The sequence below is a fragment of the Polaromonas sp. YR568 genome, assembly GCF_900116715.1.
Taxonomy (GTDB): domain Bacteria; phylum Pseudomonadota; class Gammaproteobacteria; order Burkholderiales; family Burkholderiaceae_C; genus Polaromonas.
In genome coordinates this window covers 56,287-111,771 of record NZ_FPBM01000012.1, presented here as the reverse complement: position 1 = coordinate 111,771, position 55,485 = coordinate 56,287, and the positions used below count along the sequence as shown (strand labels likewise).

Annotated in this window: 52 protein-coding genes (2 of these 52 cut by a window edge); 24 read left to right on the top strand and 28 right to left on the bottom strand. The window is 63.9% G+C overall.

The genetic code is table 11. The features are described from left to right. From mnmA to BM408_RS20575, 4 genes are all read right to left on the bottom strand, one after another. Positions 1-1,052 carry the 5' portion of a tRNA 2-thiouridine(34) synthase MnmA gene (mnmA, locus tag BM408_RS20590; protein ID WP_092132358.1) on the bottom strand. The gene continues 142 nt to the left of window position 1, outside the view, so only the first 1,052 of its 1,194 coding nucleotides appear in the window; it begins with the start codon at positions 1,050-1,052; the stop codon falls past the left edge of the window. A 109-nt stretch (positions 1,053-1,161) separates the two neighbouring features. Beyond that, a complete protein-coding gene (locus tag BM408_RS20585; RefSeq protein WP_092132356.1) occupies positions 1,162-2,238 on the bottom strand; it encodes a porin in 1,077 nt (358 codons plus the stop codon). Between the two features lie 167 nt (positions 2,239-2,405). After that, complete coding sequence (locus tag BM408_RS20580) at positions 2,406-2,912, bottom strand: NUDIX hydrolase (RefSeq protein WP_092132355.1); 507 nt, start codon at positions 2,910-2,912, stop codon at positions 2,406-2,408. Positions 2,913-2,986: 74 nt separating this feature from the next. Then, a complete protein-coding gene (locus tag BM408_RS20575) occupies positions 2,987-3,943 on the bottom strand; it encodes a LysR family transcriptional regulator (RefSeq protein WP_092132353.1) in 957 nt (318 codons plus the stop codon). Between the two features lie 169 nt (positions 3,944-4,112). Between BM408_RS20575 and BM408_RS20570 the strand changes: the two genes are divergently transcribed. The 6 genes from BM408_RS20570 to BM408_RS20545 all read left to right on the top strand — a co-directional run bounded on the left by BM408_RS20570 (position 4,113) and on the right by BM408_RS20545 (position 11,673). After that, positions 4,113-5,645, top strand: coding sequence for a CoA-acylating methylmalonate-semialdehyde dehydrogenase (locus BM408_RS20570; RefSeq protein ID WP_092132352.1), 1,533 nt, complete (start codon positions 4,113-4,115; stop codon positions 5,643-5,645). A gap of 248 nt (positions 5,646-5,893) precedes the next feature. Then, positions 5,894-7,009: a Re/Si-specific NAD(P)(+) transhydrogenase subunit alpha gene (locus tag BM408_RS20565; protein WP_092132350.1), complete on the top strand. Its 1,116-nt coding sequence runs from the start codon at positions 5,894-5,896 to the stop codon at positions 7,007-7,009. An 80-nt stretch (positions 7,010-7,089) separates the two neighbouring features. After that, on the top strand, positions 7,090-7,416 hold the full coding sequence (locus tag BM408_RS20560) for an NAD(P) transhydrogenase subunit alpha part 2 (protein ID WP_092132381.1): 327 nt from the start codon (positions 7,090-7,092) through the stop codon (positions 7,414-7,416). After that, positions 7,413-8,837, top strand: coding sequence for an NAD(P)(+) transhydrogenase (Re/Si-specific) subunit beta (locus tag BM408_RS20555; protein ID WP_092132348.1), 1,425 nt, complete (start codon positions 7,413-7,415; stop codon positions 8,835-8,837). The genes BM408_RS20560 and BM408_RS20555 overlap by 4 nt, the downstream gene beginning before the upstream one ends. A gap of 189 nt (positions 8,838-9,026) precedes the next feature. Beyond that, on the top strand, positions 9,027-10,715 hold the full coding sequence (locus tag BM408_RS20550; protein ID WP_092132380.1) for a long-chain-fatty-acid--CoA ligase: 1,689 nt from the start codon (positions 9,027-9,029) through the stop codon (positions 10,713-10,715). A gap of 196 nt (positions 10,716-10,911) precedes the next feature. Further along, positions 10,912-11,673 carry a 5'-methylthioadenosine/adenosylhomocysteine nucleosidase gene (locus tag BM408_RS20545; RefSeq protein WP_092132347.1) on the top strand — a complete coding sequence of 254 codons (762 nt, stop codon included), beginning with the start codon at positions 10,912-10,914 and terminating at the stop codon, positions 11,671-11,673. A gap of 5 nt (positions 11,674-11,678) precedes the next feature. Here BM408_RS20545 and corA read toward each other — a convergent pair whose 3' ends face one another. Together corA and BM408_RS20535 are read right to left on the bottom strand one after the other, a co-directional pair. Beyond that, positions 11,679-12,668, bottom strand: a complete 990-nt coding sequence (corA, locus tag BM408_RS20540; protein WP_092132345.1) for a magnesium/cobalt transporter CorA — start codon at positions 12,666-12,668, stop codon at positions 11,679-11,681. Between the two features lie 257 nt (positions 12,669-12,925). After that, positions 12,926-14,140, bottom strand: coding sequence for a patatin-like phospholipase family protein (locus BM408_RS20535; protein WP_092132344.1), 1,215 nt, complete (start codon positions 14,138-14,140; stop codon positions 12,926-12,928). Positions 14,141-14,562: 422 nt separating this feature from the next. On the opposite strand from BM408_RS20535, the gene hpf reads away from it, so the two are divergent. The 3 genes from hpf (at position 14,563) to hprK (ending at position 16,554) form a co-directional block, all read left to right on the top strand. After that, positions 14,563-14,892: a ribosome hibernation-promoting factor, HPF/YfiA family gene (gene hpf, locus BM408_RS20530; RefSeq protein WP_092132342.1), complete on the top strand. Its 330-nt coding sequence runs from the start codon at positions 14,563-14,565 to the stop codon at positions 14,890-14,892. A 204-nt stretch (positions 14,893-15,096) separates the two neighbouring features. Then, a complete protein-coding gene (gene ptsN / locus BM408_RS20525; RefSeq protein WP_092132340.1) occupies positions 15,097-15,570 on the top strand; it encodes a PTS IIA-like nitrogen regulatory protein PtsN in 474 nt (157 codons plus the stop codon). Between the two features lie 33 nt (positions 15,571-15,603). After that, the gene (gene hprK / locus BM408_RS20520; RefSeq protein WP_092132339.1) at positions 15,604-16,554 is read left to right on the top strand and encodes an HPr(Ser) kinase/phosphatase; all 951 of its coding nucleotides are present in this window, start codon (positions 15,604-15,606) and stop codon (positions 16,552-16,554) included. A 101-nt stretch (positions 16,555-16,655) separates the two neighbouring features. Here the strand turns inward: hprK and fur are convergent, their stop codons facing one another. After that, the gene (gene fur / locus BM408_RS20515; protein WP_092132337.1) at positions 16,656-17,108 is read right to left on the bottom strand and encodes a ferric iron uptake transcriptional regulator; all 453 of its coding nucleotides are present in this window, start codon (positions 17,106-17,108) and stop codon (positions 16,656-16,658) included. 125 nt (positions 17,109-17,233) lie between these two features. On the opposite strand from fur, the gene BM408_RS20510 reads away from it, so the two are divergent. The 6 genes from BM408_RS20510 (at position 17,234) to lptE (ending at position 23,062) form a co-directional block, all read left to right on the top strand. After that, a complete protein-coding gene (locus BM408_RS20510) occupies positions 17,234-17,806 on the top strand; it encodes an outer membrane protein assembly factor BamE (protein ID WP_092132378.1) in 573 nt (190 codons plus the stop codon). A 41-nt stretch (positions 17,807-17,847) separates the two neighbouring features. Continuing rightward, positions 17,848-18,636: a 4-hydroxy-tetrahydrodipicolinate reductase gene (gene dapB, locus BM408_RS20505; RefSeq protein WP_256375266.1), complete on the top strand. Its 789-nt coding sequence runs from the start codon at positions 17,848-17,850 to the stop codon at positions 18,634-18,636. Positions 18,637-18,670: 34 nt separating this feature from the next. Continuing rightward, on the top strand, positions 18,671-19,312 hold the full coding sequence (locus BM408_RS20500; RefSeq protein WP_092132334.1) for a MotA/TolQ/ExbB proton channel family protein: 642 nt from the start codon (positions 18,671-18,673) through the stop codon (positions 19,310-19,312). A 4-nt stretch (positions 19,313-19,316) separates the two neighbouring features. Further along, positions 19,317-19,754, top strand: coding sequence for an ExbD/TolR family protein (locus BM408_RS20495; RefSeq protein ID WP_092132333.1), 438 nt, complete (start codon positions 19,317-19,319; stop codon positions 19,752-19,754). Between the two features lie 117 nt (positions 19,755-19,871). Then, positions 19,872-22,514 carry a leucine--tRNA ligase gene (leuS, locus tag BM408_RS20490; protein ID WP_092132331.1) on the top strand — a complete coding sequence of 881 codons (2,643 nt, stop codon included), beginning with the start codon at positions 19,872-19,874 and terminating at the stop codon, positions 22,512-22,514. 41 nt (positions 22,515-22,555) lie between these two features. After that, positions 22,556-23,062 (top strand): LPS-assembly lipoprotein LptE, encoded by a 507-nt coding sequence (gene lptE / locus BM408_RS20485; protein ID WP_092132330.1) that lies wholly within the window; start codon positions 22,556-22,558, stop codon positions 23,060-23,062. 36 nt (positions 23,063-23,098) lie between these two features. Here lptE and rocF read toward each other — a convergent pair whose 3' ends face one another. Then, the gene (gene rocF / locus BM408_RS20480; protein WP_092132328.1) at positions 23,099-24,013 is read right to left on the bottom strand and encodes an arginase; all 915 of its coding nucleotides are present in this window, start codon (positions 24,011-24,013) and stop codon (positions 23,099-23,101) included. Next, positions 24,013-25,101, bottom strand: a complete 1,089-nt coding sequence (locus tag BM408_RS20475) for an ornithine cyclodeaminase (protein WP_092132376.1) — start codon at positions 25,099-25,101, stop codon at positions 24,013-24,015. Before BM408_RS20475 ends, rocF begins: the two co-directional genes overlap by 1 nt. A 139-nt stretch (positions 25,102-25,240) precedes the next feature. Between BM408_RS20475 and BM408_RS20470 the strand changes: the two genes are divergently transcribed. The 4 genes from BM408_RS20470 to gshA all read left to right on the top strand — a co-directional run bounded on the left by BM408_RS20470 (position 25,241) and on the right by gshA (position 29,583). Further along, a complete protein-coding gene (locus BM408_RS20470) occupies positions 25,241-25,663 on the top strand; it encodes an Lrp/AsnC family transcriptional regulator (RefSeq protein ID WP_092132327.1) in 423 nt (140 codons plus the stop codon). A gap of 17 nt (positions 25,664-25,680) precedes the next feature. Then, on the top strand, positions 25,681-26,769 hold the full coding sequence (gene holA / locus BM408_RS20465) for a DNA polymerase III subunit delta (protein WP_092132325.1): 1,089 nt from the start codon (positions 25,681-25,683) through the stop codon (positions 26,767-26,769). A gap of 112 nt (positions 26,770-26,881) precedes the next feature. Beyond that, positions 26,882-28,135, top strand: coding sequence for a glutamate-5-semialdehyde dehydrogenase (locus BM408_RS20460; protein WP_305790684.1), 1,254 nt, complete (start codon positions 26,882-26,884; stop codon positions 28,133-28,135). Positions 28,136-28,287: 152 nt separating this feature from the next. Beyond that, positions 28,288-29,583 carry a glutamate--cysteine ligase gene (gene gshA / locus BM408_RS20455; protein WP_092132322.1) on the top strand — a complete coding sequence of 432 codons (1,296 nt, stop codon included), beginning with the start codon at positions 28,288-28,290 and terminating at the stop codon, positions 29,581-29,583. Positions 29,584-29,701: 118 nt separating this feature from the next. Here gshA and BM408_RS20450 read toward each other — a convergent pair whose 3' ends face one another. The 5 genes from BM408_RS20450 to BM408_RS20430 all read right to left on the bottom strand — a co-directional run bounded on the left by BM408_RS20450 (position 29,702) and on the right by BM408_RS20430 (position 35,492). Beyond that, entirely contained in the window at positions 29,702-29,989 is a 288-nt protein-coding gene (locus BM408_RS20450; protein WP_092132321.1) for a transcriptional repressor, read from the bottom strand. Continuing rightward, on the bottom strand, positions 29,986-31,332 hold the full coding sequence (locus BM408_RS20445; protein ID WP_092132319.1) for a PepSY-associated TM helix domain-containing protein: 1,347 nt from the start codon (positions 31,330-31,332) through the stop codon (positions 29,986-29,988). Before BM408_RS20445 ends, BM408_RS20450 begins: the two co-directional genes overlap by 4 nt. A 1-nt stretch (position 31,333) precedes the next feature. After that, on the bottom strand, positions 31,334-33,763 hold the full coding sequence (locus tag BM408_RS20440) for a TonB-dependent siderophore receptor (protein ID WP_175541861.1): 2,430 nt from the start codon (positions 33,761-33,763) through the stop codon (positions 31,334-31,336). A 171-nt stretch (positions 33,764-33,934) separates the two neighbouring features. After that, positions 33,935-34,915 carry a FecR family protein gene (locus BM408_RS20435; protein ID WP_175541860.1) on the bottom strand — a complete coding sequence of 327 codons (981 nt, stop codon included), beginning with the start codon at positions 34,913-34,915 and terminating at the stop codon, positions 33,935-33,937. Beyond that, positions 34,905-35,492, bottom strand: coding sequence for an RNA polymerase sigma factor (locus tag BM408_RS20430; protein ID WP_092132315.1), 588 nt, complete (start codon positions 35,490-35,492; stop codon positions 34,905-34,907). Before BM408_RS20430 ends, BM408_RS20435 begins: the two co-directional genes overlap by 11 nt. Before the next feature lie 378 nt (positions 35,493-35,870). On the opposite strand from BM408_RS20430, the gene BM408_RS20425 reads away from it, so the two are divergent. Further along, the gene (locus BM408_RS20425) at positions 35,871-37,739 is read left to right on the top strand and encodes a potassium transporter Kup (RefSeq protein ID WP_092132313.1); all 1,869 of its coding nucleotides are present in this window, start codon (positions 35,871-35,873) and stop codon (positions 37,737-37,739) included. 19 nt (positions 37,740-37,758) lie between these two features. Here BM408_RS20425 and BM408_RS20420 read toward each other — a convergent pair whose 3' ends face one another. After that, entirely contained in the window at positions 37,759-38,589 is an 831-nt protein-coding gene (locus BM408_RS20420; protein ID WP_092132374.1) for a UPF0149 family protein, read from the bottom strand. Positions 38,590-38,709: 120 nt separating this feature from the next. Between BM408_RS20420 and BM408_RS20415 the strand changes: the two genes are divergently transcribed. Then, entirely contained in the window at positions 38,710-40,515 is a 1,806-nt protein-coding gene (locus BM408_RS20415; protein WP_092132311.1) for an FMN-binding glutamate synthase family protein, read from the top strand. 43 nt (positions 40,516-40,558) lie between these two features. Here BM408_RS20415 and BM408_RS20410 read toward each other — a convergent pair whose 3' ends face one another. From BM408_RS20410 to argS, 8 genes are all read right to left on the bottom strand, one after another. After that, positions 40,559-40,978 carry a putative toxin-antitoxin system toxin component, PIN family gene (locus BM408_RS20410; protein WP_092132310.1) on the bottom strand — a complete coding sequence of 140 codons (420 nt, stop codon included), beginning with the start codon at positions 40,976-40,978 and terminating at the stop codon, positions 40,559-40,561. Then, positions 40,975-42,399 carry a THUMP domain-containing class I SAM-dependent RNA methyltransferase gene (locus BM408_RS20405; protein ID WP_092132308.1) on the bottom strand — a complete coding sequence of 475 codons (1,425 nt, stop codon included), beginning with the start codon at positions 42,397-42,399 and terminating at the stop codon, positions 40,975-40,977. Before BM408_RS20405 ends, BM408_RS20410 begins: the two co-directional genes overlap by 4 nt. Before the next feature lie 42 nt (positions 42,400-42,441). Further along, positions 42,442-43,977: an RNA polymerase factor sigma-54 gene (locus BM408_RS20400; protein ID WP_092132307.1), complete on the bottom strand. Its 1,536-nt coding sequence runs from the start codon at positions 43,975-43,977 to the stop codon at positions 42,442-42,444. 135 nt (positions 43,978-44,112) lie between these two features. After that, positions 44,113-44,913: an LPS export ABC transporter ATP-binding protein gene (lptB, locus tag BM408_RS20395; RefSeq protein WP_092132305.1), complete on the bottom strand. Its 801-nt coding sequence runs from the start codon at positions 44,911-44,913 to the stop codon at positions 44,113-44,115. Positions 44,914-44,928: 15 nt separating this feature from the next. After that, positions 44,929-45,555, bottom strand: coding sequence for a lipopolysaccharide transport periplasmic protein LptA (gene lptA, locus BM408_RS20390; RefSeq protein WP_092132304.1), 627 nt, complete (start codon positions 45,553-45,555; stop codon positions 44,929-44,931). A 193-nt stretch (positions 45,556-45,748) separates the two neighbouring features. Continuing rightward, positions 45,749-46,405, bottom strand: coding sequence for a thiol:disulfide interchange protein DsbA/DsbL (locus BM408_RS20385; RefSeq protein ID WP_092132302.1), 657 nt, complete (start codon positions 46,403-46,405; stop codon positions 45,749-45,751). 110 nt (positions 46,406-46,515) lie between these two features. Beyond that, positions 46,516-47,157 (bottom strand): SPOR domain-containing protein, encoded by a 642-nt coding sequence (locus tag BM408_RS20380; RefSeq protein WP_092132301.1) that lies wholly within the window; start codon positions 47,155-47,157, stop codon positions 46,516-46,518. 63 nt (positions 47,158-47,220) lie between these two features. Next, positions 47,221-48,897 carry an arginine--tRNA ligase gene (gene argS, locus BM408_RS20375; RefSeq protein ID WP_092132299.1) on the bottom strand — a complete coding sequence of 559 codons (1,677 nt, stop codon included), beginning with the start codon at positions 48,895-48,897 and terminating at the stop codon, positions 47,221-47,223. Between the two features lie 138 nt (positions 48,898-49,035). Here argS and BM408_RS20370 point away from each other — a divergent pair, with 138 nt between their 5' ends. Beyond that, on the top strand, positions 49,036-49,374 hold the full coding sequence (locus tag BM408_RS20370) for a hypothetical protein (RefSeq protein ID WP_092132298.1): 339 nt from the start codon (positions 49,036-49,038) through the stop codon (positions 49,372-49,374). Between the two features lie 196 nt (positions 49,375-49,570). Here BM408_RS20370 and BM408_RS20365 read toward each other — a convergent pair whose 3' ends face one another. Further along, positions 49,571-50,494, bottom strand: coding sequence for an HTH-type transcriptional regulator ArgP (locus BM408_RS20365; RefSeq protein ID WP_092132296.1), 924 nt, complete (start codon positions 50,492-50,494; stop codon positions 49,571-49,573). 97 nt (positions 50,495-50,591) lie between these two features. Here BM408_RS20365 and BM408_RS20360 point away from each other — a divergent pair, with 97 nt between their 5' ends. Then, positions 50,592-51,227 carry a LysE/ArgO family amino acid transporter gene (locus BM408_RS20360; RefSeq protein ID WP_092132295.1) on the top strand — a complete coding sequence of 212 codons (636 nt, stop codon included), beginning with the start codon at positions 50,592-50,594 and terminating at the stop codon, positions 51,225-51,227. A gap of 3 nt (positions 51,228-51,230) precedes the next feature. On the opposite strand, the gene BM408_RS20355 is transcribed toward BM408_RS20360, so the two are convergent. From BM408_RS20355 to BM408_RS20340, 4 genes are all read right to left on the bottom strand, one after another. Next, positions 51,231-51,680 carry a DUF2214 family protein gene (locus BM408_RS20355; protein WP_092132293.1) on the bottom strand — a complete coding sequence of 150 codons (450 nt, stop codon included), beginning with the start codon at positions 51,678-51,680 and terminating at the stop codon, positions 51,231-51,233. 37 nt (positions 51,681-51,717) lie between these two features. Then, positions 51,718-52,641: a LysR family transcriptional regulator gene (locus BM408_RS20350; RefSeq protein ID WP_092132292.1), complete on the bottom strand. Its 924-nt coding sequence runs from the start codon at positions 52,639-52,641 to the stop codon at positions 51,718-51,720. A gap of 111 nt (positions 52,642-52,752) precedes the next feature. Next, positions 52,753-53,964 carry a CaiB/BaiF CoA transferase family protein gene (locus tag BM408_RS20345; RefSeq protein ID WP_092132290.1) on the bottom strand — a complete coding sequence of 404 codons (1,212 nt, stop codon included), beginning with the start codon at positions 53,962-53,964 and terminating at the stop codon, positions 52,753-52,755. Beyond that, the gene (locus tag BM408_RS20340) at positions 53,957-54,928 is read right to left on the bottom strand and encodes a hydroxymethylglutaryl-CoA lyase (protein ID WP_092132289.1); all 972 of its coding nucleotides are present in this window, start codon (positions 54,926-54,928) and stop codon (positions 53,957-53,959) included. Before BM408_RS20340 ends, BM408_RS20345 begins: the two co-directional genes overlap by 8 nt. A 112-nt stretch (positions 54,929-55,040) precedes the next feature. Between BM408_RS20340 and BM408_RS20335 the strand changes: the two genes are divergently transcribed. Further along, positions 55,041-55,485, top strand: the 5' portion of a protein-coding gene (locus BM408_RS20335) for an IclR family transcriptional regulator (protein WP_092132287.1). It continues 293 nt past the right edge of the window; 445 of the gene's 738 nt are visible here — the first part of the coding sequence; its start codon is at positions 55,041-55,043; its stop codon lies beyond the right edge, outside the window.

Below are 55,485 nucleotides of genomic sequence, written 5' to 3'. Positions count from 1 at the left end.
ACCAGCTCGCAATTCGCTCCGGCGCCGCCGCGCAGTTCGCACGCCGCGTCGGCTTGGCGGTAACGCGTCTTGGCTGCCATGGCGCCGGCCGCAGGTGCGCTGCCGGCCACCCAGCTGCAATCCTGCGCCTGTAGCACGGTCGATTGCAGCCATGGATGGTCATGGCCCTGCACCACCCACAATGTGTTGGTCTCCAGGTCTTTGCGCGCCACAAACCAGGGCTCGTGTTCGCCTACACCGCGCAGGCCGCGCGCCTGCGCCGCCTTGAGTTCGGCGCCCTTGGCTTTGACGCCGCCTATACCCAGGCCCTGGCGCTGGCCCAGCGTGTAGAAGGACAAACCCACATGCTCGCCCAGCACGCGGCCCTTGTCGTTTTTGATGGGGCCGGGCTCTTTGGCGATGTAGCGGTTCAAAAACTCGCGGAAAGGCCGTTCGCCGATAAAGCAGATGCCGGTGGAGTCCTTCTTCTTCGCATTCGGCAGGCCGATCTCGTCGGCAATGCGGCGCACTTCGGTCTTGTGCAGCTCGCCCACCGGAAACAGCGTCTTGGCCAGCTGCGCCTGGTTCAGGCGGTGCAAAAAGTAGCTCTGGTCTTTGGCCGGATCCAGGCCCTTGAGCAGCTCATGCAGGCCGGTGGCCTGGTTCTGGCGCACCCGGGCATAGTGACCCGTCGCGATTTTCTCGGCGCCCAGGCGCATGGCATGGTCTAAAAACGCCTTGAACTTGATCTCGGCGTTGCAAAGAATGTCAGGGTTGGGCGTGCGGCCGGCCTGGTATTCGCGCAGGAACTCGGCAAAGACGCGGTCTTTGTAGTCAGCGGCGAAATTGACGTGCTCGATCTCGATGCCGATCACGTCGGCCACGGCGGCAGCGTCGACAAAATCAATGTTGGACGAGCAGAACTCGCTGTCGTCGTCATCTTCCCAGTTTTTCATGAAGATGCCGATGACCTCGTGGCCCTGCTGTTTAAGCAGGTGCGCCGTCACCGCGGAGTCCACGCCTCCGCTCAAACCCACAACGATCCGCTGCGCGGATTGGCTTTTTTGACCCATGGACGTAATTATCCCCGCAGCCCCAAATACCGGGGAACTGCGGGGATGATGGTGCAAAGGCCCTTTATTGGGCCCTTACGGACCTTTTCAGGTCTTTACCGGGCCCGGATCAGAACGTGTGCAGGAGGCCGAAGGACAGGCCGGTGGCGGTGTCTTTTAAGCCCGCGCCCTGATAGGCGTTCTTCCACTTGGTGTAGTCCAGCTCTGCGTACAGCTTGCTGCGCTTGGAGAGTTTGTACTCCAGGAAGGAAATCACGCGGTTGAAGCCGTCGTCCACAGCCGCGGTGCGGGTGCGCTTGACGTTGTAGGCGGTCAGGACCAGGTCGATGTCGCCGGTCAGGGGAAGCGTGCCGCCCACGCCGAAGGTGCGGTTGCGGGTCTTGGCCGTGAGGGTGGTTTCTGCTTCGTGGCTGCCGTAGCTCAGGTTGAGCTTGGCGGTGCCCACTGTGGCGTTCACGCCGCCCAGGTAGCCCTTGAGCGTGAGGCCGGCGGCATTCTTGAACTGCGCGTAGGCCAGTGCGGCGCCCCATTCGTTGGTCTGGTAGGCCCCACTCACACCGGTAGACGACAGCGCTGAGGAGTTGCCCGCCTGTTCGCCGAAGGCGTGCATGGCGCGCGCGGTGAAATCACCGAAGCGGCCTGCGTACTTGACGGAGTTGTCCAGGCGGTAGGCGCCGGTGGTGGCGCCGGCCGGGCCGTATTCAATGCCCAGGCGGTGGGCGTTCAGCGCGGCGATGGCGACGTTGGGGTTGAAGCTGGGGAAGCGCACGGCCAGCGGATCCACGGTGGCGAGGGCGTCGGCCAGCACGGTGGTCTGGCGGCCCAGGGTGACGGTTCCCCAGTCGCCCTGCAGGCCGACGGTGGCGGCGCGGTCAAACAACTTCGTGGCGTTGGCTTGTGCGCCGGTGTCCAGGTTGATGCCGGATTCGAGCGTGAAGACGGCCTTGAGGCCACCGCCCAGGTCTTCCGTGCCACGCAGGCCGAAGCGGCTGGTGTTGTTGATACCGCTGTTGACGGCGAAGTCGGATGTGTTGGTGCCGTTGTAGGCGGCGTCCAGGCCGCTGCTGTAACGCACGGCGGCATCGAGGATGCCGTACACGGTGACGCTGCTTTGCGCCTGGGCGGTGCCGGCGGCCAGCAGGGACAGCGCCAGAAGCGCCAGGGGCCGTTTAGTTCTTTTTGTCATGACAGGTGTCTCCACTCCTTGGGTTTAAGAAGCCCAGGCCGTGGCGGCCACGGCCCGGGGCTGTCGGCGACTATAGAAGTGGGGACTCGCGCCGCCTATTGTGGCTACCCACAATGGGGGTTCCCACAATGCGGCGCTGTGTGATTTGCGCGGCGGCCGGGTCCGCCTCAGCCGTGGGCGTACACGCTGGGGTCGGTGGTCACCAGCGCGGCGGGGTAACGCTTGCCCGCCAGGTAATCCTCCATGCAGGTCAGCAGCAAGGGGCTGCGGTGCATGGGCACGCAGGCCCTGATCTCGTCGGCCGTCAGCCAGACGGTGCGCACAATGCCTTCGTCCAGCGCCTGCCCGGCCACGTGTTCGCCCAGCTCACCGCAAAAGGCAAAGCGTAGGTAGGTGATGTCCATGGGCTCGTCTTGCCCGGGCACGGCGCGCTCGAAGCGCGAGAGGTAGACCCCCACAATGTCCGTCGGCTTGAAGTGAAAAGCGGTTTCTTCCAGCGTCTCGCGGGCGCAGGCCTGAATCGGGCTTTCGCCCGGATCCAGGTGGCCGGCGGGGTTGTTGAGTTTGAGGCCGTCCCGGGTTTCTTCCTCGACCAGCAGGAATTTAGAGACGCCGTCTATCGTTTTTTCTATGACCGCAGCGACCGTGACGCTGGGTTTCCATCGTGTATTCATGGGTGGGGATTATCGGTGGCGTGCATGACAAGTCTGCTGGGTATTTTTGCCACGATGGTTTGATGGGCTGGCCGTCAGCCCGCAGGCTTTTGTGCCGCCGCGCCAAAGCCGCCGGCAAAACTTTCCCGTAAATGCTCGACAAGGCATTGCACGGCCTTGGGCACTTGCGGCGACCAGGGCCTCAGGGCGTAGATGCGCTCACCGAAGAAGCCTTGCACCTGCCAGTCGGGCAGCACCTGCACGAGCGGCGGGCCGCCGGCCGTGCCGGCGCTGAAGTCCGGCAACAAGCCGATGCCCAGGCCGGCGACCAGCGCCTCGCGCAGCACCTCGCTGTTGTTGGCCTTGAGCGTGCCGGTGATCGTCACGCCCACCTGTTCGCGCGACTTGCGTTTGCCGGTGCGCACAAAGGTCCAGGTGGCGGCGTTGTGGTTGCCCAGGTAGAGCAGGCAGTCGTGGCCGGCCAGCTCGGCGGGCTGCGAGGGCATGCCGCGCCGCGCGAGATAGTCGGGGCTTGCCAGCAGGATGGAGCGTGATTCACACAGCACCCAGGCGACATGGGTTTCAGGCGGGGCGTTGGTGTGGCGTATCGCCAGGTCAAAACCCTCATTGGCCAGGTTGACGAAGCGGTCGGTCAGCTCGAGTTCGATGTGGATGTCCGGGTAACGCTTGAGAAAGGCCGCCACAAAGGGCGCCAGGTGCTGGCGCCCCAGCGCCACCGGCGCCGTCACGCGGACCAGCCCGCGCGGCGTGCCCACCAGGTCTTTGACGGCGGTGAAGCTTTCGCTGATGCGGTTGAAGGCCGGCTGCATGCCGTTGACGAGTTGCTGGCCGGCTTCGGTGAGGCCCACCGAGCGCGTGGTGCGCCGCACCAGCATCACGCCTGCTGCCCGCTCCAGTTCGCTGATGCGCATGCTGACCGAGGCTTTGGAGGCGCCCAGGCGGCGCGCTGTCTCGGTGAAGCTGCGGGTGTCGGCCAGAACCGTCAGCAGATGAAGGTCGGCCACAAGGGGCGAAAGCTGGTCGGAAGACATGGATATAAGCGAATAAGCCGCTTGGCCGGCTGATTGTTCAGGGATATGAACAATGTAATCACAAAACAGGGCATTATCAATTGGGCCTTGCGCGCCTAGACTGCCATCAAGCCGCCCCTTTCGGGGCTCCCCACCCGCCAGCCGCCAGGCCACCTTCAGAGGATTCCCCATGTCTTTGTCTCCCGCCACCGCTTCACAAGCCACCATCGGCCACTACCTGAACGGCCGCGTCGCCGCGCCTTCATCCGGCCGCAGCCAGGAAGTCTTCAACCCCGCCACCGGTGCGGTGTCCGGCCATGTGGCGCTGGCCAGCACGGCGGAGGTCGATGCCGCGGTGGCCTCCGCGCAGGCGGCCTTTCCCGCCTGGGCAGACCTCCCGCCGCTGCGCCGCGCGCGCGTGCTGTTCAAGTTCCTGGAGCTGCTCAACCAGAACAAGGACAAACTGGCCCACATGATCACCGCCGAACACGGCAAGGTCTTCACTGATGCGCAGGGCGAGGTCTCGCGCGGCATCGACATCGTGGAATTCGCCTGCGGCATTCCGCAACTGCTCAAGGGCGACTTCACCGACCAGGTCTCCACCGGCATCGACAACTGGACGCTGCGCCAGCCGCTGGGCGTGGTGGCAGGCATCACGCCCTTCAACTTTCCGGTCATGGTGCCGATGTGGATGTTCCCGGTGGCGATAGCGGCCGGCAATTGTTTTGTTTTGAAGCCCAGCCCCATCGACCCCAGCCCCAGCCTCTTCATGGCCGAGCTGCTCAAGCAGGCCGGCCTGCCCGACGGCGTCTTCAACGTGGTGCAGGGCGACAAGGAGGCGGTCGATGCGCTGCTGGTGCACCCCGATGTGAAAGCCGTGTCCTTTGTCGGCTCCACGCCGATTGCCAACTACATCTATGAAACCGGCGCACGCCACGGCAAGCGCGTGCAGGCCCTGGGCGGCGCGAAGAACCACATGGTGGTGATGCCCGATGCCGACCTGGAGCAGGCGGTGGACGCCCTGATAGGCGCGGGCTACGGCTCAGCCGGCGAGCGCTGCATGGCGATTTCGGTGGCTGTGCTGGTTGGCAATGTGGCCGACAAGTTGATTCCCATGCTGGAGGCGCGCGCGAAAACGCTGGTCATCAAGAACGGCGTGGAGCTTGATGCCGAGATGGGGCCCATCGTTACCTCAGCAGCACACCAGCGCATCACGGGCTATATCGACACCGGCGTGAAAGAAGGCGCCAAGCTGCTGGTTGACGGCCGCACCTTCACCGGCACCAAGGCCGGCCCGGGCTGCGACAAGGGCTTCTGGATGGGCGGCACGCTGTTCGACCACGTGACCCCCGACATGCGCATCTATAAAGAAGAAATCTTCGGCCCGGTGCTGGGCTGCGTGCGCGTGAAGGACTTTGCCGAAGCGGTGAACCTCATCAACGCCCACGAGTTCGGCAACGGCGTGAGCTGCTTTACCCGTGACGGCCATGTGGCGCGCGAGTTCAGCCGCCGCATCCAGGTCGGCATGGTCGGCATCAACGTGCCGATTCCGGTGCCCATGGCCTGGCACGGCTTTGGCGGCTGGAAGAAAAGCCTCTTCGGCGACATGCACGCGTATGGCGAAGAGGGCGTGCGCTTTTATACAAAGCAAAAGTCCATCATGCAGCGCTGGCCTGAGAGCATCGGCAAGGGCGCCGAGTTTGTGATGCCTACTGCCAAGTAACACAGCGGTTACCAAAATCAAGGCAGCCCCACCCGCCGCACCAGGGCCGGTGGGGCTATTTTTATGGACCTCTTGATGTGGGTCAAAAACTATAGACTGCGCTGACAAAAATTTGTAAAAATCTCATGTAAGCTTCATGACAGGTACAAAAACGGATACGCAGACTACAGACACCGAGACAGATCGTGCGCAAGCCCGCCCTGGGCTGACGTCAATCACACCAACACCAACGTACTGAGGAGAGACCCATGCTCATTGGGGTACCCGCCGAAATCACGGCCGGAGAAACACGCGTCGCCATCACGCCCGAAACGGCCAAAAAACTCAAGGCGCAGGGGCATACCGTCCGTGTGCAGTCCGGCGCAGGCGTTGCCGCCAGCGTTCCTGATGAGGCCTACACGGCCGTCGGCGCGGAGATCACCGATGCAGCGGGCGCTTATGGCGCCGACATCGTGCTCAAGGTGCGTTGCCCGCTCGATAGCGAAATGGGCCTGGCCAAAGCCGGCGGTGTGCTGGTCGGCATGCTCAATCCCTTTGATGCCGCGGGCCTGCAACGCCTGGCCGCAGCCAAGCTGACTTCCTTCGCCCTTGAAGCCGCGCCGCGCACCAGCCGCGCGCAAAGCATGGACGTGCTCTCATCGCAAGCCAATATCGCCGGCTACAAGGCCGTGATGATGGCCGCTGCTGAATACCAGCGCTTCTTCCCCATGCTGATGACGGCGGCCGGTACTGTCAAGGCCGCCCGCGTCGTGATCCTCGGCGTCGGTGTGGCCGGCCTGCAGGCGATTGCCACCGCCAAGCGCCTGGGCGCCGTGATTGAAGCCAGCGATGTACGCCCCAGCGTGAAAGAGCAGGTCGAATCCCTGGGCGGCAAGTTCATCGATGTGCCGTATGAGACCGACGAAGAGCGCGAAGCCGCCGTCGGTGTGGGCGGTTATGCCAAACCCATGCCGGCCAGCTGGCTCGATCGGCAAAAGGCTGAAGTCGCCAAGCGCGTCGCGCAAGCCGACGTGGTCATCACCACCGCGCTGATCCCGGGCCGCCCGGCGCCGGTGCTGGTCACCGAAGACATGGTCAAGGCCATGAAGCCCGGCAGCGTGATCGTCGATCTGGCCGCACCGCAAGGCGGCAACTGCCCGCTGACCGAACCCGGCAAGACGGTCGTCAAACATGGTGTGACGCTGATCGGCCAGACGAATGTGCCGGCCCTCGTCGCGGCGGACGCCAGTGCGCTCTACGCACGCAACCTGCTCGACTTCCTCAAGCTCATCATCACCAAGGAAGGCACGCTCAATGTCGACCTGGAAGATGACATCGTCGCGGCCTGCCTGATGACGCAGGGCGGTGAGATCAAGAAGAAGTAACCCCTTCGGAACAATCGGCTCAACTGGATTTAATCGGACAGGCCGGGTTCATGCCCGCGCAGTCCCTCACGGAGAAGACCATGGATGCAGTGTCACCCACCCTCATCAACCTGATTATTTTTGTACTGGCCATTTACGTGGGTTACCACGTGGTGTGGACCGTCACGCCGGCCCTGCACACACCGCTGATGGCGGTGACCAACGCGATTTCGGCCATCGTGATCGTGGGCGCCATGCTCGCGGCCGCACTGACCGAAACGCCGCTGGGCAAAACCATGGGCGTGCTGGCCGTGGCGCTGGCGGCCGTCAATATCTTCGGCGGCTTTCTGGTGACGCGCCGGATGCTGGAGATGTTCCGCAAGAAAGACAAAAAAGCTGCAGCGCCCGCTGAAGGAGCCGCCAAATGAGCATGAACCTCGTCACGCTGCTGTACCTGGTGGCTTCCGTTTGCTTCATTCAGGCGCTCAAGGGCCTGTCACACCCCACCAGCTCGATACGCGGCAACCTGTTCGGCATGGTCGGCATGGCCATTGCCGCGCTGACCACAGCAGCGCTCATCGTTGAAATCTCAGGGGGCAAAGCCCTGGGCATGGGTTATGTGTTGCTGGGTCTGGTGGTCGGTGGGGGCTACGGCGCCTGGCGCGCCAAGACGGTCGAGATGACCAAGATGCCCGAGCTGGTGGCCTTCTTCCACAGCATGATTGGTTTGGCCGCGGTCTTTATCGCCGTGGCCGCTGTTGCTGAGCCCTATGCTTTTGGCATTGCGGCCAAGGGCAACCCTATCCCTACCGGCAACCGGCTTGAGCTGTTCCTCGGCGCGGCCATCGGCGCCATCACCTTCAGCGGCTCGGTGATCGCTTTCGGCAAGTTGTCTGGCACTTACAAGTTCCGCCTGTTCCAGGGCGCACCGGTGCAGTTTGCCGGCCAGCACAAGCTGAACCTGGTTCTGGGCCTGCTGACCATCGGCCTGGGGCTGGTGTTCATGTTCACCGGCAACTGGACCGCTTTCTTTGCCATGCTGGCGCTGTCCTTCGTCATGGGCGTGCTGATCATCATCCCGATCGGCGGCGCCGACATGCCGGTGGTGGTGTCCATGCTCAACAGCTACTCGGGCTGGGCTGCGGCCGGTATTGGTTTTTCGCTCAACAACTCCATGCTGATCATTGCCGGTTCCCTGGTCGGCTCGTCGGGCGCCATCCTCTCGTACATCATGTGCAAGGCGATGAACCGCTCCTTCTTCAACGTGATTCTGGGCGGCTTCGGCGGTGAAGCCGGCGCGGCCGCCGGCGGCGCCAAAGAGCAGCGCCCCGTCAAGTCGGGCTCTGCCGACGATGCGGCCTTCATCCTGGGCAATGCCGAAACCGTGATCATCGTGCCGGGCTACGGCCTGGCGGTGGCGCGTGCGCAGCACTCGGTCAAAGAGCTGGCGCAAAAGCTCATCGAGAAGGGCGTCAACGTCAAGTACGCCATCCACCCGGTGGCAGGCCGTATGCCGGGCCACATGAACGTGCTGCTGGCCGAGGCCGAAGTGCCTTACGACCAGGTGCATGAAATGGAAGACATCAACGCCGAGTTCGGCCAGGCCGACGTGGCCATCATCCTGGGCGCCAACGACGTGGTGAACCCCGCCGCGCACGTCAAGGGCAGCGCCATCTACGGCATGCCCATCCTGGAGGCCTACAAAGCCAAAACGGTCATCGTCAACAAGCGCTCCATGGCCGCCGGCTATGCGGGCCTGGACAACGAACTCTTCTACATGGACAAGACCATGATGGTGTTCGGAGACGCCAAAAAGGTGATCGAAGACATGGGCAAGGCCATCGAGTAATCCGGGCGCCTGTTCAAGGTCTGGGCGGGGCTGCCGGGTTTTCCCGCGGCCTCGTGCCGCGAAAACTTTCCAGTTTAGAGAGCTTTCCCTCCTGATTTCCCGGGTTTCCTAGGGAAAACGCAATAGCCACGAAGAGGGCACGCCATGAGAATCCATGGCAGTAAGCAACACGTAATGGAGAAGACAGACATGAATGCAGCGACCCTTGACCGCCCATGGCTCAAAGCCTATCCGCCGGGCGTTCCTACCGATATCGACGCGTCACAGTACCCGTCGCTGGTCGCCTTGATGGAGGAAAGCTTCAAGAAACACGGCAGCCGCGTCGCCTACAGCTTCATGGGCAAGGACGTGACCTTCGGCCAGACCGACAGCCTGTCGCTCGCCTTTGGCGCCTACCTGCAGAGCCTGGGCCTGGCCAAGGGCGACCGCATCGCCATCATGATGCCCAACGTGCCGCAGTACCCGGTGGCCGTGGCCGCCATCCTGCGTGCAGGCTATGTGGTGGTCAACGTCAATCCGCTGTACACCCCGCGCGAGCTGGAGCACCAGCTCAAGGATTCGGGCGCCAAGGCCATCGTCATCATTGAAAACTTCGCCAACACCCTGGAGCAATGCATTGCCGCCACGCCCGTCAAGCACGTGGTGCTGTGCGCCATGGGCGACCAGCTGGGCATGCTCAAGGGCGCGCTCGTCAACTACGTGGTGCGCAACGTCAAGAAGATGGTGCCGGCCTTCAACCTGCCCAGCGCCGTGCGCTTTAACGACGCGGTTGCCCAAGGCACGCGCCTGACGCTCAAGCGCCCCGACATCAAGCCCGACGATGTGGCCGTGCTGCAGTACACCGGCGGTACCACCGGCGTTTCCAAGGGCGCCGTGCTGCTGCACCGCAATGTGATCGCCAATGTGCTGCAGTCCGAAGCCTGGAACGGCCCGGCCATGGTCGGCATGCCTGCGGACCAGCAACCCACCTATGTTTGCGCGCTGCCGCTGTATCACATCTTCGCTTTCACGGTGAACATGATGCTGGGCATGCGCACCGGCGGCAAAAACATCCTGATCCCCAATCCGCGCGACCTGCCTGCGGTGCTCAAGGAGCTCTCCAAACACAAGGTCAACAGCTTCCCCGCCGTCAACACGCTGTTCAACGGCCTGGCCAACCACCCCGACTTCAACACGGTCGACTGGTCGCACCTGAAGATTTCGCTGGGCGGCGGCATGGCCGTGCAAAGCGCGGTCGCCAAGCTCTGGCTTGAGAAAACCGGCTGCCCCGTTTGCGAAGGCTATGGCCTCTCGGAGACCTCGCCGTCGGCCAGCTGCAACCCGACCAACAGCAAGGCCTTCACCGGCACCATCGGTGTGCCGATTCCCGGCACCTACTTCAAGCTGCTGGACGATGACGGTAACGAAGTGCCGCGCGGCCAGCCCGGCGAGATCGCCATCAAGGGCCCGCAGGTCATGGCCGGCTACTGGCAGCGCCCCGACGAAACCGCCAAGGTCATGACGCCCGACGGCTACTTCAAGTCCGGCGACATCGGCGTGCTGGACGACAACGGTTTCTTCAAGATCGTCGACCGCAAGAAAGACATGATTCTGGTGAGCGGCTTCAACGTCTACCCGAACGAGATCGAAGATGTGGTGGCCAAGCTCGACGGCGTGATGGAATGCGCCTGCGTGGGCGTGGCCGACGACAAGTCCGGCGAAGCCGTGAAGCTGGTCATCGTCAAGAAAAACCCCGACCTCACCGAAGCCCAGGTGCGCGAATACTGCAAAGCCAACCTGACCGGCTACAAACAGCCCAAGGTGGTGGAGTTCCGCACCGACTTGCCCAAGACTCCCGTCGGCAAGATCCTTCGCCGCGAACTGCGCGACAAGAAATGAAGCAAAGCTTCATTTCTTGCAGCGAAGGCTCACAACTGCCCTGCTTGCAGGGCTTGTTACGCCGGAGCTACAAAAAATGAACGTACAAGTTTTTAGAGCCTGAAAAGGTTTTCTAAGGGGCGGCGCAAGTCGCCCTTTTTTACGTCTGCCTCTATTTCGCCTCTACCAGGCAAAGGCTTGTTGGCACAATCCAGTTATGTCACCGACCCCCGCCTCCACCACCCCCACCGCCATCCTCAGCGCGCTCCTTCAGGAGCAGCAAGGCCTGATGGAGTTGCTGCACCACCCGCGCAAAGTCACCCACGCCGGACGCGACTTCTGGCTGGGCGACCTGCACGGCCGGCCGGTAGTGCTGGCCTTGTCAAAGATCGGCAAGGTGGCGGCCGCCACCACGGCGACGGCGCTGATCGAACGCTTCGGCGTGCGCCGCATGGTGTTCACCGGCGTGGCCGGTGGTGTGGGGGCGGGCGTGAATGTGGGCGACATCGTGGTGGCCAGCGATTTTGTGCAGCACGACCTGGACGCCTCGCCACTGTTCCCGCGCTACGAGGTGCCGCTTTATGGCCGTACCCGGTTCGATACAGACCCTGCATTGACCGCGCTGCTGTTTAACGCGGCCTCAGAGGCGCTGGCACACGGCCAGGCCAGCCAGGCTTTTCCCAATGCACGCGTGCACCAGGGCTTGATTGCCAGCGGCGACCGATTTGTCTCGGGCGCCGGCGAGTCGCGAGCCTTGCATGACGCGCTGACCGGCGCCGGCCACCCCGTGCTCGCGGTCGAGATGGAAGGCGCGGCCGTGGCCCAGGTGTGCCTGGACTATGGCGTGCCGTTTGCGGCAGTGCGAACGATTTCCGACCGCGCCGACGACAGCGCGCATGTGGATTTTCCGAAGTTTGTCGAAGAAGTGGCCAGCCGCTACGCGCACGCGATCATCGAGCGGCTGTTGGGCCGACTGTAAATCCGCTACTTCAACCACCCGCGTTTGCGGAAGTACCACATCGGCACCACCGCGCTTGCGATCATCAGCGCCAGCGCATACGGGTAGCCGTAGGCCCATTCCAGCTCCGGAAACCAGCCCTTGAAGTTCATGCCGTACACGCTGGCGATCAGAGTGGGCGGCAGCAGCGCGACGCTGGCCACCGAGAAGATCTTGATGATCTTGTTCTGGTTGATGTTGATGAAACCGACGGTGGCGTCCATCAGGAAGTTGATCTTGTCGAACAGGAAGGCGGTGTGCGAGTCGAGCGAGTCGATGTCGCGCAAAATCTGCCGCGCTTCCTCGAACTGCTCGGCGTTGAGCATCTTGCTGCGCATCATGAAACTGACGGCGCGGCGGGTGTCCATCATGTTGCGGCGGATGCGGCCGTTCAAGTCTTCATGGCGGGCGATGGCGCCCAGCACTTCACCGGCCAGCGCATCGGTCACGTCGCCCGAGAGCACCTGGGTGCTGACCTTCTCGAGCTCAACATAGATGCCTTCGAGCGTGTCGGCGGAATACTCCGCATCGGCGTCAAACAGCTTGAGCAGCACTTCCTTGGCGTCTTCAATCAGCCCCGGTGCGCGGCGCGCGCGCATGCGCAGCAACCGGAACACCGGCACGTCCTCATCATGGATGGAGAACAGCACACCCTTGCTTTTGAGGTCGTCGTTGACCAGATTCAGGATGAAGGCGACGCGCACTGTGCGCGGCTCGGCGTCGTCAGCGATCAGAAAGTCGGATCGGATGTGCAGCTCGCCGTTGTCTTCCTCGTAAAAGCGGGCGGACTCCTCGATGTCCTCGTCCATCGCGTCTTCGGGGATGGAGAGACCGTAATACTGCTTGATCCAGCGTTTTTCTTCGAGGGTGGGAGATTCCAGGTCGACCCAGATGGGCTGGAATTTCGAGAGTTCTTCCAGGGATTCGATTTCTTCCTGGAAAAGCCGGCCATTGGCGAGCGTGAAAATATTGAGCATGACTGACTGCCTATCGGTTCAGGGGCGTGCGCAAGGCATGCGGTGAGGCCTCGCGCGTAAAAAGGGCGGTGGGATGATGGCATCGCTTTCAACCCCCTTTTGAACGTGGGCCTTGCGAGGCCTCTCGCCAGTCTGCGGTGTTGAAAGCTAGCGACTAGGGCTGCTTTCCAAGGATTTCTCCGTTATTGAATCAGCGGCGATTATGGCACTTCAGGCTGTGTTTATCTACCGCTCCCCACCGCGCTTTGCCACGCAAACTACATAAAGAAACTGATCAGTTCATCTTTACGCGCATAGGCATCGTGCTCGCCCAAGGCCATCAGCGCCTTTACAAAGCCGGGCTCAAACAGCAGGTAACTGGCCAGCGCCGCGCCGCCGGGGCTGCCTTTGGCGCCGAGCGCACCCAGGCCCGCCAGGGCGTTGTAAGTACCGGGCGGCAGTTCACTGGCGTGGGCTTGGGCCAATGCGTCCAGCGACTGCGAAGGCGCGATCGCGAGGATGTCGACCGGACGGTAGGGCATGATGGCCGCGATCTCGCGCGGCATCTGGCGCACGGTTTTGCTCACGCGCTGGGCCTGCTCCACGTCGGCCTGCAGCGTGTCCTGAAAAACGCTGGCCATGGCATGGCCGGCAATCGCACCCAGCGTGGGTCTGCCGCTGACGTTGGCGCCATTGCCGCCGGCAAAACTGGCGCGCTCAGGCTGCCCGACGCCGATCACCAGCACCTTGCCGGCGCCCAGGTGCAGGGCGGGCGACAGGGGTGAGCTCTGCCGCATCGAGCCGTCGCCGAAAAATTCCGGATGCCCGTCGACCCAGAGCGGTGTCGATGGAAACAGAAAGGGAATGGCGCTGGAGGCCATCAGGTGTTCGATGGTGATGGGCTGGAATTCCGCGCGCCGCCCGGGCCGGCTCCACAGATCGGACTGCCGGCCCGCGGCCATCTGGCAGAAGGTCCAGTGCACGCCGCTGCTGTAGCTGGAGGCTGTCACCGCCAGGGCCCGCAGGGTTTTGTCTTGCAGGGCCTGCTCGATATGGCTGAGCGAAATGGCGCGGTGCAGGGTGTCCACCAGCGGTGTGTTGTCCAGCAGCGCCTGCTGCGCGCGCACCTGCTGCGATAAAAACAGCGCAGCCGCGATGCGGCTTGAGCGTATCCACCTCGGCACCTTGAGTGTGTACACCTGTGACGAGCGCAGCGTGGTCCAGAAGCTGGCCAGTTGCGCAAAGGCTTGCAGGCCTTCGCCCGCGCGGCTTGCGAGGAAGGCGGCATTGAGCGCGCCCGCCGACGTGCCTACGAGAATCTTGAAAGGAAACTGCGCGTTGGCCGCGCCGCCTTGCAGGCTGAGCATGGTCGACAAGGCATGCAGCACGCCGGCCTGGTAGGCAGTGCGCGCGCCGCCGCCCATGAGCACCAGGGCATTGCGGTTCTCGTCGGGCCGGGTCAATGCCGAGGAAATAATGGTCTCAAGCGACATGGCGGGTTGTTGTGGTTTTGTTGCCGTGCGGGCAGCCGGCCCTTGTCTGTTCCTTGCACTTGCCGTGACGCATCGCAAAGCCTTCGCGGCCTGCCGCCGCGAATGTGTAAGCAATGATGCCGCCGGCACCTGTTTCGTGCAAGCCTTACGCGCCAGGCATTTTCATGCATGTGCATAAAAAACCAAACGAAATCAAAGGCTTGCCGCTGCGCACAAAACAAGGCGCTCGGGCGGCAGCGCGCAGCCCCGTGCGGGGTCAAGCGGTTTTTCAGAAGGTTTCACTATTTATTGCGGCGCAAGGTTGCATTTGAGGGGTATCGGGCGCATAGTAAATCCAAGAGAGTGTCCCCGTCTGCTGCCCCGCCCGCATGGGCCCGGCGGCGTTTTCAACCCAGCTCCAACTTTGGAAAAGGAGTCTCTTTATGAACTTGACGATCAGCGGTCACCATCTTGAAGTTACCCCCGCGCTGCGCGGTTATGTGACAAGCAAGCTGGATCGGATTACCCGGCACTTTGACCAGGTAGTGGACGTAAAAGTCCTGTTGACAGTGGACAACATGAAAGAAAAGGAAAGACGCCAGCGGGCCGAGTGCAATGTGCACGTCAAGGGCCGCGACCTGTTTGCCGAGAGTTCCCACGCTGATCTGTACGCCGCCGTAGACGAGTTGACCGACAAGCTGGATCGCCAGGTCGGGCGCTACAAAACCAAAACCCAGGATCACCACCACATTGCCGCCAAGCGCCAGGCCTGATTGGCCACTCCGCTTTTTGCTTCGCAACCCGCACTGGCCGGCCGGAAATCCCGCTCCGGGCCATTGCGGCCCCCGGATCGGGGCTTGCCAGGCAGGTGTCAGAAAAGTTGCCAAAAGCCGCTTGAGACGTCAAGCGGCTTTTTTATGCCTCTTTTTCCAGCAAACCCGCTGCAAAGTGCATAATTCGGCGACTAAAAGATTGTTATGAACCGTCTTTCGCAAATTTTGCCCCCCTCCCAAGTGCTGGTCAGTGTTGAAGCGACCAGCAAGAAGCGCGCTTTTGAAGAAGCCGGCTTGCTGTTTGAAAACCAGCATGGCCTGAACCGCGCGTTGATCACCGACAGCCTGTTTGCCCGTGAACGCCTGGGATCGACCGGTCTCGGCCACGGCGTGGCGATTCCGCATGGCCGCATCAAGGGCCTTAAAGCGCCTATGGCGGCGGTGTTCCTGCTGCAGGCGCCCATTGGCTTTGATGCGCCAGACGAGCAAGCTGTCGCGCTACTGATATTTTTGCTGGTGCCCGAAGCCGCGACGCAAAAACACCTTGAGATCCTCTCTGAAATCGCCGAGCTTCTCAGCGACAGCACCTTGCGCGAGCAGCTCAAGGCCAGCACCGATGCCGCTGCGCTGCATAACCTGATCGCTTCCTGGCACTCTGTCCACGAAGTCAGTTCCTAGACCTTTGCGGTCTTTTCCGATCTACAGGCAGGCATGAAGCCCACCGTTGTCAGCGCCGACGTTTTATTCGAAGACCACCGCGCCGCCCTGAAGTGGGAATGGATTGCCGGCCTGGGCGCCTCGGAGCGGCGATTTGACGAGGTCGCCGTGCGGGCCGCCCGCTCCGGCGCCGACCTGGTCGGTTATCTCAACTACATCCATCCCTACCGCGTGCAGATTCTGGGCGAGCGTGAAGTCGCTTACCTGACCAACGCCAGCCCCGAAGATTGCGCCCGCCGCATCTCCCGCATCATCACGCTGGAGCCGCCGGTGCTCATCGTGGCCGACGGCCAGGTGGCGCCCGACACGCTGCTGTCGATGTGCGAGCGCGCGCAGCTGCCGATGTTTTCCACGCCGGAGTCGGCGGCCTTTGTCATTGACGTGCTGCGGGCCTATTTGTCCAAGCACTTTGCCGACCGCACCTCGATGCACGGCGTGTTCATGGACATCCTGGGCATGGGCGTGATGATCACCGGTGAATCCGGCCTGGGCAAAAGCGAGCTTGGCCTGGAGTTGATCTCGCGCGGCCATGGCCTGGTGGCCGATGACGCGGTGGACCTGTACCGCATCAACCAGACCACGATTGAGGGTCGCTGCCCGGAACTGCTGCAAAACCTGCTCGAGGTACGCGGCATCGGCCTGCTCGACATCAAGGCCATTTTTGGCGAGACGGCGGTGCGCCGCAAGATGCGTCTGAAAATGATCGTGCATCTGGTGCGCCGCGAGACGCTGGAGCGCGACTACGAACGCATTCCCTACGAGCCACTGACGCAGGACGTGCTGGGCATTCCGGTGCGCAAGGTGATCATCCAGGTGGAGGCCGGCCGCAATATCGCCGTGCTGGTCGAAGCCGCGGTGCGTAATGCGATTTTGCAGCTGCGCGGCATCAACACCTACCAGGAGTTTGTGGAGCGGCACCGCCGCGCCATGGAGCAGGATGACTAGCCGAAGGTGCGGATAAACCTGTTCGCTATCAAACCGGTAGCTGCTTGCGCAAATAAATAAAGGGCCAGAGGCCCTTTATCTTTTTAAGCTCGTCTTAAAGCTCAACTGTGGTGATGCCGCACCGGCGTGCCATTGCGGTTCGGGCACTTGTCCTTGGTGCAGTTGGCGTAAATCGACAGGGAATGGTCGGCGATGGTAAAGCCTTTGGATTTGGCGACCGACTGCTGGCGTTTTTCGATCTCGGCGTCGTAGAACTCTTCGACCTTGCCGCAGTCCAGGCACACCAGGTGGTCATGGTGCTGGCCTTCGTTGATTTCATAGACGGCTTTGCCGGACTCGAAATTGCTGCGGTTGAGCAGGCCGGCCTGCTCGAACTGGGTCAGCACCCGGTACACGGTCGCCAGGCCGATGTCCGAGCGTTCTTCCAGAAGCACGCGGAACACATCTTCGGCCGTCATGTGGCGCTGTTTGCCTGCCTGAAAAATTTCCAGAATCTTCAGGCGCGGCAGCGTGGCCTTCAAACCCGTGTTTTTCAGCTCGTCAATGTTGCTCATGGGAAAACTCTCTGGGTAAAACCGGTGTAAAGCGGCAATGCGGCCCGTCTGGGCGGGTGCCGGCCGGGAACCCCCAGCCGCTACAATGAACAATCATATCGCTACACCCCCTTACTATGTCAGCCATGCCTGCAAATCATCGTTACAGCGCCCAAACCGCTCTTCTGCTCGTGGCTTGCACCGTGCTGGCCTCCTGCAGCAGCCTGCGCAGCGTGAGCGACAGCTCGATCAACCCCGTCAACTGGATCACACCCTACAAGGTCGACGTCATCCAGGGCAACTTCGTCTCCAAAGAGCAGGTCGAGCAGTTGCGCCCCGGCATGTCGCGCGACCAGGTCAAAGCCATCCTGGGCACCCCGCTGATGGCCAGCCTCTTTCACGCCGATCGCTGGGACTATGTCTTTACCCTCAAGCGGCAAGGCGTTGAGCCCCAGTCTTACAAATACACGGTGTTCTTCAAGGGCGACCAGCTTGACCGGTTTGCAGGCGACGACATGCCGAGCGAGACCGACTTCATCGCCAAACTGGGCAACAAGCGCAAGCTGGGCGATGTGCCCGTGCTGGAAGCCACTGAAGAGCAGCTGAACAAGGCCGCCGGAAAACCCAAGTCCGATGCAGCCGCCACCCCCGCCCCCGCCAGCGCGCCCGCAGGCGCAGCCACGGCCGTCTACCCGCCCCTCGAGAGCCCGAAACAGTGAGCGGGGCAGGCGTCACCCCAAGCCGCCACCACCGGGTCGCGGTGGCAGGCGCCAGCGGCCGCATGGGCCAGATGCTGATCGAAGCGGTCAACGCGAGCCCCGATTGCCAGTTGACGGGTGCGCTGGACATAGCCGCCAGCCCTTCCATCGGCCTTGACGCCGCCGCGTTCACGGGCCGCGCCAGCGGTGTGCTGATCAGCGCCGACATCCGCCAGGGCCTCAAAGATTCCCGTGTACTGATTGACTTTACGCGCCCCGAGGGCACCCTGGCCCATCTGGCCGCCTGCCGCGAGCTGGGTGTCAAGCTGGTCATAGGCACCACCGGGTTTTCCGACGCGCAGAAAGCCGAAATCGCCGCAGCCGCCAAAGACATTGCCATCGTCATGGCGCCCAACATGAGCGTGGGCGTTAACGTAACCTTCAAGCTGCTCGAGATGGCAGCCAAGGCCTTGTCGACCGGCTACGACATCGAAATCGTCGAGGCCCACCACCGCCACAAGGTAGACGCGCCTTCGGGCACCGCGCTCAAGATGGGCGAAGTGATTGCCGATGCGCTGGGCCGCGACCTCAAGGACTGCGCCGTTTACGCCCGCGAAGGCGTGACGGGCGAGCGCGACCCGTCGACCATCGGCTTTGCCGCCGTGCGCGGCGGCGACGTGGTGGGTGACCACACGGTGATGTTCCTGGGCACCGGCGAGCGCATAGAGATCAGCCACAAGTCCTCCAGCCGCAGCAACTATGCACAGGGCAGCCTGCGCGCCGCCCGCTTCCTCGATGCGCACGCCACCGGCCTTTTTGACATGTTCGACGTGCTGGGCCTGAAAAAATGAAGCCGGCCACGGCAGCTGCGGGGGTTCAGCGCTGATGGACTTCTTCAGCCTGATGACCCAGGGCGGTATCGTCAGCCAATTGGTGGCCATCCTGCTGCTGGCCATGTCGGTGGCCAGCTGGGTCGTGATTCTCTGGAAGGCCTGGCTGCTTCACCGCGCCGGCGGCGACGTGGCGCGCAGCACGGCCGTCTTCTGGCAATCCGCCTCGGTCGAGGAGGCCCGCGAAAAAGTCGCCGCTTTCGACCGCGAAGCGCTGGTTCTGCCCTTGATCGCCGCGACAAACATCCAGGCCGGCGGCACGCTGGCCTCGGCGGGCGACAAATCCCAGCAACTCACCCGCGTGCTGCGCGACGCCCTGCACCGCGTGCTGCACAAGCTGCAGTTCGGCCAGGTGCTGCTGGCCACGATCGGCTCCACCGCGCCCTTTGTCGGGCTGCTGGGCACCGTCTGGGGCATTTACCACGCCCTGGTCGGCATCGCCTCGGCCGGCCAGATCACCATCGACAAGGTCTCCGGCCCGGTCGGCGAGGCCCTCATCATGACGGCGGCAGGCCTGGCGGTGGCCATCCCGGCCGTGCTGGCCTACAACGTGTTTGGCCGCTACATAGGCCGCATCGAGGCCGACCTCGAAGGCTTCGCCCGCGATTTGCGTGAGTTGCTGGCTCACAAGGCCTGAGACCATGGCTTTCGGCCGCCTCGAACGCACCCAGGGCCCGCAGCCCATGAGCGACATCAACGTCACTCCGCTGGTGGACGTGATGCTGGTGCTGGTGGTGATCTTCATCATCACGGCGCCGCTGCTGGCCAGCACCATCCCGCTCAGCCTGCCCAAAACCGATGCCGCCCAGCCCGACGGCACGCCGAAGTTCGTGACCCTGGTGGTCGACAAAACCGGCCAGGCGTTCCTGAACGAGCAGCCCCTCAACCTCGACGAGCTGGCCCGGCAACTGGCCGAAACCGCCCGGCGCAACCCCGATACCGAAGTCCAGTTGCGGGCCGACGAGGGTGTGGTGTACGGCAAGGTGGTGCAGGTGATGGGCGTGGCGCAAAAGGCCGGCCTGAGCCGCATCGGCTTTGTGGCCGACCCCGGGCCGCCCGGGGCCGCCCCAGGCAAGTAAGCCGCCCGGCGCGGCCCAGCCCCTAAAATCGGGGATTCGCGGCAACAAGGCTGTCCGGCCCCGCTGCCAGCCTCTTTACCGCTTTCGCTTTCCGTTCTTCCGCCTTCCCGGTTTTTCATGCAAGACAAATACAACCACCTCGACGTTGAGCGCGATGCTCAAGCCCACTGGACTGCAGCCGACGCCTACCGCGTGACGGAAGACGCCAGCCGCAAGAAGTACTACGCCTGCTCCATGCTGCCTTACCCCAGCGGCAAGCTGCACATGGGCCATGTGCGCAACTACACCATCAACGACATGCTCACGCGCCACCTGCGCATGAAGGGCTACAACGTCCTGATGCCCATGGGCTGGGACGCCTTCGGCCTGCCGGCCGAAAACGCCGCCATGAAAAACGGCGTGCCCCCGGCGAAGTGGACCTACGACAACATCGCCTACATGAAAAAGCAGATGCAGGCGATGGGGCTGGCCATCGACTGGAGCCGCGAAGTGGCCACCTGCGACGCGAGCTACTACAAGTGGAACCAGTGGCTCTTTTTGAAGATGCTGGAAAAAGGCATTGCCTACCGCAAGACCCAAGTCGTCAACTGGGACCCGGTTGACCAGACCGTGCTGGCCAACGAGCAGGTGATCGACGGCAAGGGCTGGCGCACCGGCGCGGTGGTCGAAAAGCGCGAGATCCCCGGCTATTACCTCAAGATCACCCAGTACGCGGATGAATTGCTCAACAGCGTCAGTCACGAACTGCCCGGCTGGCCCGAGCGCGTCAAGCTGATGCAGGAAAACTGGATCGGCAAGAGCGAAGGCGTGCGCTTTGCCTTCACGCACGACATTCAGGATGCAGCCGGCAAGCTGATTGGCGACGGCAAGATGTACGTCTTCACCACGCGCGCCGACACCATCATGGGCGTGACCTTTTGCGCCGTGGCGCCTGAACACCCGCTGGCGCAGCACGCCGCCGTGTCCAGCCCCAAAGTCGCCGCCTTCATCGAAGAAAGCAAGGCCGGCGGCACGACCGAAGCCGAACTCGCCACGCAAGAGAAAAAGGGTGTGCCCACCGGCCTCTTCGTGACGCACCCGCTCACCGGTGACAAGGTCGAAGTCTGGGTCGGCAACTATGTGCTCATGAGCTACGGCGACGGCGCCGTGATGGGCGTGCCCGCGCATGACGAGCGCGATTTCGAGTTCGCCAAAAAATACAAGCTGCCTATCAAACAGGTGGTCGACGTCAAAGGCCAGACCTACAGCCTTGACGCTTGGGCCGACTGGTACGGTGACAAGCAGCAAGGCGTGACTATCAATTCGGGCAAATACGACGGCCTGGGCTGCAAAGCCGCGGTAGACGCAGTGGCCGCCGACCTGGCGGCCAAGGGCCTGGGCGAAAAGAAGACCACCTGGCGCCTGCGCGACTGGGGCGTGAGCCGCCAGCGCTACTGGGGCACGCCCATCCCCATCATCCACTGCGAAGAGCACGGCGCTGTGCCGGTGCCCGAAAAAGACCTGCCCGTGGTGCTGCCGCAAGACTGCGTGCCTGACGGCTCGGGCAACCCGCTGCACAAGCATGCGGGCTTTCACGCCGGCGTGGTCTGCCCCGTGTGCGGCAAGCCCGGCCGCCGCGAGACCGACACCATGGACACCTTTGTCGATTCGTCCTGGTACTTCATGCGCTACTGCGACCCGAAGAACGACGGCAAGATGGTGGCCGACGGCGCCAACTACTGGATGCCGATGGACCAGTACATAGGCGGCATCGAACACGCCATCCTGCATTTGCTCTACGCGCGCTTCTGGACCAAGGTGATGCGCGACCTGGGCCTGGTGAAGGTCGACGAGCCCTTCACCAAGCTGCTGACACAAGGCATGGTGCTCAACGAGGCTTTCTCACGCACGACCACCGGCAAACAGTACTTCTGGGCGCATGAGCTCGACATCGTGCGCGACGAGCACGCCAAGGTGATCTCCGCCACGGCCAAAGCCGACGGCCTGCCGGTGCCCTATGAGGGCTGGACCACCATGTCCAAGTCCAAGAACAACGGCGTCGATCCGCAGGACCTGATCGAGAAATACGGCGCGGACACCGCCCGGCTCTACACCATGTTCACCGCCCCGCCCGACACCACGCTGGAGTGGAACGACGCCGCGCTGGAAGGCTCGTACCGCTTTTTGCGCCGTGTCTGGAATTTCGGCGTCAAGCTGCATGCCATGAATTCGGGTGCTGGTAACGCGGCATCTGCCGGGGCCGCAGCCGGTTATGACAAGGAAACCAAGGCGCTGCGCCTGGAAATCCATACGGTGCTCAAGCAGATCGATTACGACTACCAGCGCATGCAATACAACACCGTGGTGTCGGGCAACATGAAGCTGCTCAACGCCATGGAAGACTTCAAGGGCGCGGCATCCGCAGGTTCGGCGGCCGCGCTGCACGAAGGCTTCAGCATCCTGCTGCGCTGCCTCTACCCGGCCACGCCGCACCTGGCGCACGCGCTGTGGTCGCAGCTCGGCTATGCGGCGCAGCACGGCGATCTGCTTGACGCCTCCTGGCCTGAAGTCGATGCAGCGGCGCTGCAGCAAGACGAGATCGAGCTGGTGCTGCAGATCAACGGCAAGCTGCGCGGCGCCGTCACGGTGCCGGCCGGCGCCGACAAGGCCGCCATCGAGGCAGCCGCTCTGGCGTCCGACGTCTTTATCAAGCAGGCCGCAGGCGCATCCGCCAAAAAGGTGATCGTGGTGCCGGGCCGCCTGGTCAACATCGTCATCTGAGCCCCTTCCGGAATTTCTTCCAAAGAAAGACAAGGCCACCCATGCAGCGTCGCGCACTTCTCACCCTCGCAGCTTCCGCCGCCGCGCTCAGCCTGGCCGGCTGCGGCTTTGCCCTGCGCAAGGCGCCCAACTTTGCTTTCACCAAGCTTTTCTCCAGCCTTTCAGAGAGCTCACAGCTGGGCGTGGAGCTCAGGCGATCGCTGCAGGCCACCCGCAAGGTGGAGGTGATCTCCGACGTTCGCCGCATCAACGAGGCGCAGGTGATCCTGGACGTGCTGGGCGACCAGCGTGAGAAGGTGGTGCTCAGCCTCAATGCCACGGGCCAGGTGCGCGAGTTCCAGCTGCGCCTGCGCTTTCGCTTCAAGCTGCGCACACTGGCCGGCAAAGAGCTGATTCCCGACACCGAAATCCTGCAGCAGCGTGACATCAGCTTTAACGAATCCGCCGTGCTCGCCAAGGAGGCGGAAGAAGCCCTGCTGTACCGCGACATGCAAAGCGACGTTATCCAGCAGATCATGCGCCGCCTGGCGGCCGTGACGGAGCTTTAAGCCGGGCTGCGGGCACTACCCCGCGCTACCCCGGCATCAAGCCCGCATCAGCGTGCTCTTGCCGAAGAGGCTCTCAATCAAATCCACCGCCACTTCAGCCGTGCCATTGCGCACGTCCAGCGCCGGGTTGAGCTCCATCACGTCGAGCGAGCCCAGCAGGCCGGTGTCGGCAATCATCTCCATGCACAGCTGGGCTTCGCGATAGGTCGGGCCGCCCTTGATGGCGGTGTCCACGCCGGGCGCGATGGATGGGTCCAGAAAGTCCACGTCGAAGCTCACATGCAGGTGGGTGTTGGCGTCCATGCCGGCCAGCGCTTTTTCCATGGTGTGGCGCATGCCCATCTCGTCGATGTAGCGCATGTCGAACACTTCCAGGCCTTCCTGCCGCACAAAGCGTTTTTCGCCTTCGTCCACGCTGCGGATGCCGATTTGCCGTATTGCCTTGGGGCTCATGGCGGGCGTGGCGCCGCCAATGCTCGTGAGCTCGGCCGGGCCGTGGCCGCACAGCACCGCCACCGGCATGCCGTGCACATTGCCGGTGGGCGTGAGGGCGTTGGTGTTGAAGTCGGTATGCGCGTCCAGCCAGAGCACGCGCAGCGTCTTGCCCGTGTTGCGGCAATGGCGCGCGACGGCGCTGATTGAGCCGATGCCCAGGCAATGGTCTCCGCCCAGCAGTATGGGCAGGTGGCCGGCTGCCAGGCTCTGGTACATCGCTTCATGCACCGCCTGGTTCCAGGCCGTGACTTCGGCCAGGTGCCGGTAACCCTCGTCAGGCGGCAGCCACGGGTTGGTGGGGCCGGCCAGGTTGCCGGTGTCGACTACTTGCAGCCCGCGGCCGTGCAGCGCCTCGCGGATGCCGGCCACGCGCAAGGCTTCAGGGCCCATGGAGGCGCCGCGGCTGCCCGCGCCTATGTCGGTGGGAGCGCCAATCAGCGCGACGGAAGTGGTCATCAACGGGCCATTTCAGGGGTGGGGGAAATGCGTGCTGCCTTGGCGGCGGGGGCTGCGGCGGGCGCCAGCAGGCCGAACAGGTTTTTGGGGTTGTCCAGGTGCGGCACCAAATCGATTTGCCGGCGGTTGGCAGCGTCGGCCAGTTGCAGCTTGTGCAAATAGCGCAGGGCCGAATAGTCTTCCAGCGCAAAGCCAACGGAATCAAAAATCGTGACTTCTTCGGGCGATGCGCGCCCTTTGGCCGTGCCCTTGAGCACGTCGGCAAACTCGGCCACCTTGAAGTCTTCCGGCATTTGCTGGATCTCGCCTTCGATGCGCGACTGCGGCTCAAACTCAACCACCACGCGCGCGTCCTTGCGCAGCAGGATGTCGGCGTGCAGCTCGGTCTTGCCGGGGCAGTCGCCGCCGACTGCGTTCAGGTGCATGCCGGGGCGGATCATCTCCGGCGTCAGGATGACGGCGTTGCGTTTGTCGGCAGTGATGGTGGTCACAATGTCGGCTCCTTGCACGGCTTCTGCGGCTGACTGGCAAATCGTCACGCGCAGGCCCTGCAGGCCCATTGCATGCAGGTTACGGGCCAGTTTATCGCTGGCAGCCGCGTCGATGTCAAACAAGCGCACTTCGCGAATGCCCAGCATGTGGTGAAAAGCGATCGCCTGGAATTCGCTTTGCGCGCCGTTGCCGATGAGGGCCATCACGCGACTGTCCGGGCGGGCCATCCATTTCGCGGCCAGCGCCGACATGGCCGCTGTGCGCAGCGCGGTGGTGATGGTGAGCTCCGACAGCAGCAGCGGGTAGCCGGTGTCCACATCGGCCAGCACGCCGAAGGCGGTGACCGTCAGCAAACCCAACTCGGTGTTTTTGGGGTGGCCGTTGACGTACTTGAAGGAGTACTGGTGGCCGTCGCTGGTGGGCATGAGTTCAATCACGCCGTCGGGCGAGTGGATGGCGTGGCGCGCCGACTTGTCAAAGTCGTTCCAGCGCCGGTAGTCCAGCTCGATCTCGCCGGCCAGGCCTTCGATAAAGGAGGCGGCGCCGCGCTGGCGCACGATTTTCTGAATGCTCTCAATGCCAATGTAGTCAACCATGATGGGGCTCCCGGTCTTTATGTTGATTTCCATTGTCCGCAGCCCTCGTGGCAAAGAAAAGTCAGTAAGTTGATCAAATTAATGTCTTCTTTGAACAAATAGCCAGTCTTGATTGGCGTTTCGACAATAAAATCAGGCCATGGACGACACCGACCGCCAACTGCTTTCCCTGCTGCGCGACGACGCCCGGGCGTCGGTGGCCTCGCTGGCCAAGGTCTTGCGCGTCTCGCGCGGCACGGTGCAAAACCGCCTGGCCAAGCTGGAGGCGGGCGGCACCATCACCGGCTACACCGTGCGCCTCAAACCCCAGGCCGAGGGCCACCGCATACGCGCCTTCATGACCGTGGCCGTTGAAGGCAACCGCACAGACGCCGTGCTGGCCGCCCTGCGCGGCGACCCGGCCGTGAGCGCGCTGCACACCACCAATGGCCGCTGGGATATGGTGGCCGAACTGCAGGCCGACAGCCTGGAGGCCTTTGACCGCGTGCTGAGCCGCATCCGCCTGCTCGAAGGCATTGCCAATACCGAGACCAGTTTGCTGCTGTCGACCACGAAACTGTGAACAACTAAACTCCCGTCATGAATCTGGCCCCCGCCCAACTCCAGGAACACCTCAAGCGCGGTTTAAAAAGCCTGTACACCCTGCACGGCGACGAGCCCCTGCTGGTGCAGGAGTTTGCCGACGCCCTGCGCGGTACGGCGCGCGAGCAGGGCTACACCGAGCGAACGGTGCACACCGTGGCCGGCGCGCATTTCGACTGGAGCGAGGTGCTGGCCAGCGGCGGCTCGCTCAGCCTCTTCGCCGACAAACAAATCGTTGAGATCCGCATCCCCAGCGGCAAGCCCGGCAAGGACGGCTCCGTCGCGCTGCAGCAGATCGCCGAACGCGCGCAGGGTGACGATTCCACCCTCACCCTGGTCATGCTGCCGCGGCTGGACAGCATGACGGCCAAGGGCGCCTGGTTCGGCGCGCTCGAAAGTTTTGGCGTCACCGTCAAGTTCGACCCGATAGACCGCCGCAGCCTGCCGCAGTGGATTGCCCAGCGTTTGCAGCAACAGGGCCAGCGCGTGGCCGCCGGCGAAGAAGGCCAGCGCACGCTGCAGTTCTTTGCCGACCGGGTGGAAGGCAACCTTTTGGCCGCGCACCAGGAAATTCAGAAGCTGGGCCTGCTGTACCCGGCGCAATCCGGCAGCAGCGACGGCATCCTCACTTTTGACCAGGTCGAAAACGCCGTACTCAATGTGGCGCGGTATGACGTCTTCAAACTCTCTGAAGCCGTGCTGGGCGGCCAGTCGGTGCGCGTGGCGCGCATGCTCGACGGCCTGCAGTCCGAGGGCGAGTCCGAAGTGCTGGTGCACTGGGCGCTGGCTGAAGACATCCGCAGCATGAAGCGCGTGAAAGACGCTATTCAAGCAGGGCGTCCCATGCCGATGGCGCTGCGCGAAAACCGCGTCTGGGGCATCAAAGAGAAATTATTTGAACGCGTGCTGCCGCAAATCGGCGACACCACCCTGGCCAACCTGCTGAACGCCGCCCACAAGGTCGACGGCATCGTCAAGGGCCTGAAGCAACCCGACTGGCCGGCCGACGGCTGGCAGGCGCTGCACAGGCTGGCGGGCATGGTGTGTGAACAATGTGCGGCGCCTTCCCGCACGCGGCAGGCTTAGCCCCCAACGCCCTGGGCTTGCGTCAGAAGCCTAAAATGGTGCGATGAACGCGCCTGACTCCCACAAAGCCCTTTCTTCTTCCAGCGGCCTCGCCAGCGATGTCCCGGGTTTGATGAATGCGCTGGGATCCAAGGCAAAAACCGCTTCTGCCCAGGTGGCACGTGCGTCAGCCGCTATCAAAAACAAAGCATTACTGAACCTGGCCGCCTTGCTGCGCCAGAACCTGACGGCGCTGCAAACCGCCAACCAGCGCGACCTGGAGCGCGCCACGGCTTCAGGCCTGGCTGGGCCCATGCTGGACCGCCTCAAGCTCACCCCCAAAATCATCGAAACCGTTGCGGTGGGCTGCGAGCAATTGGCCGTGATGCCCGATGTGATCGGCGACATCATCGGCATGAAAGAGCAACCCAGCGGCATTCGCGTGGGCCAGATGCGTGTGCCCATCGGCGTGTTCGGCATGATTTACGAGAGCCGGCCCAATGTGACGATCGAAGCCGCGTCGCTGGCGATCAAGAGCGGCAACGCCTGCATCCTGCGCGGCGGCTCCGAGGCGATTGAGTCGAACAAGGCGCTGGCCGCACTGGTGCAGCAGGCGCTGGTGGATGCCGGCTTGCCTCCAGAGGCGGTGCAACTGGTGCCCACTACCGACCGCGAAGCCGTGGGCCACCTGATCGCCATGCCGCAGTATGTGGACGTGATCATCCCGCGCGGCGGCAAGGGCTTGATCGAGCGCATCAGCCGCGATGCCAAGGTGCCGGTCATCAAACACCTGGACGGCAACTGCCATGTGTATGTCGATGACCCTTGCGACATCGATATGGCAGTGAAAGTGGCCGACAACGCCAAGACGCAAAAATACAGCCCCTGCAATGCCAGCGAAGGCTTGCTGGTGGCGCGCGGTGTGGCGGCGCAGTTCTTGCCGAAGATCGGCGCGATTTACGCCGACAAGGGCGTGGAGATGCGCTGCGATGTCGAAGCGCAGGGCATCCTGGCCGGCATTAAAGGCGCTAACCTCAAGGCCGCGACCGAGCAGGACTGGTACGAGGAATACCTCGCGCCCATCATCAGCATCAAGATCGTGGCCGGTATTGACGAAGCGATCGCCCACATCAACCAATATTCCAGTCACCACACCGACGCCATCCTCACGCGCGACCACATCAACGCCCAGCGTTTTCTGCGCGAGGTGGACTCAGCCAGCGTCATGGTGAATGCGAGCACCCGCTTCGCCGATGGCTTCGAGTTTGGGCTGGGTGCCGAAATCGGCATCAGCACCGATAAGTTCCACGCGCGCGGGCCGGTCGGCATTGAGGGGCTCACGTCCCTCAAATATGTGGTGCTGGGGCAGGGCGAAGTCCGCTCCTGAAGCCATGCCGGGCCGCGAGCCCGGCCGACGGATTTTTGGATGGCTTGCGGCGGCGTTACCCCTTGTAACCCCGGCAACCCATCCCAATATCCCTAAAATTCGGTCAGATATAACCGAAGTAAATAACAGATTCCCTCATCGAAAGTGGCCGAATGGTTCCGCACCTCATCACCGCCCTGAACGGCCCCATCAACGAACTCGAACAACGCGTCCTGGACTCCACCCCCGCCATCGAGCGCTGGTTCCGGCTGGAGTGGATGGAGCACACGCCGCCTTTTTACAGCTCGGTCGACATCCGCAATGCCGGCTTCAAGCTTGCCCCGGTCGACACCAACCTCTACCCCGGCGGCTGGAACAACCTGACGCCCGAGATGCTGCCGCTGGCGGTGCAGGCCGCCATGGCCGCGATCGAAAAAATCTGCCCCGAGGCGCGCAACCTGCTGGTCGTGCCCGAGAACCACACGCGCAACAGCTTTTACCTCTCCAACGTGCTGCAGCTCAAGCGCATCTTTCACCAAGCCGGCCTCAATGTGCGTTTCGGCTCGCTCAGCCCCGAGATCAAGGCGCCGACCACGCTGAACCTGCCGACCGGCGAGACCATCACCATCGAGCCGCTGATCCGCACCGACCGGCGCCTGGGCCTGAAAGATTTCGACCCCTGCACCATCCTGCTGAACAACGACCTGTCGGCCGGCATTCCGGGCATCCTGGAAGACATTAACGAGCAGTACCTGCTGCCGCCGCTGCATGCCGGCTGGTCGGTGCGCCGCAAGTCGCACCACTTCAAGGCCTATGAAGAAATCTCCAAGCGCTTCGGCAAGCTGCTGGGCATAGACCCCTGGCTCATCAACCCGATGTTTGCCCAGTGCGGCGAAGTCAACTTCGCCGAGAACACCGGCATGGAGTGCCTCACCACCAACGTCGATGCGCTGCTGACCAAGATCAAGCGCAAGTACAAGGAATACGGCATCAATGAAAAGCCGTTTGTCGTCGTCAAGGCCGACAACGGCACCTACGGCATGGGCATCATGACGGTGCGCGACGTGAAGGACCTGGACGTCCTGAACCGCAAGACCAAGAACAAGATGAGCACGACAAAAGACGGCCAGGCGCTGTCTGAAGTGATCATCCAGGAAGGCGTGCTGACCAACGAGCGCGTCAATGAGGCGGTGGCCGAACCCGTGGTCTACATGATGGACCGCTATGTGGTGGGCGGCTTTTACCGCGTGCATGCCGAGCGCGGCGTGGACGAAAACCTCAATGCGCCCGGCGCCAGCTTTGTGCCGCTGGCCTTTGCCGACAGCGGCCGCCTGCCGCAGCCCGGCGAAAAGCCCGGCTCCAGCAGCCCCAACCGCTTTTATATGTACGGCGTGATCGCCCGCCTGGCGATGCTGGCCGCCAGCTATGAGCTGGAAGCCACCGACCCGGACGCCGAGGTCTATGACTGAAGGCGCCGCCCGACAATGAAGAATGCCCCGAAAGGGGCTTTTTCATGCCCGCTTCAGTTTTTTTGAGTGTGTTTTTGACCTCTGACCCAATAAAGACGGGTGCAAGCAGCTATCAAAATCAGAGCGACCCTGTTTCGGCGGATCCAGGCACAAACACCAGCCAGAACAGGTTTTTGCCGCCGCCAAACCCTGGCTTGCCCGGTGTGCAGGCCAGCAGCCGGTCCTCATGCAGGCGCCGCACCATCCGGTAAACGGCTGAGAGGCTGGCGGGTGTTCCGCGTGCCAGCAGGCGCTGGTAGACCTCGTCGGCGGTCAGTGGCTCGCTGGCGGTGGCTTCAAACACCGCCAGCACCTGCTGCAGCCGCGGCGTCAGGGCCGGCGCAAGTGGCTGTGCAGGTGGCCTCATCGTCTGAGGCCCGCCTCTGTTTCAGGCAATGGCCGGATGGCGGCATCGGCGCTTGCAGGCGGCGCTGCCTGCGAGGCCTGAACTGGCTTTGCGGCCGCAGCGCTTGCGCGGCGTGAGCGGCGCTTCTTCCACCAGATGTAAACCCCGGTCACGCTGAGCATGGCCACCACCACGCCCATGGCCGAGATCAGGATGCGCCCCGGAATGCCCAAAATGCGGCCGGAGTGCAGCGGAAACTGCGCCTGCACAAAGATGTCGGCGGCCGTGCCTTTCCAGGGCTCGCGCTCGCCCAGCACGCGGCCGTCCAGGCCGTCGAAGTAGAGGCGCCGATGCCCCACACCACCGGCGCCGTGCCCGTCTTCAGGGTGAAAGAAGTCCACGCCGTAGACGCCAAACGAGGGTGTGTAAAACACCGAGCCGGCGGGCTCGTCCCAGCCGCGCTTTGCCGCTTCCTGGCCGGCGGTGCCCAGCACCTGCGCAAAGCCGAGCCTGGGAATGATGGGCTGATTCTCGTCAGCGGGTTTGCGCACATCGAAAGGCGACGGGGTGACCTGGGACACCAGCGACATCGCCGGAAAAAACACTTCGCGGTAGAGGTTGAGCGAAAAGGCCGTGAAGGCCACGATGAACAGCAGGGCCCAGGTCCACAGGCTGCCTGCACGGTGCAAGTCAAAGTTCAGCTTGTACGGGCCGCCCTTCCAGCGCACGCGCCATGACGGCTTCCAGCGCTGCCACCAGCCTTTGCCTTGCGGTGGTGCGGGGGTTTCGTCTTGTGCCAGTTCTTTCGCCCGCCGGCGCGCGGGCAGGGTCAGGTAGAAGCCGGTGAAGCAGTCGACGGTCCAGATGAGTGCGATCACACCCATCAGCCACACGCCCCAACGGTCAATGCCCCAGAACTCGGGCATATGCAGGCTGTAGTGCAGCACGTAAAGAAAAGAGATGATGTTTTCCTGGGTGACCGGCCACACGGCGCCCCATTCGCGCCGGCCCAGTTCCTCGCCGGACGCGGCGTCGACAAACACCTGGTTGAAGCCGGGTTTGACCAGCTTGCCTGTGGCCGGGTCAACGCGGCCGTCGACACCAAAAGCCAGCGAGTGGCCGGGCTCAGGGGCCAGCGGCACAAAAGTCACCTGCACTTGCGGGTGCCGGGCCTCGATCTGCCGGACCAGTTCCAGCGACGGCAGCGGCTGGCCTGCCGAACGTGCATCGGTGAGCTGCGGGTTCAGCCACTCGTCGAGTTCATGGTCCCAGGAAATCACCGCCCCGGTCACGCCGGAGACGAACAAAAAGCCCGCGATCAGCAGGCCTGCCCAGCGATGGAGAGCGACGAATGCCTGGCGCATGTCAGAACCGGTAGCGTGCCGTCAGCAGCACGTTGCGCTCGTTGCCTCGGAAGTAACTGCCGTAGGACACGCCGCTGAAGTAGCGCCGGTCAAACAGGTTGTTTACGTTGATCGCGAAACGCCATGGGCCGGTGTCGTAGCGCAGCGCAAGGTCGGCCAGCGTGTAGCCCGGCTCCGACGAGGTGTTGGGCGTGTCGTTCCAGCGCTTGCCGACGTAACGCACACCACCGCCTATGCTCAGGCCGCGCAGTTCCTCGCCGGTGAACAGGTAGTCGAGCCAGACCGACGCCGTTTGTTTCGGTGTGAGGACGGGCATCTTCTGGATTTCGGCCGGGTCGGCGCTGGCCAGCACTTTGAGGTCGAGCAGTGTCAGTGAGCCGGTCAGGCGCAGGCGCTGCGACAGTCTGGCTTTTGTTTCAAGCTCGATCCCGCGTGAGCGCACCTTGCCGATCTGGCGTGCCTCGAAGCTTGTCGGGTCGTAGGTCACGACGTTGGTCTTTTCGAGGTTGAACAGCGCGGCCGTAAACGACACCGAGCCGTCTTCGGGGATGTACTTGATACCGGCCTCGACCTGCTTGCCGTAGCTCGGCTGGAACGTGGCGCCGGCCGCATCCACGCCGACGTTGGGCACAAACGATTCGGCATAGCTCACATAAGGTGACCAGCCGTTGCCGAGGAGGTAGTTCAGCCCGACCCGGCCGCTGGTGACGCGGTCGGTCCGTGACGTGCGTGTTGCGTTGAAGCGGTCGTTGTTGTCGGATTTGACGGTGTCGTGGCGCGCGCCCACGGTCAGGGTCCAGCGCGGGTCGATCTTGATCTGGTCCTGCGCATAAAGGCCCCACTGGGTGGTCGTGAGCTCGGTGTCGGCGACCTGCGTGGCCGGGTCGGCGATGCCGCCGGCATACACCGGGTTCGACAGATCGAGCGAACTGGTCATGTCCTGCGAGCGGCGCCATTGGGCGCGGCTGCGGTCTGCGTCGATGCCGAACAGAAGCCGGTGCGACAGCGCACCGCTTGTCACGGTGCCCTGCACCGAGGTGTCGACGGCGGTCTCGTCGACCGACTCGACGTCATGCCGGGCCTGCCGGTCCAGTGTGGTCGGCGTTGCGCCTATGAACGAAAGAATGTGGCGCTTGTCGAGCGTGCGGCGCGCGTGGCGCAGCTTCTGCTGAAAAGTCCAGCCATTGTCGAAACGGTGTTCCAGCTGGTAGCCGACGGCGTCGGAGCCGGTCTTGATGCGGCTGTAGGCCGGGTCGCCCTCCTTGACGCGGGTCGGCAGGCCGTCGGCGCCCGTCACGTACTGCACGTCGTCCGAAGCGTCGTCGCGCAGGTATTCGGCCTGCAGGACCAGCGAGGTGCTGCCGGAGATCTGCCAGCGCAGCGAGGGCGCGAGGTAGCGGCGCTGCTGGTCCATGCGCACGCCGTTCGGGTAGCGCTCCTGCGTGCCGGTGTCCAGGCCGGTGCCGACCAGGCGGTACAGCACCTTGCCGTCGGCATCAAACGCGCCGCCCACATCGACGCCGATCTGCTTGCGGTCAAAGCTGCCGGCCTGCACCGTGATCTCGCGCACCGCATCGGCCTGCGGCAGCTTGCTGACCCGGTTCACCACGCCGCCGACATCGCCTTTGCCGAACAGCACCGACGACGGGCCCCGCAGCACTTCAAGGCGCTCCAGGCCGTAGACCTCGGTCTGCACGCCGAGAAAGGTGATGCCGACGTTTTGCGCCAGGCCGTCGCGGTAGCTGCTGGTGTACCAGCCGTCAAAGCCGCGCAGCATGACCCAGTCGAGCGCGCGTGAATCGAAGCCGTAGGGGTTGACGTTGACACCCGGGGTTTGCAGCAGCGCGTCGGTCAGCGTTGTCACGCCTTTGTCTTCGAGTTCGCGCGCGCCTATCACCGAGATGGACTGCGGCGTCTCGAGGATGGCTGTATCGGTTTTGGTGCCTGTTGCGCTGCGAGTAGCGACGTAGTCGCGCAGCGGCCCGCCGGCGCTCTCGCGCTCTGCGGTGGCCGTCACCGTGACGGCTTTCAGGCTGTTGCCCTCGGCCGCGTCCGGCGCGGCCCGCTCCACCGTCAGCGTTTGCCCCACGGCGCGCACTTGCAGGCCGCTGCCGGCCAGCAGCCTGGCCAGCGCCTGCTGCGCCGTCATCCGGCCTGTCAGGGCGTCGGCGGTTTTGCCGGCTACGAGTTCACCGGCGGCCAGCACCTGCACACCGGTCTGGCGCGACAGCGCAGCCAGGGCTTGCCCCAGCGGCTGCGCCGGCAGGTTGATGTCGAAGGCGGCGGCTTCGGCCTGCGCATGGGCGGGCGGGGCCAGCATGCCGAGGGAGCCGATGGCGGCGCCTGTCAGTGCCGCGATGAGCGTGGTTTTGCGGAAGTGGTCTTTGAGCGAACGCTGCTTGCGTAGGTTGTGTAGGCCGTGTGGCTGCATGAGATTTCCGTCGTCCCCGGCAAGGCATGGCTTGCGGGCAATGGTGTTATTGGCTGTGCGCCTTCGGCAGGGCCGGCGGTGCATGGCTGACGGGTAGAAGACGGATGATGCGCAAAAACGGAGACAGGGTTAGCGAAATTTTCTTCAGCTTTTTTCAACTGTTTCCCGGCCCTAGCGGGCGGAAATGCGCATGCCGCCATCGGCCTGCGCCGTGACGGCCACCGGCAGCACCGAGGGCAACGCCGCCAGAAAGCTCGCCGGGTCATTGGCGCGAAAGCGCCCGGTCAGGCGCAAGGCGGCCGCGCTGGCGTCCAGGGCCATAGGCTTGCTGAGGAAGGCGTTGATGGCGGGCAGGGCTTCGTCGAGGCGGGTGTTGTCAAACACCAGCCAGCCGCTGCGCCAGGCCGCCACGTCCAGCACGTCGATCTGGCGAACCGGGCCGGCCGTGCCATCGCGCAGGGTCAGGGCCTCGCCTGCGCGCAAATCGACGGCCGGCAGCGGTTCACCGGCCGAGACCGGCCGCACGCGCACATGGCCGCGCTCCACGCTCACCGACATCAGGCCGCTTCGCTCGGCAACGCTGAAGGCCGTGCCGAGCACCTCCACGGTGCCAGAGGGCGTGGTGACCACAAAAGGCTTGTCCACATCGTGCGCCACATCAAAGCGCGCCTCGCCGCGCAGGAGCCGCACCGTGCGGCGGCTGCGGTAGAGCGCAACAGACAGCTCGGTCTGCGCGCTCAGGTCGATGCGGCTGCCGTCCGGCACCGTGACATCGAGCAATTGCCCGGTGCCGGTGCGGTAGTGCCTGGCAAAGCGGGGCTGTGAATCGTCCAGGTAGAAACGCCAGCCCAGCACACCGGCCCCTGCGGCCGCAATGCCCAGCGACAGCAGCGCGCGGCGCTGCCGGCTGGCTGGTTTGGCGGTCGGCTGGGACTGGGGTTCGCTGAACTGTTCGCGCAATGCCGGCGCCATATTGCCCAGCAGCCGCCAGCGGCGGTCGGCCTCCTGGTAGGCCGCTTCGTGCCGGGCGGATTCGGCGCGCCAGCGCGCCAGTTTTTGCAGCGCCCGCTGGGCGGCCTGCTCCGTGCCCACGTCCGCGCTGGCGATCAGCGTCAGCGCGTGTTCCACCAGGCCGGCCACGTCAGCTTGCATGGCTGCCTGCCAGTTGGGGTTTGTGATGTGCTGGTGGAATTGCCGCGGGTTGTGCGGCGCCATGGCTGGCGAGTTCAGTCAGGCCGGCCGCGCAGTCCAGCGTGGCGCGCACCACATGCTTGGCCACCGCCGCTTCCGTGATGCCCAGGCGCCCGGCGATTTCCTCGCGGCTGTAGCCGTAGACCTTGAACAGTACAAAGACGTCGCGGCGGCGGGGCGGCAGTTGCTCCAGCAGTGCGGCTACCCGCGCCAGCAACTGGCGCTGCGAGGCGACCTGCTCGGCCGAAGGTGCAGCCGCCTCCAGGTGCTCAGCCGTGCTGGCTGCCAGCCAGGCCTGTTCGGTCTGGCGATGCCGGCCGGCGTCGATGCAGAGGTTGCGCGCGGTGTGAAACAGCAGCGCCCGCGGAAACTCAATGGCCTCCATGCCGCCGGCTGTTGCGCTGGCGCGGGTGTAGACCTTCTCAAAGCTGCTTTGGGCAATGTCCGCCGCGTCGTCGGGGTTGCGCAGCTCGTGCGCCAGGTGCCGGCGCAAATCCCGGTAGGCGGCAAGCAGCTCCTGAACAACTTCGCGCAACATGGTGGGACTGGGTGAAAGACGAGAATGGCTGGATATTAATGAGAACTATTCTCATCTTACCCGGCTTTCCCGCCCTGGCGGCGTTTCCCCGTGAACTTGTGTCGTACATACGGCTTGCGCCCACGGCCAGTGCGCGTGGCCAGCTATGGAAAAAGTAGCAGGCTGAACCGGGTGCCTTGCGGCCTGTCAGGCGGAGGATTGGGCGCTCGTTTGTTACAAGTTGTTGCGGTGCAACAAATAAGCCTTTTGTTGGAATTAGGGGCGGCCGCCGACTTGCAAGCTAAGCACCCGGGCGCAAAATAGCGTTCCCAAAGGTAACCATTCCCGCCGCTTTTGGCCCGCTAGAAGGGGGGTCAAACGCAAAGACGGGAAGTTTTTGTGTCCAGTAAAAAATCATCACTCGCGGCGCTCACGCTGAGCGCCATTGGTGTCGTCTATGGCGACATCGGAACCAGCGTCCTGTATGCCGTCAAGGAAGTTTTCGGTTCCGGGCACGTTCCCTTTACCCCCGACAACGTCTACGGCATCCTGTCCATCTTCTTCTGGACGCTGACCGTCATCGTTTCCATCAAGTACGTGGCGCTGGTGCTGCGCGCGGACAACAACGGCGAAGGCGGCCTGATCGCCATGCTGGCGCTGGCCTCCACCGCGGTGAAAGACAAGCCCCAGCTGCGCCGCACCCTGCTCGTGGTGGGCATTTTCGGCACATCTCTTTTCTACGGCGACGGCGTCATCACACCGGCCATCTCGGTGCTGTCGGCGGTTGAAGGCCTGGAAGTCGTCTCACCCGCCTTCAAGCAGGGCGTGATCCCGATCACCCTCGTCATCCTGTTTGCCCTCTTTGCGGTGCAAAAGCACGGCACGGCCGGCATAGGCCGGTTTTTCGGGCCCATCACGCTGATCTGGTTCGGCGTGCTGGCGCTGCTGGGCATTTCGCAGATCGTGCACCACCCTGAAATCCTGGTGGCGCTCAGCCCGCATTACGCGGTGATGTTCATGTGGCACAACCCGGGCACCACCTTCATCATCCTGGGCGCCGTGGTGCTGTGCGTGACAGGCGCCGAAGCGCTGTACGCCGACCTCGGCCACTTCGGCAAAAAGCCGATCCGCCTGGCCTGGTTCTCGGTGGTCATGCCTTCGCTGGTGCTCAATTACTTCGGCCAGGGCGCCTTGCTCATCAGCAACCCGGCCGCCGTGAAGAACCCGTTCTACCTGATGGCGCCCGAGTGGGCCCTGCTGCCGCTGGTAGGCCTGGCCACCATGGCCACGGTGATCGCTTCGCAGGCCCTGATCACCGGCGCCTTCAGCGTGACCAAGCAGGCCATCCAGATGGGCTATCTGCCGCGCCTCAACATCCAGCACACCAGCGTGCGCGACACCGGCCAGATCTACATGCCCTTCGTCAACTGGGGGCTCTTCATCACCATCGTGCTGGCGGTGGTGATGTTCCGCTCGTCGAGCAATCTGGCCGCAGCCTACGGCATCGCGGTTTGCACCGACATGCTGATCACCACCATCCTGACCTTCTATGTGATCCGCTACGGCTGGAAGTACCCGCTGGGCCTGTGCATCGCCGCCACCGGCGTTTTCTTTGTGGTCGACTTCGCCTTTTTTGCCTCCAACCTGATGAAGCTGTTTGCGGGCGGCTGGTTCCCGCTGGTGATTGGCGGCGCTGTCTTCACGCTGATGATCACCTGGAAGGAAGGCCGGCACCTGCTCAATGAAAAGCTGCGCGCCGATGCGATCGACCTGCCCAGCTTCCTCGACGCCGTCTTCGTCAGCCCGCCCGCGCGGGTTGAGGGTACGGCGGTGTTCCTGACCGCCGAACCTGGCAGCGTGCCCAACGCGCTCTTGCACAACCTCAAGCACAACAAGGTGCTGCACGAGCAAAACCTGTTCGTGACGGTGCGCAACCACGAGATCCCCTGGATAGGCATGAACAAGCGCCTGGAGATCGAGTCACTGGGCCACGATTGCTGGCAGGTCAACGTGCACTACGGTTTCAAGAACGACCTGGACCTGCCCAAGGCGCTGCAGCAGATCAAGGGCCGCGGCTGCGAGCTGGAGTCCATGACGACCAGCTACTTCCTCTCACGCGACACCGTCATCCCGACCATCGGCAGCGGCATGGCCCCGTGGCGCGAAAAGCTGTTTGCGCAGATGCACCACAACGCCAGCGGCGCGGCGGACTTTTTGAACCTGCCGAACAACTCGGTGGTGGAGCTCGGCAGCAAGATCGAGATTTAAGAGGCGCCGCCGGGGCTCCTCAGCCCGCCCCGTGGCACTTCTTGTATTTCTTCCCGCTGCCGCAATAACAAAGGTCGTTGCGCCCAGGCGTGGCCTCCACCCGCACGGTCTCGACCTTGGGGCCCAGCGTCTTCCACAGTTCCCGCAGGTCATACACCGCCCAGATCGCCTCGCCGAAGGCGTTGAGGCGGGCAATGCTGGTGCTGGGCGCGCCGTCTTCGCTCAGGGGTGACACTTCGGGCGCGGCGCTGTCGTCTTCCGTCATGGCGACGACGGCTTGCAGGGCGCCGTCCAGCCATTTGGCGGCGTCCTTGTCGCGCGGCGCCATCCATTCATCGGGCCAGCTTTCAACCGCAAACATAAAGCCCAGCGCCCACACCTGAGCAAAAGCCGGCAGGTCTTCGCCCTTGAAGGCGCTGCGCTCCTCGGCCGGCATGTCGGCCACGGCGCCGCGTATGTCCATCACCTCGGGGTGGTAGCAGTTGTCGTCCTCGAGCGAGTCGACCTCGGCGTCCAGCGCGGTGGCTACTTCATTCCAGCGCCGGTTCCAGAGTGTGAGGAAGCGCTCACGTTGTGCATCGCCGGCAAATGAGCCGCCTTCCGGGTCCGGCGCTTCGCCTTCCGCAGGCACGGCGAGCAGCACAGGCAGGTATTCATTGGCCTCCATGGGGCGGCGCGAGCAGATCACGGCGGCCATAAAGCCCTCGCAAAACTCCCACTGCGGTGTTTCGTCATAGCGGGTGCGCAGCTCATCAAGGATGGCGTCGAGTTCGTCAAAGTCTTCGGTTTCGAGGAAGCCCTGGGCGGGCGGCTGCGCTGAAGAGGGGGTGTTTTTGGGGGTGGGCTTCATGAAAAAAACCGTTCTGAGCGTCACATGAGGCTCTTATGATGCAAAGTGTATCTGGCGCATTGCGGCTGCACGTCTTTGCTTTGTGCCCTTTTGTCACCTAGCCCCCACGAGAGCCCCACCATGTTTCTTCAGCGCCTGGATGCCTGGTTCCCTGTCCGTTACTCCTTTATGGCCTTGTGCGGGCTGGCCGCCGTGCTGGGGCTGCTCGGCTTGATGATCTTTGGGCTGGGGAAGCTGGCCCTGGTCTCTCTGGTGGCCGGCGTAGTGCTGGTCTGCGTGGGTATCCGCGACCTGCGGCAGACACGCCATGCGGTGCTGCGCAACTACCCGGTCATCGGCCACATGCGCTTTCTCTTCGAGTTCATCCGGCCGGAGATGCGCCAGTACTTCATCGAAAGCGACAGCGAGGCGACGCCGTTTTCACGCGCGCAGCGCTCGCTGGTGTACCAGCGCTCCAAGGGCGAACCCGACAACCGGCCTTTCGGCACGCAGCTGGATGTGGGCGCGCAGGGCTACGAATGGGTCAACCATTCGATGTCGCCGACCAAGCTGCCTTCGCATGACTTTCGCGTCTGGATAGGCGGCTCGCCCGATCATCCTTCGCCTTCAGTGGAGCCCTGCACGCAGCCCTATCACGCCAGTGTGTTCAATATTTCGGCGCTGAGCTTCGGTTCGCTCTCGGCCAACGCCATCATGGCGCTGAACAAGGGCGCCAAGCTGGGCGGTTTTGCGCATGACACCGGTGAGGGTTCGATCTCGCAGCACCACCGCCTGCATGGCGGCGACCTGATCTGGGAAATCGGCTCGGGCTATTTCGGCTGCCGCAATGAAGACGGCACATTCAGCGAAGAGCGCTTTGCCGCCAACGCGCGCGACCCGCAGGTCAAGCTTATAGAGCTCAAGATGAGCCAGGGCGCCAAGCCCGGCCACGGCGGCATCTTGCCTGGCCCCAAGGTGACGAGTGAAATCTCGGCGGCACGCGGTGTGCCGGAGGGCAAGGACTGCATCTCGCCCTCCAGCCACAGCGCCTTCACCACGCCGGTCGAGATGATGCATTTCATCGCCAAGCTGCGAAAGCTCTCGGGCGGCAAACCGACCGGCTTCAAGTTCTGCATTGGTCACCCCTGGGAATGGTTTGCGATTGTCAAAGCCATGCTGGAGACCAACATCACGCCGGACTTCATCGTGGTCGATGGCGCTGAGGGCGGCACGGGCGCGGCGCCGGTCGAGTTCACCGACCACGTGGGCGCGCCGCTGCAAGAGGGCCTGCTGCTGGTGCACAACACGCTGATCGGCGTGAACCTGCGCAGCCGTGTCTCCATAGGCGCGGCCGGCAAGGTCGTGAGCGCCTTTGACATGGTGCGGCTGATGGCGCTGGGCGCCGACTGGTGCAACGCCGGGCGCGGCTTCATGATGGCGCTGGGCTGCATCCAGGCGCAAAGCTGCCACACCGGCAAATGCCCGACGGGCGTTACCACGCAAGACCCGGTGCGCCAGCAGGCGCTGGTGGTGCCCGACAAGGCCGAGCGCGTGCGCAACTTTCACCGCAGCACGCTGCATGCGCTGCAAGAGCTGGTACAGGCCGCGGGCCTGTGCCACCCGCGCGAGGTCAATGCCCATCACATCGTGCGGCGGCTGACCGACACCGAAGTGCGTCTGCTGAGCAACCTCATCATGCAGGTGGAGCCAGGCGCGCTGCTCGGCTCGCTGGAAAAACAAAACACGGTGTTCAGCTACTACTGGCCGCTGGCCAGCGCGCACAGCTTTCGCGCCAACGGCGTGGGGCCGGGCGGCCACATGCCCGCGCAGGCCAATGGCATCCATGTGCCGGTGGCGGGTGACGCCTCTGCTGCGGCGCCCGGTCAGGCCGCGGTGCCGCCTATCACCGTGCCTCCCGGGGCTGCGGCTGAACGCGCAGCGGGTTGATGGCCTGTTCCGTCGGTCAATCCGGAAAACTATCCACTATCAATTAAATAGCTGCTTGCGCCCGTACTTCTTGGGTCAGCAGCCGTTTTGCCATTGAAAGCACGGCCCGGTCCTTGCTGAGCAGCAAGGCTTTGGCCGCAACCGCCAGATCGATGAACTTCTGGTCGTCAGGGTCACTGCAGGTGACGCCGGCCTTGGCGGCGACCTCCGTCAGGCGCACATGCCGGTCAAAGGCGGCGAGCACATCGCCGGCGCTCAATTCGTAAAACGCCAGGCGCGGAATGATTTGCGGATAGGCCAGCACGCGCTCAAGCTCGTCGCGCATGGCCTGCGTGGCCAGCCAGTCGAGCTCGCCGGCCTCCAGCGCTCTTTTCAGCGGCTGCGCCGCCGCGTCGTTAAAGACAAACAGGTCGAGGACGATGTTGGTGTCCAGCACGATGGGCTGGCGCGCGGGGGCCGTCACGCGGCCGGCTCGTTGGGTGCGGCGGCGGCCGGTTTGCCGCGTGCGGAGCCGGCCACCATGTCAAAGCGGAACAGGCGGCACTCAATGGGGCCGTTCCACATCGGCACGCGGCGCGATTCTTTCAGGCGCATCTTGCCGGGCAGCTTGAGGTCGGGCGTGAGCACGTGGGCTGTCCAGCCGGCGTAGTTTTTCTTCCAGTGCGCGGCCAGTTGCGGAAAGAAGTCGGTGGCTTCTTCGCCCCAGGCGTTTTGTGCCTGCTCGCGGCCCGGGTTGGCCGAGCGGTCACGCGGGGTTTCAAACGCGGGCTCTTCACGGGTGTCGGCGCTGTTGCGATAGTCACCCGCATCGCGATTGAGCGGCTGGCCGAATTCATCGATGGGCTGGTTGCGGTGGTCCTGCTGCGCGCGCGGGTCTTGTTGCTGGCGGCGCTGGTCGCGCCCCTGCACACCGGTAATGCCGGCCACACCCGCTACGTCAATACGTTCACCATAAGGCGGGTTCACCAGCATCACGCCCGACGGCGCAGGCGGCATGCGCTGCAACGCGTCACCGCCGCGCAGCTGCACGGCGTTGGCCACACCGGCGCGCTCGGCATTGCGCTCGGCAAAGTCGACCATGCGGAAAGATACATCGCTGCCGAAGACCGGCGCCGTGGGCTCGGTGATGGCGGCTTCGGCCTGGTCGAGCAGGCCGTCCCATACATGGCCCTGGAAGGGCAAATACTTCTGGAAGGCAAAGCGCCGGTTGATGCCGGGGGCGATGTTGCAGGCAATCTGCGCCGCCTCAATCGCGATGGTGCCCGAGCCGCAGCAGGGGTCGTACAGCGGCACGCCATCCTTGCAGAGCTGGTCCCAGCCACTGGCGGCAATCATGGCCGCGGCCAGGGTTTCCTTCAGCGGGGCGTCGCCTTTGTCTTCACGCCAGCCGCGCTTGAAGAGCGGCTCGCCCGAGGTGTCGATGTAGATGGTGACGGTGTCGGTCGTCAGGTGCACGTAGACGCGCACATCCGGCCAGCGCGTGTCGACGCTGGGCCGCACGTCGTCGAACTTGGCGCGAAAGCGGTCGGCAATCGCGTCCTTGATCTTCAGCGCGGCGAAGTTCAGGCTTTGCAGCGGGCTGTGCTGGGCGGTGATCTCGACCTTGAAGGTTTGCTTGGGCGTGAACCAGATTTCCCAGGCCACGTTGGCGGCTGCGTTGTAGAGATCTTGCTCGCTGCGGTACTGGTTGTGTTGCAGCTCGATGAGCACGCGCTGCGCCAGGCGGCTGTGCAGGTTGAGCTGCAGCGCATCGCGCCAGGAAGCCTGCAGTTGCACGCCGGCGCGCCAGGCTTTGCCCTGGATGCCGGTGACGCGCTGCACTTCGGTGGCGAGCAGTGCCTCGACGCCTGCGGCGCAAGGTAAAAAGAGTTGGAGTTGGTTCATGACTGACTTTGAAAGACGGGGCAGCGCGGCCTGATAGCGCGGCTAGAGTGACTTGCGCAAATTGGCAGGCGCGATGCGCAAGGCTTCGCGGTACTTGGCCACGGTGCGGCGCGCGCATTCAATGCCCTGCTCTTTGAGCATTTCGGAAATCTGGTTGTCGCTGAGCGGCTTTTTGAGGCTTTCAGACGAGACGAATTGTTTGATGAGCGCGCGCACCGCTGTGCTGGACGCGTTGCCGCCGGTTTCGGTGCCCAGGGCGGAGCCGAAGAAGTACTTGAGCTCGAAGGTGCCGAAGGGCGTGCCCATGTATTTGGCTGTGGTCACGCGCGAGATGGTGGACTCATGCAGGCCCAGCTCATCGGCAATTTCGCGCAGCACCAGCGGGCGCATCGCAAGCTCGCCGTGGGTAAAGAAGTTCTTCTGCCGCTCCACAATCGCGCTGCTCACGCGCAGGATGGTGTCAAAGCGCTGCTGGATGTTTTTGATGAACCAGCGTGCCTCTTGCAGGCGCTGCTGCAGCGCCTGGCCGCCCTGGCCCTTGTGCTGCTTGAGGGCGTTGGCATAGATGTCGTGCACGCGCAGGCGCGGCATGACGTCACCGTTGAGCGAGACCTTGAAGCCCCGGCCCGACTTGATGACGATGACGTCGGGCACGATCAGGTTGCGCTCCACATTCACAAAGCGGCGCCCGGGTTTGGGATCCAGCCGTCCGATGATGGTGATCGCGCCCTTGATCGCGGCTTCGGTGAAGCCGCACAGGTGCGACAGCCGTTTCACATCGCGTTTGGCCAGCAGCTCCATCGGCTGCTTGCACATGGCAATGGCGGCACGGGTTTCTTCGCAGTCCTTGCAGTCCAGCAATTGCAGCCCCAGGCATTCGGCCAGGTTGCGCGCGCCTACGCCGGCCGGCTCCATGTGGTGCAGCAGCTTGAGCGCCATGGCAAAACGCTGCTCCAGTTCTTCGGCCTGCTCCAGGTCGTTGCCGGCCAGGCCGGCCGCCAAAGACGCCAGGCTGTCTTCCAGATAGCCGTCGTCGTTGAGCGATTCAATGAGGAAGTGCAGCGCTGCGCGGTCTTCTTCAGAAAGCCGCAGGCCCAGCGACTGCCGGTGCAGGTGGTCTTGCAGCGACTCGTGGCTGCCCGTCAGGTCGGAGGCCTCGGTATCGCTCTCTTCGTTGTTGTTCTTGCGCGGCGGCGCGTCACTGCCCCACTCGCTGTCGTCAGGCGCGGTTTCCACCGTGCCGTCGCCGTCCCAGCTTTCCTCCAGCTTGGGCTCCGCGCTGACCTCGGACTCACCGGCGGCCGAAGCGCCCGCGTCATCCGGGGCGGCAGAGCCGGAATCCGTTGTGGACTCAAACTCCCGGCTGTCCTGGCTGACCGGCGTGTTGACATGCTCCAGCCCGAACTCCTCACGCACAGCCGTTTCCTCGGCTATTTCCAGGAAGGGATTCTCATCGAGCATCTGCTCGACTTCCTGGCTCAGCTCAAGCGTCGACAGCTGCAGCAGCCGGATCGACTGCTGCAGTTGAGGCGTCAGCGCGAGGTGCTGCGAGACGCGAAGCGAGAGGCCTTGTTTCATTTCAAGGAGCTTTGATGGGAGCGCAGAAAAAGTTTAAGCGGGGGCCGCGGATCTGGCTTTGCCAGGCCGCAGGCGCCGTCCCCGGAAGGGGAGAGGGCGCTACACGAAGTGAGCGACAACAGGGGAGAGCCATCTCTACATCTTGAAGTGTTCGCCCAGATACACGCGGCGCACATCGACGTTGTTCACGATCTCGGAAGGTGTGCCCTGGGCGAGCACATGGCCGTCGCTGATGATGTAGGCGTGGTCGCAAATGCCTAGTGTCTCGCGCACGTTGTGGTCGGTGATCAGCACGCCGATGCCGCGTGACTTCAAAAAACCGATGATGCGCTGGATCTCGATGACGGCGATCGGGTCGATACCGGCAAAGGGCTCATCAAGCAGGATAAAACGTGGCTGGGTGGCCAGCGCCCGTGCGATCTCGACGCGGCGGCGTTCGCCGCCCGACAGCGCCGGCGCCGGCGAATTGCGCAGGTGGTCTACCCGCAAATCCTGCAGCAGCGCGTCCAGGCGCGACTCAATGTCGGCACGGCCCAGCGGCTTGCCCTTGGCATCGAGCTGCAGCTCCAGCACGGCGCGCACGTTTTCTTCCACCGTGAGCTTGCGAAAGATAGAGGCTTCCTGCGGCAGGTAGCTCAGGCCCAGGCGGGCGCGCAGGTGAATCGGCATGTGCTCGACCGACTGCCCGTCGATGGAGATCTCGCCCGCATCGGCGCGCACCAGGCCCACGATCATGTAAAAAGAAGTCGTCTTGCCGGCGCCGTTGGGGCCCAGCAGGCCCACCACTTCGCCTTTTTGTACGGACAGCGACACGTCCTGCACCACCTTGCGGCTGCCGTACGATTTCTGCAGCCCTTGCGCGACGAGGCGGCTGGGGGGCGGGGCGGAGGCGCCCGGCGCGGCATGGGCCGCCGAAGTGTCAGTCACCACATCCATCTGTGCAGGTTCTTTCTAGTTCTTTTCGTTGCCCAGCGTGGTGCTGGGGCGCAGGGTGGCGGGAGGCGCGACGGGCGTTTTTGCACCCGGCGCCGAGGCCGCGGCGCGCGGCGACAGCATGGCGCGGATCCGCCCGGTCGGGTTGGCGGCGGTTTTGTTTTGCGCGCCCCCATCCACCGTGAAAACGTCGGTGTTGTTGTCGTAGACGATCACGGCGCCGGTGGTTTCGTCCACCAGGGTGGCGCCGTTGTAGCGGCGCACCACGGCGCGCTTGATGAATTTGACGAGGTCGGCCTTGCTGTCGTACTCAATCCGCTCGCCCTCGCCTTCGATGTACTCGTCCACGCCATCGCGTTTTTTGCGGTAGAAGGCCAGCTTGCCGGGCGCCGCGACCGACACCGCCTGCTGGTAGCCCTCCGGGTCCTGGCTGACGTCGACCCGCTCGCCGCGCACGATGGTCGTACCCTTGGTGATCACCACATTACCGGTGAAAACGCTGGTTTGCTTCAAATCGTCATAACGCAGGGCGTCGGCCTCGGCATTCATCGGCTTGTCCCGGTCTGCTTTTTCAGCCCAGGCCGGAAACGCCGCCCCCAGCGCCAGAACAGCCGGCAGGATGAGGGAAAAAAGGGGATGTTTCATAAGGCACGAATCTTGCTGTATTTGTGTCCGGCCATTGTAGCCATGCAAGCTGTGGGAATGGCTTGCGCGGGGAATTATTAGGGGCATAAAAAAACCCGCCGGACGAGGGCGGGTTTTTGTGGGCATACGGCTGGCTCAAGGCCTGCCGGCCCGTTTTGTGGTTTTTCCGGGCTTTTCCGGCTTTTTTCCGGTCTTACTTGCGGCGGGACTGCGCGATCAGGAAGTCGGTGACCTGAAGTGCGCGGGCCATGTTTTGGGCCAGAGAGCCCGAAGTGTAGTAACGGCCGGCAACGCCGAGCGCCGGCACGCCGTCGACCTGGTAGGCGTCCTGCAGCTGCGTCGCCTTGCGCGCTTTGGTGGTGACGGAAAAGGAGTTGTACATCTCGACAAACTTGGCCTTGTTCAGGCCCTGTTTTTCGGCCCATGCCGTCACCAGATCGGCAGTATTGAGCGCCTGCTTTTCCACGTGGATGGCCGCAAACACCTTTTTATGCAGCTCCTCGACCTTGCCCATGGCCTCGAGTACGTAGAAAAGACGCTGCTGCGGTTCGAAATCGGGGCGGAAGGACACCGGAACACGCCTGATCACCACGTCCTTGGGCGCCTGTTTGATCCAGGCTTCGAGCTGCGGCTCAAAGGCATTGCAGTGCGGGCAGCTGTACCAGAAGAACTCCACGACCTCGACCTTGCCTGCGGGCGCTTCGGTCGGGGCTGCTTTGCCCAGCTCCAGGTAGTCGGTGCCTTCCTTGAAGGCGCGGGCCTGGGCTTGTGACAAGGTGGGCAGGGCGGTAGCGCCCAAGGTGACGACGGCTGCGGACGCGGCTGAAAGCGAAAACTCACGACGTTGCATCAAATTCTTCTCCTGGGATTGCAGAAATGGCTGGGATGGCTGGGTGCCAGGCTGCAGTGCAGCCTGGGCGGCAGGGTTACAGGGGTTTGTATGCCTGCCGCGTGAAAAGTTCAGCGCTGAACCCTGACCAGCGCGGTTTCAATGGAATTGTTGTCCAGCCGTTCCTTGGCTTTGTCGGCGTCTTCTTTCTTGTCAAAGGGGCCAAGGCGCACGCGGTACACGGTACGGCCGGCCTGCTCGCGCTCGCTGACTTTGGCCTGCATGCCCAGCAGCAAGAGCTTGGCGCGCTGCTGCTCGGCATCTTCAGGCGTGCGGAAAGCACCGGCCTGGATGAAATAGCTGAAAGGGTCGACGCCGGGGCCTGAGGACAGCCCTTCCACCTTGGCTTTGGCCAGGTCACCCAGTGGGTCCGCGGCCGGTGCGGGCTTGGCAGCGGCAGCCTTGACGGGCGCGGAAGCCGCAGCCTTGGGCTGCGCCGACGGGTCGGGCACGGCGGTGCTGCTCACTTCACCAGAGGCTTGCGGCGCGGCCGGCGCCTTGGGCTGGTTCTTGCCGGCCAATGGCGCGTTCGGGTTCCAGTCCTTGTTCTTCTTGGCTTCGGCGGCGTCGCTGTCGGGGTTGCGCGCCTGGCTCTTGTTCATGAAGGGAACCGGCACCTTGGTGATGTAGACCGCCACGGCCAGCGCGGCGCCCAGGCCGATCAGGGCGCCAATAATCAAACCCAGCAGGGTTCCGCCTCGTTGTGTGTTCATACCTTGCCCACGTTCATTGCCTTGTCCTGAAAATCGCATGCTTTTTTGCCGCTTCGCTGCTGTTTACATCTTGCGCGGAGCGCTCACGCCCAGCACCGCCAGGCCATTGTGCAACACCTGCGCGGTCGCGGCGACCAGCGCCAGGCGCGCCAGCTTGACGGCTTCGTCATCCACCAGGATGCGCTCGGCATCGTAATAGCTGTGATAGCTCGCCGCCAGCTCCCGCAGGTAAAAAGCCACGTCGTGTGGTGCAAATCCGTCAGCCGCGTTGGCCAGCATGTCGGGGTACTTGGCCAGCAGCAGCATCAGTGGCTGCGCCTGCGGGCTGTCCAGCGCCGACAGGTCGACAGCCTTGAGGCTCGCCTCCTCGCCGGCCCAGGTGGTCAGGATGGAGCAGATGCGCGCATGCGCGTACTGCACGTAGTACACCGGGTTTTCGTTGTTCTTGGCCAGCGCCAGGTCGATGTCGAAGATGTATTCGGTGTCGGGCTTGCGGCTGAGCAAAAAGAAGCGCACGGCGTCGGCGCTGGTCCATTCGATCAGATCGCGCAAGGTGACGTAGCTGCCGGCGCGCTTGGAGATCTTGACCTCTTCGCCGTTGCGCACCACACGCACCATGGTGTGCAGCACGTAGTCGGGGTAGCCCTGGGGGATGCCTTCGCTGGCGGCCTGCAGCCCGGCGCGCACGCGGGCGATGGTGCCGTGGTGGTCCATGCCCTGGATATTGATGGCCTTGCCGAAGCCGCGCTCCCATTTGGCCAGGTGGTAGGCCACGTCAGGCACAAAGTAGGTGTAGCTGCCGTCGCTCTTTTTCATCACGCGGTCTTTGTCGTCGCCGTAGTCGGTCGACTTCAGCCACAGCGCGCCGTCCTGCTCGTAAGTCTTGCCGGCGTCTTTCAGCCTGGCCACCGTGGCGTCGACGCGGCCCGAGCTGTACAGGCTGGACTCCAGGTAGTAGTTGTCGAACCTGACCGAGAAGGCTTTCAAGTCCAGGTCCTGCTCGTGGCGCAGGTAGGCCACGGCGAACTGGCGGATCGAGTCGATGTCTTCCACATCGCCGGAAGCGGTGTATTCGCGGTCGTCTGACTTGACGGTCTTCTTGGCCAGAAAGTCGGCCGCGATGTCGGCGATGTAGTCGCCGTTGTAGGCCGATTCGGGCCAGCCGGCGTCGCCGGGCTTGATGTTTTTGGCGCGCGCCTGTGTGCTGGTGGCCAGGGTCTGGATCTGCACGCCCGCGTCGTTGTAATAGAACTCGCGCCAGACCTTGGCGCCCTGCGTGGCAAAGAGGTTGCAGATCGCGTCGCCCAGCGCGGCCTGGCGGCCATGGCCCACATGCAGCGGGCCCGTCGGGTTGGCCGAAACGAATTCCACAATCATCTTGCGCCCCGGGTCGGCCGGCTGCACACCGAACTGCGCACCGGCGGCCAGCACTTCGCGCACGGTCTCCTGCTTGGCGGCGGGTTTGAGGCGGATATTGATAAAGCCGGGGCCGGCGATCTCGACGGCGTCTACCCAGCGCTCAAAGGCGGGCTTTGTAAGCAGGTTGGCGCGCAGGTTTTCGGCCACCTGGCGGGGGTTGAGCTTGAGCGGCTTGGCCAGCTGCATGGCGGCCGTGCAGGCGAAATCGCCATGGGCCGCCACTTTGGGGGATTCAAACGCGGCTTTGTCGCCTGCGCCGGGGGAAAGTTCTTCCAGGCCCGCAGCCAGAGCCGCGAGCAGGTCTTTTTTAATGGAGAGCATCGGCTGATTTTACGTTTAAGGCTTAGACAGCCTGCTGTTAAGCGCTGTCCAGGTCGTCGAATTTGCCCCGGGCGGCGTTATGTGTTGGAATTCACCCGCACCTACTGATTCATTACATATTTGAAAAAGGAGCCTCTCATGAAAAAACTGCTGTCCCTTATCGCTGTGACCTGTGTTATGTCCATGGGCCTGCCGGCCGTGGCCCAGGCCGCGGGCGCCGAAGCCGATTGCGCCGCCAAATCCGCCGAGAAAAAGCTGGCGGGCGCTGCCAAAGCCAGTTTTGAGAAGAAGTGCATCCGCGAGTCCACCCCTGCGCCCAGCGCCGCCTGCGAGAAGTCCGCCGCCGACAAGAAGCTCGCCGGCGCCGCCAAGGCCTCGCACATCAAGAAGTGCTCGGCAGACGAAAAAGCCGCCGCAGCGCCTGCCGCCGCCGCACCGGCTGCCAAGCCAATGGCTGCCGCTTCCGCGAAAAAGTAAGCCGTCCGATATCCCCGGCGCCTGACTGACGCCGCAAATACAACCCCCGCCAGGGCGACCTCGCGGGGGTTTTCTTTTGCACATCAATCAGCCGACGGCGCTCAAGGCCCCTTCCAGCTGGGGCCGCGGAACTGGCTTTGCCAGGCCGCAGGCCCCGTCCCGTGCAAAGGGGAGAGGAAGCTACACGAAGTGAGCTTCAACAGGGGTGTAGCAACTTCTCCCGCGCCGCCTGCTTGACGGCCGCCGTCAGCCGCTGCGCCGCCAGCGGCTCGCGCGCCCAGTGCTGCCAGTACAACTGCACATCCACCGGGCAGTCCGGCAGCACCTCTTGCAGGGGCGGGCGGTGCGCGCGCCCTGCCAGCAGGATATCGGGCACCATGCCCCAGCCCATGCCCAGCTCCAGCGCCAGTTCAAACGCATCCACGGCCGGCACGAAATGGCGCGGGTACAGCGCGCCTTTCAGCTTGAAATGCTGGGCCAGAAAGGCATCTTGCAATGCGTCTTTGCGGTTGAAGATCACCGCGGGGCTGGCCAGCAGGCGATGGGCCAGGCGGCCCGGCGCGGTCTTGCTGCCGGGCGCAGGCTCGTTCCATTGAGCGACCAGCGCGGGCGATGCCATGCAGCGGTAGCGCATCACGCCCAGCGGCTCGGCCACGCAGCCGCGCATGGCCTCGGCCAGCGTGGTCACGCAGCCCGTCACGTCGCCGCTTTTGAGGGCGTCGTGGGTGTGGTCCTGGTCGTCCACCACCACATCCAGCAGCAGGCCGTGGCCGTGCAGCACCGGCGCCACACCCGGCAAAAACCAGCTGCTCAAAGAGTCTGCGTTCACCGCCACGCTCAGGCTTTGCAGGCGCCCGGCCTTGCCGCCGCCGTGCAAGCCGGTGAACAGGTCGGATTCCATCAGCCGCACCTGCCGCACATGCCCCAGCAGCGCCTGGCCGGCCGGCGTCGCGCGCACCTGCTTGCCGCGCACCAGCAGGCGCTGGCCCAGTGCGGCCTCCAGCGACTTGATGCGCAGCGACACGGCGGCCAGCGTCAGGCTCAGGGCCTTGGCGGCGTCGCCGAAGCTGCCGTGTTCGATCACGGCGGCGAGGGCTTCGAGTTGTCGGGCGTCCAGCATGAGGTTCAGTGATGACTTAAGTTAATTATTAATTGACAAGTCTTAGTTTTAGTTAATTTTGTTTAACTATTATGCGCCCTGACGCACACTCTGGCCCATGAACCCACTCGCCGCCCCCGCCTTCCTGACCGGTATGGTCCTCAGCCTGTCACTCATCATGGCCATAGGCCCGCAAAACGCCCATGTGATCCGCATGGGGCTGCTGCGCCAGCACCTCTGGCTCACAGTCGCCGTCTGCGTGCTGACCGATGTGGCGCTGATCGGCCTGGGTGTGATGGGCCTGGCGCAGCTGGGCGGCCTGTCTGACAAGCTGTTGGGCGCCATGACGGGCGCGGGCGCGCTGGTGCTGCTGGTGTACGGCGCGCAGGCCATGCGGCGCTTTTTGCAGCCGGCGGCCCAGGGGGCAGACGGCGCGCCGGCGCCGGGTGCCGAAGCGATACCGCGCCGCAAAGCCATCGGCCTGGCCCTGGCTTTGTCGTGGCTGAACCCGCACGCCTGGCTGGACACCGCGGTGGTGATAGGCACGGCCTCGCTGGCTTATGCGCAGCCCGACAACGCGGTGTTCGGCCTGGGGGCGATTACCGGCTCGCTGTTGTGGTTCACCGGCCTGGGCGTGGCGCTGTGGTGCGTGGGGCGCAAGCTCAATTCACCGGTGGTGTGGCGCGCCATGGATTTGCTGGTGGCGCTGATGATGTGGGGCACGGCCTTCTGGCTGATCCGCGGCCTGCTTTAAAAGTTAACCGAAACCGCGTGCGAGGAACACCGCCACGAGCGGAATAAAAGGCAGGATGTGCGCCTGCACCATCACCAGCCGGCGCGCTTTTTTGACTTCCACCGCATCAGGCAAGGTGCCGCTCGCGCGCAGCGCACGCCGCCAGCGCACAAACATCATGGTCGGCTTGACGGAGATCAGCCCCACCGCCAGGAACATCAGCAGCTTCAGGTAGAGCAGCGGGTTGTGGCCGTACCAGGCCGCGCCCTTGGTGCCCAGGAACACGCGCGCCAGGCCGGTCACAAACACCGCACCGGCGGCGATGCCGTAGACCATATCGACCTTGCCCAGCCGCTCGACCACAGCGGCATTGAGCCATTCGGGGCGGCACAGAGCCGCCTCGCTCGCCAGGAAAACCACCATGGTGAAGATGGCCAGCAGGTGGGCATAGGCCAGCAGGGCTTCGAGCGTCATCGCGAGATCCTTTTTCAGTCTTGTGTCTTGTTGGGCGTCAGGCTTTTGCGGACGCCGCCGAGCGCCAGAACTCCGGCTGGCTGTAATGGTGCTTGAGAAAGTCCACCCACAGCCGAACCCGCAGCGGCAGGTGTTTGCGCTGCGGAAACACCGCGTAAATGCCGTTGGGCGGCGCGGCGAAATCTTCGAGCAGCGCCACCAGCCGGCCGGCGGCGATTTCCGACTCGACCTCCCAGGTGCTGCGCCAGGCTATGCCGCAGTCGGCCAGGCACCAGTCGTGCAGCACTTGCCCGTCAGAGCAATCCAGCGGCCCACCGGGCTTGAGGTGAATCAGCTCGCCGGCCACCTGAAATGCCCAGCCGCGCGTTTGCGAGGCGTCGCTGGACAGCGTGAGGCAATCAAAGCGCGCCAGCTCGCTCGGGTGCTGCGGCGTGCCGTGGGTCTTGAGGTAGCGCGGCGTGGCCACGCACAGGCGCCGGTTGTCGGCCATGCGCACACTGACGAGTGAGGAGTCCGGCATGTCGCCCACGCGCACCGCGCAGTCAAAGCCCTCGCCCGCCAGGTCGACCACGCGGTCGCTCAGGTTCAGGGTGATGGTGACATCGGAATGCTGCTCGCGAAAGCGGGTGACCAGGGGTGCGACATGGCGGCGCCCAAAGCCCGCCGGCGCGGTGATGCGCAAATGCCCGCTGGCCTTGACGCCGCCGGCCGACACGCTGGCCTCCGCGTTCGCCAAGTCAGCCAGCAGGCGCTGGCAATCTTCCAGAAAAGCGCTGCCTTCGTGCGTGAGCGCAATGCGCCGTGTGGTGCGCACCAGGAGCTTCACACCCAGCCGTTCTTCCAGCGCATCCAGCCGCCGGCCCATGATGGCGGGCGCCACGCCTTCGGATTTGGCGGCCGTTTTCTTGCTGCCGCGCGCTACCACCGAGACGAAAGATTCCAGCTGCTTGAGTTTGTCCATGCGGCCTCATTATGCGCACGAATGTCAGCAATCAACACGGAATCAACCCGTATTCCGCCGCGAGCCCCAGCGCGGGTTGCCCCGACTGTTGCTGAAATGATTAACGCGCCGTCAGCGCGTGACGCCGCCGGCCTGGAGTGCATCCATGGCGTCCTCGGCATAGCCCAGCTCCCGCAGCAGCTCCCGTGTGTGCTCGCCCAGCCGGGGCGGGCTCATGCGAATGGCCGGGCGTTCGCCGCCCAGCGTGAGGGGCAGCAGCACGGTGGGGCTGATTTGCCCCGTACGCTCGCCGTCAGACAGCGTGATGGGCGCAAGCCCGCCGGTGGCCTTAAGGTGCGGGTCGTCAAACAGGTCTTGCGGCCGGGTGATGGGCGCGAAAGGCAGCGCATGCATTTCAAACACGGCGCCCAGCTCGGCGGCGCTGTGCCCGGCCAGGTGCGAGCGCAGCATCGGCATCAACCAGTCACGGGCACGCACGCGATCGTTGTTGCTCACTAGCCGAGGGTCGGCCCGCAACTCCTGCAAGCCGAAGGCCTCGCAAAAGACCGCCCACTGCGTGTCGCTCACGACCGCCAGGAAAATCTGCTCGCCGTCCTTGACGGTGAACACGTCGTAGACCGCCCAGGCCGAGATGCGGCTGGGCATGGGCGCGGCAGGCTGGCCGGTCACGGCGAACTGCATCATGTGCTGGGCCACCAGGAACACATTGTTTTCAAACAGCGCGGCCTGCACCTCCTGGCCCTTGCCGGTTTTCTCTCGCGCGGCCAGCGCGGCCATGGCGCCTATCGCGCCGAACATGCCGCCCATGATGTCGTTGACGCTGCTGCCGGCGCGCAGCGGGTCGCCGGCGCGCCCGGTCATATAGGCCAGGCCGCCCATCATCTGCACCACTTCATCGAGCGCCGTGCGGTGGTCGTAAGGGCCGGGCAAAAAGCCTTTGTGGCTCACATAGATCAGCCGTTCATTGAGCTGCGAAAGGCTGGCGTAGTCCAGGCCCAGTTTCTTCATGGTGCCGGGCTTGAAGTTCTCGCTCACCACATCCGCGGTGGCGACCAGCTTGAGCACCAGCTCGCGCCCCTCGGGCTTTTGCAGGTCGACGGCGATGCTTTTTTTGTTGCGGTTGAACATCGGGAAAAAGCCCGAGCCCGAGCCGATCAGCTTGCGCGTGTTGTCGCCGGTAATCGGCTCGACCTTGATGACCTCGGCGCCCAGGTCGGCCAGCAGCATGCCGCAGGTCGGGCCCATGACCATGTGGGTGAATTCGACAACGCGCAGGCCTGCATAAGGCATGGGTTTGTTGGGTGGCGTGCCTGCTTCAGACATGGGCGCCTTTCTGTACAACGTTTTTTTGCATAAAACCTTTGGGTAAACCGGCTTCGGGTGTCATGCCGTAAATCGGCTCGCCCGGCAGCCCGGCCCGCAGCGGCTCGCGCGCGGCCATCAGCTTGCCCAGATCCAGGCCGGTGGCGACACCCATGGCCTCGAACATAAAAGCCAGGTCTTCGGTGACCACATTGCCCGACGCGCCCGGCGCATAAGGGCAGCCGCCCAGGCCGCCCAGCGAGGCATCGAACGTGCGCACGCCTTCTTCATAGGCGGCCAGGCAGTTGGCCAGGCCCAGGCCGCGCGTGTTGTGCATGTGGGCCGCGCCGGCGTGTGCGCCTATCTCCACGCGCAGCCGCCTGAAAAGGCGTTTGACCTGCGCCGGGTTGGCATAACCCGTGGTGTCCGACAGGCCCACTTCGTCGGCGCCCGCGTTGATGCATTGAGCGGCGATGCGCATCACGTCGTCTTCCGCCACCTCGCCCTGCAGCGTGCAGCCGAAGGCGGTGGAAATGCCCACCTCGACCATCACCTGCGGCGCGGTGTCGCGGCGCAGCGCCGCCACGGCGCGCACCTCCTCGATCATCTCTTCGCGGGTCTTGCGCACATTGGCCAGCGAATGCGCGGCGCTGGCCGACACCGGCAGGGTGAGTTTGTGCACGCCGGCCGCCAGGGCCGCCTCGGCGCCGCGCAGGTTGGGCACCAGCGCCATGACCGTGAGGCCAGGCAGCGTCAGCGCGTGCCGCACCACCTCGGCGGCATCGGCCATTTGCGGTAGCAGTTTGGCCGGCACAAAAGAGGCGACCTCGATTTCCCGCAGGCCGGCTTCGTACAAGGCCGTGATCCAGCGCAGCTTGTGGTCCGTCGGCATGACGGCCTTGACCGACTGCAGGCCGTCGCGCGGCCCGACTTCGCTGATCAGCACCTCGGGGGTGGCGGGGAGTGTGTGCGGGTTTGCGGTCATTGATGATGTTCTGTAAGATAGAACATGGTTCTTTCTAATGAAATGCTCCGTGATTCGCCGCGGCTTGTCAAGCCGACCACCATCATGCCCCTGCTTCCCTGAAAGGCACGACATGCCCCGCAAAGCCCAAATCGAATCTGTGGCTGACAGCCACGCAGCGCCCGGCGGCGCGGCCGCGGTCGACCGCGCCCTGACGCTGCTGGCGGCCTTCCGCGCGGGCGACGCCTCGCTCAGCCTGGTGGAGCTCGCCGGCCGCACGCAGCTCTACAAAAGCACGGTGCTGCGCCTGCTGGCTTCGCTGGAGCACGCGCGTCTGGTGCAGCGGCTGGATGACGGCAGCTATGGCCTGGGCAATGAAGTGGCGCGGCTCAATGCGGTGTACGCCGCCTCGTTTTCACTCGACCGCGTGGTGATGCCGGCCCTGCGTGCCCTCGTGGCGGCCACGCGCGAAAGCGCGGCCTACCATGTGATGCAAGGCCAGGGCTCTGAAGCCGTGCGCCTGTGCCTGTACCGCGTTGACTCGCCCCAGCCGGTGCGCGACCACATACGCGCCGGCG

What these genes read in the sequence shown, in the direction of transcription:
- BM408_RS20585 (WP_092132356.1), bottom strand. Translation starts at nt 2,238, where the DNA reads ATGACAAAAAGAACTAAACGGCCCCTGGCGCTTCTGGCGCTGTCCCTG.
- BM408_RS20580 (WP_092132355.1), bottom strand. Translation starts at nt 2,912, where the DNA reads ATGAATACACGATGGAAACCCAGCGTCACGGTCGCTGCGGTCATAGAA.
- BM408_RS20575 (WP_092132353.1), bottom strand. Translation starts at nt 3,943, where the DNA reads ATGTCTTCCGACCAGCTTTCGCCCCTTGTGGCCGACCTTCATCTGCTG.
- BM408_RS20570 (WP_092132352.1), top strand. Translation starts at nt 4,113, where the DNA reads ATGTCTTTGTCTCCCGCCACCGCTTCACAAGCCACCATCGGCCACTAC.
- BM408_RS20565 (WP_092132350.1), top strand. Translation starts at nt 5,894, where the DNA reads ATGCTCATTGGGGTACCCGCCGAAATCACGGCCGGAGAAACACGCGTC.
- BM408_RS20560 (WP_092132381.1), top strand. Translation starts at nt 7,090, where the DNA reads ATGGATGCAGTGTCACCCACCCTCATCAACCTGATTATTTTTGTACTG.
- BM408_RS20555 (WP_092132348.1), top strand. Translation starts at nt 7,413, where the DNA reads ATGAGCATGAACCTCGTCACGCTGCTGTACCTGGTGGCTTCCGTTTGC.
- BM408_RS20550 (WP_092132380.1), top strand. Translation starts at nt 9,027, where the DNA reads ATGAATGCAGCGACCCTTGACCGCCCATGGCTCAAAGCCTATCCGCCG.
- BM408_RS20545 (WP_092132347.1), top strand. Translation starts at nt 10,912, where the DNA reads ATGTCACCGACCCCCGCCTCCACCACCCCCACCGCCATCCTCAGCGCG.
- corA (WP_092132345.1), bottom strand. Translation starts at nt 12,668, where the DNA reads ATGCTCAATATTTTCACGCTCGCCAATGGCCGGCTTTTCCAGGAAGAA.
- BM408_RS20535 (WP_092132344.1), bottom strand. Translation starts at nt 14,140, where the DNA reads ATGTCGCTTGAGACCATTATTTCCTCGGCATTGACCCGGCCCGACGAG.
- hpf (WP_092132342.1), top strand. Translation starts at nt 14,563, where the DNA reads ATGAACTTGACGATCAGCGGTCACCATCTTGAAGTTACCCCCGCGCTG.
- ptsN (WP_092132340.1), top strand. Translation starts at nt 15,097, where the DNA reads ATGAACCGTCTTTCGCAAATTTTGCCCCCCTCCCAAGTGCTGGTCAGT.
- hprK (WP_092132339.1), top strand. Translation starts at nt 15,604, where the DNA reads ATGAAGCCCACCGTTGTCAGCGCCGACGTTTTATTCGAAGACCACCGC.
- fur (WP_092132337.1), bottom strand. Translation starts at nt 17,108, where the DNA reads ATGAGCAACATTGACGAGCTGAAAAACACGGGTTTGAAGGCCACGCTG.
- BM408_RS20510 (WP_092132378.1), top strand. Translation starts at nt 17,234, where the DNA reads ATGCCTGCAAATCATCGTTACAGCGCCCAAACCGCTCTTCTGCTCGTG.
- BM408_RS20500 (WP_092132334.1), top strand. Translation starts at nt 18,671, where the DNA reads ATGGACTTCTTCAGCCTGATGACCCAGGGCGGTATCGTCAGCCAATTG.
- BM408_RS20495 (WP_092132333.1), top strand. Translation starts at nt 19,317, where the DNA reads ATGGCTTTCGGCCGCCTCGAACGCACCCAGGGCCCGCAGCCCATGAGC.
- leuS (WP_092132331.1), top strand. Translation starts at nt 19,872, where the DNA reads ATGCAAGACAAATACAACCACCTCGACGTTGAGCGCGATGCTCAAGCC.
- lptE (WP_092132330.1), top strand. Translation starts at nt 22,556, where the DNA reads ATGCAGCGTCGCGCACTTCTCACCCTCGCAGCTTCCGCCGCCGCGCTC.
- rocF (WP_092132328.1), bottom strand. Translation starts at nt 24,013, where the DNA reads ATGACCACTTCCGTCGCGCTGATTGGCGCTCCCACCGACATAGGCGCG.
- BM408_RS20475 (WP_092132376.1), bottom strand. Translation starts at nt 25,101, where the DNA reads ATGGTTGACTACATTGGCATTGAGAGCATTCAGAAAATCGTGCGCCAG.
- BM408_RS20470 (WP_092132327.1), top strand. Translation starts at nt 25,241, where the DNA reads ATGGACGACACCGACCGCCAACTGCTTTCCCTGCTGCGCGACGACGCC.
- holA (WP_092132325.1), top strand. Translation starts at nt 25,681, where the DNA reads ATGAATCTGGCCCCCGCCCAACTCCAGGAACACCTCAAGCGCGGTTTA.
- BM408_RS20460 (WP_305790684.1), top strand. Translation starts at nt 26,882, where the DNA reads ATGAATGCGCTGGGATCCAAGGCAAAAACCGCTTCTGCCCAGGTGGCA.
- gshA (WP_092132322.1), top strand. Translation starts at nt 28,288, where the DNA reads ATGGTTCCGCACCTCATCACCGCCCTGAACGGCCCCATCAACGAACTC.
- BM408_RS20450 (WP_092132321.1), bottom strand. Translation starts at nt 29,989, where the DNA reads ATGAGGCCACCTGCACAGCCACTTGCGCCGGCCCTGACGCCGCGGCTG.
- BM408_RS20445 (WP_092132319.1), bottom strand. Translation starts at nt 31,332, where the DNA reads ATGCGCCAGGCATTCGTCGCTCTCCATCGCTGGGCAGGCCTGCTGATC.
- BM408_RS20440 (WP_175541861.1), bottom strand. Translation starts at nt 33,763, where the DNA reads ATGCAGCCACACGGCCTACACAACCTACGCAAGCAGCGTTCGCTCAAA.
- BM408_RS20435 (WP_175541860.1), bottom strand. Translation starts at nt 34,915, where the DNA reads ATGCAAGCTGACGTGGCCGGCCTGGTGGAACACGCGCTGACGCTGATC.
- BM408_RS20430 (WP_092132315.1), bottom strand. Translation starts at nt 35,492, where the DNA reads ATGTTGCGCGAAGTTGTTCAGGAGCTGCTTGCCGCCTACCGGGATTTG.
- BM408_RS20420 (WP_092132374.1), bottom strand. Translation starts at nt 38,589, where the DNA reads ATGAAGCCCACCCCCAAAAACACCCCCTCTTCAGCGCAGCCGCCCGCC.
- BM408_RS20415 (WP_092132311.1), top strand. Translation starts at nt 38,710, where the DNA reads ATGTTTCTTCAGCGCCTGGATGCCTGGTTCCCTGTCCGTTACTCCTTT.
- BM408_RS20405 (WP_092132308.1), bottom strand. Translation starts at nt 42,399, where the DNA reads ATGAACCAACTCCAACTCTTTTTACCTTGCGCCGCAGGCGTCGAGGCA.
- BM408_RS20400 (WP_092132307.1), bottom strand. Translation starts at nt 43,977, where the DNA reads ATGAAACAAGGCCTCTCGCTTCGCGTCTCGCAGCACCTCGCGCTGACG.
- lptB (WP_092132305.1), bottom strand. Translation starts at nt 44,913, where the DNA reads ATGGATGTGGTGACTGACACTTCGGCGGCCCATGCCGCGCCGGGCGCC.
- lptA (WP_092132304.1), bottom strand. Translation starts at nt 45,555, where the DNA reads ATGAAACATCCCCTTTTTTCCCTCATCCTGCCGGCTGTTCTGGCGCTG.
- BM408_RS20385 (WP_092132302.1), bottom strand. Translation starts at nt 46,405, where the DNA reads ATGCAACGTCGTGAGTTTTCGCTTTCAGCCGCGTCCGCAGCCGTCGTC.
- BM408_RS20380 (WP_092132301.1), bottom strand. Translation starts at nt 47,157, where the DNA reads ATGAACACACAACGAGGCGGAACCCTGCTGGGTTTGATTATTGGCGCC.
- argS (WP_092132299.1), bottom strand. Translation starts at nt 48,897, where the DNA reads ATGCTCTCCATTAAAAAAGACCTGCTCGCGGCTCTGGCTGCGGGCCTG.
- BM408_RS20370 (WP_092132298.1), top strand. Translation starts at nt 49,036, where the DNA reads ATGAAAAAACTGCTGTCCCTTATCGCTGTGACCTGTGTTATGTCCATG.
- BM408_RS20365 (WP_092132296.1), bottom strand. Translation starts at nt 50,494, where the DNA reads ATGCTGGACGCCCGACAACTCGAAGCCCTCGCCGCCGTGATCGAACAC.
- BM408_RS20360 (WP_092132295.1), top strand. Translation starts at nt 50,592, where the DNA reads ATGAACCCACTCGCCGCCCCCGCCTTCCTGACCGGTATGGTCCTCAGC.
- BM408_RS20355 (WP_092132293.1), bottom strand. Translation starts at nt 51,680, where the DNA reads ATGACGCTCGAAGCCCTGCTGGCCTATGCCCACCTGCTGGCCATCTTC.
- BM408_RS20350 (WP_092132292.1), bottom strand. Translation starts at nt 52,641, where the DNA reads ATGGACAAACTCAAGCAGCTGGAATCTTTCGTCTCGGTGGTAGCGCGC.
- BM408_RS20345 (WP_092132290.1), bottom strand. Translation starts at nt 53,964, where the DNA reads ATGTCTGAAGCAGGCACGCCACCCAACAAACCCATGCCTTATGCAGGC.
- BM408_RS20340 (WP_092132289.1), bottom strand. Translation starts at nt 54,928, where the DNA reads ATGACCGCAAACCCGCACACACTCCCCGCCACCCCCGAGGTGCTGATC.